General features: G+C 46.0%; 50 protein-coding genes and 1 pseudogene (2 of these 51 running past the window's edge). 27 read left to right on the top strand and 24 right to left on the bottom strand.

Translation table 11 applies throughout. From position 1 onward, the window contains the following. Positions 1-724, top strand: partial view of a LysR family transcriptional regulator gene (locus OH458_RS15710; RefSeq protein WP_269979031.1) — the 3' portion only. The gene continues 149 nt to the left of window position 1, outside the view; only the last 724 of its 873 coding nucleotides appear in the window; its start codon lies off the left edge, out of view; its stop codon occupies positions 722-724. Positions 725-770: 46 nt separating this feature from the next. On the opposite strand, the gene OH458_RS15705 is transcribed toward OH458_RS15710, so the two are convergent. Continuing rightward, entirely contained in the window at positions 771-1,541 is a 771-nt protein-coding gene (locus tag OH458_RS15705) for a siderophore-interacting protein (protein WP_269979030.1), read from the bottom strand. Between the two features lie 96 nt (positions 1,542-1,637). Further along, a complete protein-coding gene (locus tag OH458_RS15700; protein ID WP_039624397.1) occupies positions 1,638-2,222 on the bottom strand; it encodes a LysE family translocator in 585 nt (194 codons plus the stop codon). A gap of 131 nt (positions 2,223-2,353) precedes the next feature. Here OH458_RS15700 and OH458_RS15695 point away from each other — a divergent pair, with 131 nt between their 5' ends. The 3 genes from OH458_RS15695 to OH458_RS15685 all read left to right on the top strand — a co-directional run bounded on the left by OH458_RS15695 (position 2,354) and on the right by OH458_RS15685 (position 6,201). Beyond that, entirely contained in the window at positions 2,354-2,794 is a 441-nt protein-coding gene (locus tag OH458_RS15695; RefSeq protein WP_269979029.1) for an Lrp/AsnC family transcriptional regulator, read from the top strand. 251 nt (positions 2,795-3,045) lie between these two features. Beyond that, positions 3,046-4,674 carry a methyl-accepting chemotaxis protein gene (locus tag OH458_RS15690; protein WP_269979028.1) on the top strand — a complete coding sequence of 543 codons (1,629 nt, stop codon included), beginning with the start codon at positions 3,046-3,048 and terminating at the stop codon, positions 4,672-4,674. Positions 4,675-5,154: 480 nt separating this feature from the next. Next, complete coding sequence (locus OH458_RS15685; RefSeq protein WP_038193226.1) at positions 5,155-6,201, top strand: GMP reductase; 1,047 nt, start codon at positions 5,155-5,157, stop codon at positions 6,199-6,201. A 192-nt stretch (positions 6,202-6,393) separates the two neighbouring features. Here the strand turns inward: OH458_RS15685 and OH458_RS15680 are convergent, their stop codons facing one another. Next, positions 6,394-7,398 (bottom strand): hypothetical protein, encoded by a 1,005-nt coding sequence (locus tag OH458_RS15680; protein WP_269979027.1) that lies wholly within the window; start codon positions 7,396-7,398, stop codon positions 6,394-6,396. After that, entirely contained in the window at positions 7,395-7,670 is a 276-nt protein-coding gene (locus tag OH458_RS15675; protein WP_269979026.1) for a cold shock domain-containing protein, read from the bottom strand. Before OH458_RS15675 ends, OH458_RS15680 begins: the two co-directional genes overlap by 4 nt. A 144-nt stretch (positions 7,671-7,814) precedes the next feature. Between OH458_RS15675 and OH458_RS15670 the strand changes: the two genes are divergently transcribed. From OH458_RS15670 to OH458_RS15660, 3 genes are read left to right on the top strand one after another with little or no spacing between them, the layout of a single operon-like run. Next, positions 7,815-9,164, top strand: a complete 1,350-nt coding sequence (locus OH458_RS15670) for a TolC family outer membrane protein (protein WP_269979025.1) — start codon at positions 7,815-7,817, stop codon at positions 9,162-9,164. Positions 9,165-9,212: 48 nt separating this feature from the next. Continuing rightward, on the top strand, positions 9,213-10,292 hold the full coding sequence (locus tag OH458_RS15665) for an efflux RND transporter periplasmic adaptor subunit (protein ID WP_269979024.1): 1,080 nt from the start codon (positions 9,213-9,215) through the stop codon (positions 10,290-10,292). A 4-nt stretch (positions 10,293-10,296) separates the two neighbouring features. After that, positions 10,297-13,407, top strand: a complete 3,111-nt coding sequence (locus OH458_RS15660) for an efflux RND transporter permease subunit (RefSeq protein WP_269979023.1) — start codon at positions 10,297-10,299, stop codon at positions 13,405-13,407. 314 nt (positions 13,408-13,721) lie between these two features. Here OH458_RS15660 and OH458_RS15655 read toward each other — a convergent pair whose 3' ends face one another. Next, entirely contained in the window at positions 13,722-15,044 is a 1,323-nt protein-coding gene (locus OH458_RS15655) for an amidohydrolase (RefSeq protein WP_269979022.1), read from the bottom strand. Positions 15,045-15,168: 124 nt separating this feature from the next. Between OH458_RS15655 and OH458_RS15650 the strand changes: the two genes are divergently transcribed. Continuing rightward, a complete protein-coding gene (locus tag OH458_RS15650) occupies positions 15,169-16,059 on the top strand; it encodes a LysR family transcriptional regulator (RefSeq protein ID WP_269979021.1) in 891 nt (296 codons plus the stop codon). A 39-nt stretch (positions 16,060-16,098) separates the two neighbouring features. Here the strand turns inward: OH458_RS15650 and OH458_RS15645 are convergent, their stop codons facing one another. The 8 genes from OH458_RS15645 to OH458_RS15610 form a co-directional block, all read right to left on the bottom strand. After that, positions 16,099-17,325, bottom strand: coding sequence for a carbohydrate porin (locus OH458_RS15645; protein ID WP_269979020.1), 1,227 nt, complete (start codon positions 17,323-17,325; stop codon positions 16,099-16,101). Positions 17,326-17,381: 56 nt separating this feature from the next. Continuing rightward, positions 17,382-17,900, bottom strand: coding sequence for an acyltransferase (locus tag OH458_RS15640; protein ID WP_269979019.1), 519 nt, complete (start codon positions 17,898-17,900; stop codon positions 17,382-17,384). Between the two features lie 323 nt (positions 17,901-18,223). Next, on the bottom strand, positions 18,224-19,021 hold the full coding sequence (locus tag OH458_RS15635) for a hypothetical protein (RefSeq protein WP_269979018.1): 798 nt from the start codon (positions 19,019-19,021) through the stop codon (positions 18,224-18,226). Between the two features lie 386 nt (positions 19,022-19,407). Then, entirely contained in the window at positions 19,408-20,298 is an 891-nt protein-coding gene (locus OH458_RS15630) for a LysR family transcriptional regulator (protein WP_269979017.1), read from the bottom strand. A gap of 143 nt (positions 20,299-20,441) precedes the next feature. After that, a complete protein-coding gene (locus tag OH458_RS15625) occupies positions 20,442-21,806 on the bottom strand; it encodes a serine hydrolase domain-containing protein (protein WP_269979016.1) in 1,365 nt (454 codons plus the stop codon). A 176-nt stretch (positions 21,807-21,982) separates the two neighbouring features. Further along, positions 21,983-23,143 (bottom strand): acetyl-CoA C-acyltransferase FadA, encoded by a 1,161-nt coding sequence (fadA, locus tag OH458_RS15620; RefSeq protein ID WP_269979015.1) that lies wholly within the window; start codon positions 23,141-23,143, stop codon positions 21,983-21,985. 14 nt (positions 23,144-23,157) lie between these two features. Beyond that, a complete protein-coding gene (gene fadB, locus OH458_RS15615) occupies positions 23,158-25,314 on the bottom strand; it encodes a fatty acid oxidation complex subunit alpha FadB (RefSeq protein WP_269979014.1) in 2,157 nt (718 codons plus the stop codon). 12 nt (positions 25,315-25,326) lie between these two features. After that, positions 25,327-26,634 (bottom strand): acetyl-CoA hydrolase/transferase family protein, encoded by a 1,308-nt coding sequence (locus OH458_RS15610; protein WP_269979013.1) that lies wholly within the window; start codon positions 26,632-26,634, stop codon positions 25,327-25,329. Positions 26,635-26,867: 233 nt separating this feature from the next. Here OH458_RS15610 and OH458_RS15605 point away from each other — a divergent pair, with 233 nt between their 5' ends. Both OH458_RS15605 and OH458_RS15600 read left to right on the top strand, forming a co-directional pair. Beyond that, positions 26,868-27,890, top strand: coding sequence for a helix-turn-helix domain-containing protein (locus OH458_RS15605; protein WP_269979012.1), 1,023 nt, complete (start codon positions 26,868-26,870; stop codon positions 27,888-27,890). A gap of 149 nt (positions 27,891-28,039) precedes the next feature. Continuing rightward, positions 28,040-30,061, top strand: coding sequence for an oxidoreductase (locus OH458_RS15600; RefSeq protein WP_269979011.1), 2,022 nt, complete (start codon positions 28,040-28,042; stop codon positions 30,059-30,061). Positions 30,062-30,175: 114 nt separating this feature from the next. On the opposite strand, the pseudogene OH458_RS22095 reads toward OH458_RS15600, so the two are convergent. From OH458_RS22095 to parS, 7 genes and pseudogenes are all read right to left on the bottom strand, one after another. Next, positions 30,176-30,262: pseudogene (locus OH458_RS22095) on the bottom strand (integrase); the annotation flags it as partial. A 38-nt stretch (positions 30,263-30,300) separates the two neighbouring features. Continuing rightward, positions 30,301-30,825 (bottom strand): AAA family ATPase, encoded by a 525-nt coding sequence (locus tag OH458_RS15595; protein WP_269979010.1) that lies wholly within the window; start codon positions 30,823-30,825, stop codon positions 30,301-30,303. 70 nt (positions 30,826-30,895) lie between these two features. Next, positions 30,896-31,342, bottom strand: coding sequence for a GNAT family N-acetyltransferase (locus OH458_RS15590; RefSeq protein ID WP_269979009.1), 447 nt, complete (start codon positions 31,340-31,342; stop codon positions 30,896-30,898). 39 nt (positions 31,343-31,381) lie between these two features. After that, positions 31,382-32,017, bottom strand: a complete 636-nt coding sequence (locus OH458_RS15585) for a LysE family translocator (RefSeq protein WP_005472413.1) — start codon at positions 32,015-32,017, stop codon at positions 31,382-31,384. A 64-nt stretch (positions 32,018-32,081) separates the two neighbouring features. Further along, a complete protein-coding gene (locus OH458_RS15580) occupies positions 32,082-32,528 on the bottom strand; it encodes a hypothetical protein (protein ID WP_269979008.1) in 447 nt (148 codons plus the stop codon). A 275-nt stretch (positions 32,529-32,803) separates the two neighbouring features. Then, complete coding sequence (locus OH458_RS15575) at positions 32,804-33,253, bottom strand: RES family NAD+ phosphorylase (RefSeq protein ID WP_269979007.1); 450 nt, start codon at positions 33,251-33,253, stop codon at positions 32,804-32,806. Further along, on the bottom strand, positions 33,253-33,678 hold the full coding sequence (gene parS / locus OH458_RS15570) for a type II RES/Xre toxin-antitoxin system antitoxin (RefSeq protein WP_269979006.1): 426 nt from the start codon (positions 33,676-33,678) through the stop codon (positions 33,253-33,255). Before parS ends, OH458_RS15575 begins: the two co-directional genes overlap by 1 nt. A gap of 278 nt (positions 33,679-33,956) precedes the next feature. Between parS and OH458_RS15565 the strand changes: the two genes are divergently transcribed. The 9 genes from OH458_RS15565 to OH458_RS15525 all read left to right on the top strand — a co-directional run bounded on the left by OH458_RS15565 (position 33,957) and on the right by OH458_RS15525 (position 43,470). Beyond that, positions 33,957-34,676: a carbonic anhydrase gene (locus OH458_RS15565; RefSeq protein WP_269979005.1), complete on the top strand. Its 720-nt coding sequence runs from the start codon at positions 33,957-33,959 to the stop codon at positions 34,674-34,676. 604 nt (positions 34,677-35,280) lie between these two features. Then, the gene (locus OH458_RS15560; protein ID WP_269979004.1) at positions 35,281-36,177 is read left to right on the top strand and encodes a hypothetical protein; all 897 of its coding nucleotides are present in this window, start codon (positions 35,281-35,283) and stop codon (positions 36,175-36,177) included. A gap of 11 nt (positions 36,178-36,188) precedes the next feature. Then, on the top strand, positions 36,189-36,905 hold the full coding sequence (locus OH458_RS15555) for a hypothetical protein (RefSeq protein ID WP_269979003.1): 717 nt from the start codon (positions 36,189-36,191) through the stop codon (positions 36,903-36,905). Further along, a complete protein-coding gene (locus tag OH458_RS15550) occupies positions 36,905-38,083 on the top strand; it encodes a hypothetical protein (RefSeq protein ID WP_269979002.1) in 1,179 nt (392 codons plus the stop codon). The genes OH458_RS15555 and OH458_RS15550 overlap by 1 nt, the downstream gene beginning before the upstream one ends. Then, a complete protein-coding gene (locus OH458_RS15545) occupies positions 38,065-39,462 on the top strand; it encodes a hypothetical protein (protein ID WP_269979001.1) in 1,398 nt (465 codons plus the stop codon). Before OH458_RS15550 ends, OH458_RS15545 begins: the two co-directional genes overlap by 19 nt. 18 nt (positions 39,463-39,480) lie before the next feature. Beyond that, positions 39,481-40,782: a hypothetical protein gene (locus tag OH458_RS15540; protein WP_005453420.1), complete on the top strand. Its 1,302-nt coding sequence runs from the start codon at positions 39,481-39,483 to the stop codon at positions 40,780-40,782. Next, entirely contained in the window at positions 40,772-41,536 is a 765-nt protein-coding gene (locus OH458_RS15535; protein WP_269979000.1) for a hypothetical protein, read from the top strand. Before OH458_RS15540 ends, OH458_RS15535 begins: the two co-directional genes overlap by 11 nt. 26 nt (positions 41,537-41,562) lie before the next feature. After that, entirely contained in the window at positions 41,563-42,876 is a 1,314-nt protein-coding gene (locus OH458_RS15530) for a transglycosylase SLT domain-containing protein (protein WP_269978999.1), read from the top strand. Between the two features lie 12 nt (positions 42,877-42,888). Next, complete coding sequence (locus tag OH458_RS15525) at positions 42,889-43,470, top strand: hypothetical protein (protein ID WP_269978998.1); 582 nt, start codon at positions 42,889-42,891, stop codon at positions 43,468-43,470. A 76-nt stretch (positions 43,471-43,546) separates the two neighbouring features. Here OH458_RS15525 and OH458_RS15520 read toward each other — a convergent pair whose 3' ends face one another. Then, complete coding sequence (locus tag OH458_RS15520) at positions 43,547-43,990, bottom strand: hypothetical protein (RefSeq protein WP_005472356.1); 444 nt, start codon at positions 43,988-43,990, stop codon at positions 43,547-43,549. A gap of 520 nt (positions 43,991-44,510) precedes the next feature. On the opposite strand from OH458_RS15520, the gene OH458_RS15515 reads away from it, so the two are divergent. The 7 genes from OH458_RS15515 to OH458_RS15485 all read left to right on the top strand — a co-directional run bounded on the left by OH458_RS15515 (position 44,511) and on the right by OH458_RS15485 (position 51,959). Further along, positions 44,511-45,719 (top strand): NupC/NupG family nucleoside CNT transporter, encoded by a 1,209-nt coding sequence (locus tag OH458_RS15515; RefSeq protein ID WP_038188795.1) that lies wholly within the window; start codon positions 44,511-44,513, stop codon positions 45,717-45,719. 87 nt (positions 45,720-45,806) lie between these two features. Further along, positions 45,807-46,268, top strand: a complete 462-nt coding sequence (locus OH458_RS15510; protein WP_269978997.1) for a DUF3429 domain-containing protein — start codon at positions 45,807-45,809, stop codon at positions 46,266-46,268. A gap of 90 nt (positions 46,269-46,358) precedes the next feature. Beyond that, positions 46,359-47,588 carry a peptidase T gene (pepT, locus tag OH458_RS15505; protein ID WP_269978996.1) on the top strand — a complete coding sequence of 410 codons (1,230 nt, stop codon included), beginning with the start codon at positions 46,359-46,361 and terminating at the stop codon, positions 47,586-47,588. Positions 47,589-47,666: 78 nt separating this feature from the next. Next, a complete protein-coding gene (locus OH458_RS15500) occupies positions 47,667-48,134 on the top strand; it encodes a DM13 domain-containing protein (protein WP_038189010.1) in 468 nt (155 codons plus the stop codon). 194 nt (positions 48,135-48,328) lie between these two features. Then, positions 48,329-49,177 (top strand): mechanosensitive ion channel family protein, encoded by an 849-nt coding sequence (locus OH458_RS15495; RefSeq protein ID WP_269978995.1) that lies wholly within the window; start codon positions 48,329-48,331, stop codon positions 49,175-49,177. Positions 49,178-49,201: 24 nt separating this feature from the next. After that, complete coding sequence (locus tag OH458_RS15490) at positions 49,202-49,597, top strand: GFA family protein (RefSeq protein WP_038141108.1); 396 nt, start codon at positions 49,202-49,204, stop codon at positions 49,595-49,597. Between the two features lie 304 nt (positions 49,598-49,901). Further along, a complete protein-coding gene (locus tag OH458_RS15485) occupies positions 49,902-51,959 on the top strand; it encodes an EAL domain-containing protein (RefSeq protein ID WP_269978994.1) in 2,058 nt (685 codons plus the stop codon). A 55-nt stretch (positions 51,960-52,014) separates the two neighbouring features. On the opposite strand, the gene arsB is transcribed toward OH458_RS15485, so the two are convergent. Then, a complete protein-coding gene (arsB, locus tag OH458_RS15480; RefSeq protein ID WP_269978993.1) occupies positions 52,015-53,073 on the bottom strand; it encodes an ACR3 family arsenite efflux transporter in 1,059 nt (352 codons plus the stop codon). 86 nt (positions 53,074-53,159) lie between these two features. Continuing rightward, entirely contained in the window at positions 53,160-53,501 is a 342-nt protein-coding gene (locus tag OH458_RS15475; RefSeq protein ID WP_039624430.1) for an ArsR/SmtB family transcription factor, read from the bottom strand. A gap of 155 nt (positions 53,502-53,656) precedes the next feature. Here OH458_RS15475 and OH458_RS15470 point away from each other — a divergent pair, with 155 nt between their 5' ends. After that, a complete protein-coding gene (locus OH458_RS15470; RefSeq protein ID WP_269978992.1) occupies positions 53,657-56,410 on the top strand; it encodes a M16 family metallopeptidase in 2,754 nt (917 codons plus the stop codon). A gap of 42 nt (positions 56,411-56,452) precedes the next feature. Here the strand turns inward: OH458_RS15470 and OH458_RS15465 are convergent, their stop codons facing one another. Then, positions 56,453-57,671: the 3' portion of a hypothetical protein gene (locus tag OH458_RS15465; protein WP_269978991.1), read on the bottom strand. Its footprint extends 1,034 nt past the window's final position; the window shows 1,219 of its 2,253 coding nt (coding positions 1,035-2,253); its start codon lies beyond the right edge, outside the window; its stop codon occupies positions 56,453-56,455.

Here is a 57,671-nt window from a genome sequence, read left to right as displayed (position 1 = left end):
TCGAACCACGCGGCGAGTCTCGCTTACCGAAGCAGGGCAACTTTATTATCAGCAGTGTAAGCAGTTAGTCGAAGGGTTAGAGCTTGCGGAGTTAGCCGTTACTCAAATGCAATCAACGCCAAAGGGGTTGTTAAAAGTGACGGCCCCTGTCACTTATGGAGAGCAGCAACTCGCTCCTTTGCTGCATCAGTTTTTGGAAAAGTACCCACAAGTTGATTTGGATTTGAATCTGACGAATCAAAAGCTCGATCTGATTGAGATGGGCGTTGATGTCGCGATTCGACTAGGCAGACTGCAAGAATCAAGTTTAGTCGCAAAGCGTTTGTCGAGCCGTCAACTTTATGTATGCGCAAGTAAAGAGTATCTCGACCGTTTTGGTGAGCCTCATACACTGTCTGAACTCTCAAATCACCAATGTTTGGTGGGATCGGTTGATTACTGGCGCTTCAAAGACAGTAAAGGTGAAAAGTCAATCCGCGTTTCTGGGCGCATTCACTGCAACTCGGGTTATTCACTGCTTGACGCTGCGATACGCGGTTTAGGCTTGGTTCAATTGCCTGATTATTATGTCCAATCGGCGTTGGATACAGGCAGCTTGATTGAAGTCTTGAGTGATTATCGGGATGAGCGAGAAGGGATATGGGCTCTTTATCCGCAAAACCGAAACTTATCTCCTAAAGTACGCTTACTGATTGATTTTTTAGCCGAAAAGTTGAAAGACTGAGCCTGAAGTTGTTCACTTCAAGCTCGTCTGGTGGAGTTTTCAAACCTCAATTAGGTTGGCGTTCGGCATCTTGCCGTTTGAGTACTTTGTGGCCATCTTCAGATACCCCTTGTTTCCAGTAGCTGCTGATGTATATGTATTCACGATCTACGTTGTGTTCATTACGGAAGTACTGACGCAGCGCACGCATCGAGTCAAACTCGCAAGCACACCAGACCGAGACTTGACCGTTGAGCCAAGGCTTGCGTTTAGCGGCATTTTCTAACGAGTCTTGGGTCACCCATTCGATCTGCATACCTATTGGTGCTTCTAGCGTTTGTATATCATCTTCGGTTTGAACCTTGATCACAGCGTACCCTTGCGCATCTTGCGGTAAGCGTTGAATCTTCGCTGATAGCGCGGGTAAAGAGGTCATGTCGGCGGTCATAAAATACCAGTCGGCATCAAGGTTCATGTTTTGAATGATCCCAGGGCCCGCGATATGAATCGTATCCCCCTGTTTTGCTGCCATTGCCCAACGCGCGGCAAAGCCACACTGCTGATCTTCGGTGACATGTTTTACAAAATCGACTTCGATTTGCGATTTATTCGGATCAAAGCGACGAATCGTATAAGTACGCATGACAGGGCGGCTATCTTCCGCTTGCTGAGACAAATCGGTTTCACCCACTTGATTGAACAGTAGCTTGATGTAACCACCTTCGCAGTCGAGAGGAAAATCAGCCAGCGCTTCACCTTGTAGAGTGATGCGCTGCATATTTGGAGTAACGGAAAAAGTATCGGTAACGGTGACAAGCTTAGCTGAAGGTTTTTTCATCTTTCTACTCAATAGTTATTCTTATTCTCATTTAGAGTAACAGGTAAAAAAACAGTTCCGAAGCCTCTTTAATTAAATTTACATTTGCGCAGGCGGTCACAACATAGGCACTGTCGAACCAATAAGCAGTGCCGCCATGGTGAGATTAAACACTCGTACGCGTTTGGCGGAGGTCAACCATCGCTGTAACTCGCGCCCTGCAAGTACCCAAAAGCTGCATGACGGCATATTCACCAGCATAAACATGGCGGAAATGATCAACAGTTCATGCCAATTCCCAGAGCTGCTGTAGATCGCTACAGAACTGAGTGCCATCGACCAGCCTTTCGGGTTAACCCATTGGAAAGACGCAGCGCCAAGGAAGGTCATGGGTTTGTAGTCGTCACGGGTTTCCGCTTTCCCAGAACGGGCGATTTTGAGCGCGAGGTAAGCTAAGTAGGCAAGACTCAGCCACTTTAAAACGGTATGAGAGACCGGGTAGGCATTGAAGACGCCGATTAACCCCAATCCTACCAGCAGCACCATAAACCCGAACCCTAAGGTAATTCCCAGCATATGCGGCAAGGTTCTCTGGTAGCCAACATTGGCGCCAGAAGTCATCAACATGAGGTTGTTTGGCCCAGGGGTAAAAGTAGAAACAAAGGCAAACATCGCCAACGCACTGAGTTGTTGTAATTCCATAGTGTCTCCTCAACGTTTACAACAGATGAATTGATGTGTTTGACCGGTCAAGAAACAGTTTAAGTAGATTGAAGCGCAATTATGTGTTTTTATTCGAATGATTAGGTGTTTGTTTGCAATAAAGGTGTGTAATGGATAGGTATGAAGAAAGAATATTGCATGAGCTAAAGCAGGATGGACGATTATCAAATGTCGATCTCGCTCATCGGATTGGTTTGTCTCCATCGGCGACGCTGCGTCGCGTTCAAGATTTGGAAAAGCGCGGTGTAATCAAAGGTTATCGAGCGGTTCTTGACCGCGCTCAACGAGGGGTTGGCTTTGTTGCCTATGTGTCTATTGGATTGGCAAGCCACCGCAAGCAAGCACAATTAGAGTTTGAAGAACACGTTCGATTTGTTGATGAAGTAGTTGAATGTCACAACATTACCGGCGCCAACGAATATTTGCTCAGAGTGGAAACGCAGGATCTAACCAGTTATAAAAAGTTTCATGCGGATGTACTTGGTGAGTGTGCACAAGTTCAATCTATTACGACTATGGTGGTAATGGACTCGCCGAAAGATGAGCGCTAGCAAGAGGTTTTCGGCGTTGTCAGCGATCTCAATCCTCTTTGTTTTTAATCAATGTATTGGCTTTGATTTGATTTTATAACTTTGTTGCATGTGTCTGTTAATGCATATTTACAAAAGTCACTGCCTAACTGATGAATTATCCAACAATGTTTTGTGGCATTGATCACATATTATGTTAGACTTCGCCCCACAATTCTTATGGGAATATTCCCAGTTCACGGACGACTCAACCGATCTGATTGAGAACAATAATGCAATTATCCTTAAAAAATTTGTCTATTCGTACACAGGTATTGTTACCTGTGCTATTCACAACCGTTGCTTTGTTTATCGCCCTTTGGGTGACCAAAAATAATTTGGAAGCAGAGCAAGATCGAATCAACGACAATATTGACTCACTCGTATTTTACAAAGATACATTGGCCAAGATTGACGACCAAGTATACCCACTTCGCATTAGTGCAGTGTATGCCATTTATGATGCGTCTCGCCGTGATGCGTTTCTTGGTGAACTAAAAACTGCCATGCGTGAAATGGATCAAGATCTTGACCTAATACGTGAGCGCAAAACGTTCCGTGATGACATCGTTACCGTGCGTGCCTCAATTGAAAACTATGTTCAGTTCTCTAACCAAGGGGTTGCTCTTTTTCACCGTAAAGACGACGGGCTAGCGACTGAACTTGAGTACAGCAACTTTATTAGCCAGTATCGTATTGCTGGCAATGAAATGGTGCAGTCAATCAACGCACTCTCGAAAAAGGTTAATGACGCGGCGACGCTGGCAATGGCCCAAAGTGTTGAACAAAACGCCAAAGTGAAAAACATGGCGATGTTCCTTGTATTGAGTGTTTTAGCGATCTCATTGTTGGTTGCGTGGGTCCTATCTGGAATGATTGTTACGCCAGTTCAAAAACTGCAAGAAGTGATGCGAGAGCTTGCGCAGGGTAACCTATCGATTCGCGCCAATGCCGATGGTGAAAACGAAATCTCTCAGCTTAGTAAAGACGTGAATACGACCGCAGAGCAGCTCCATACAACCGTTGATCAACTGATGCGTATCAGCGAAGAGGTGGCTTCAGCATCAACAGAGCTTGCTGCTGTAATGACACAATCTCAAGCGAATGCCCAGCAAGAGTTGGCGGAAATTGAGCAAGTTGCGTCTGCCGTAAATGAGCTTTCCAGTACCGCCGATAACGTGAGTGACAACGCGCAAGTGGCTGATTCTACAGCGCGTGAAGCAAATCAACTGGCTGCATCAGGCATGGAAATCTTCGAAGAGAGCAATCAGGCAAGTGCTCAAATGGGCGACGCGCTTAACGATGCGGCTCAAGTGGTTCTGTCACTAAAAGAGCAGTCGGAGCAAATCAGTGATGTGATTGAAGTGATTCGCGGTGTATCTGAGCAAACGAACCTATTGGCGCTGAATGCGGCTATCGAAGCGGCACGTGCGGGTGAATCTGGTCGTGGCTTCGCGGTTGTGGCAGATGAAGTACGTATGCTTGCCGCGCGTACTCAAGAGTCAACTGGTGAAATCCAAACCATCATCGAAGAGCTACAAAAGCAATCGGGTATGGCAAACGACAGCATGCAACTTAGTTTGGAAATGTTGGCCAAAAACAATGAACTGGCGCAACAAGCAAACAGTGCGTTGCAGGGTATCACTGAGTCCGTGACCAACATTAACGACGCAAATACACAGGTTGCAACCGCAGCAGAGCAGCAGTCACAAGTAACCCAAGACATTAACCGCAACGTGGTAAACATGTCTGAACTGGTGAATCAAAATGTGTCTGGCATTTGCCAGAGTGCGAGTGCAAGCGAAGAGTTATCTTCACTGGCAGAGAAGCAAAAAGCGCAACTGGCGTTCTTTAAGCTCTAATTAATTCAGCCATCGTTCGAAATGAAAGCAGAAGGTGCTCCGGCGTTTTCTGCTTTTTGGCGTTTTGTGAGTGTTAAATCATCAGTTAGCACTCAAAAGCAGAGATTGTTTCTTCGGCTAAAAATACCAGTTTGTGAACTGAACATAATGATCCAGCAACCGAATGCTTGAATAGTATTCGCCGATGGTAAGGAAAGGATTGCGCAAACGTTTAGTTGGTAGCTCTTTAAGTGTTTGTTTTTGTGAGGCTTTTAAAGGTTTGGCGAGGAGGGGAGTGTGCTTAGGTATGCAACTTAACCGAACTGTAGCATAAAAAAATTAGAAATATCAGTCTTGCGGGAAATAAATCGCGGCCTATAATGCTGAAAACCGGAGCGTCTGCCAACGCTCCGGTTTTTTTGTGTCCGAAACTCAGTAAAACGTCTGCCAACGTTTACCGAAAACGCACGACACGTAAATTTGCTTACAGGAAAATTTATCATGCGTATCGAACAAGAACTTAAGTTAGGCTTTAAAGATGTATTATTTCGCCCGAAGCGTTCTACTCTTAAAAGTCGTTCTCAAGTTGAGTTAACCCGCGAGTTTACATTCAAGCATAGTGGTCGTCAATGGTCTGGTACTCCAGTTATTGCTGCCAATATGGACTCGGTAGGTAGCTTTGCGATGGCAAAAGCACTGGCTGAGCACGGCGTTATGACAGCTGTTCACAAGCACTACAGCGTTGAACAATGGGCCGACTTCGTTAAATCGGCAGACAAAGCAACGCTTAACAACGTGTTTGTTTCTACCGGCACTTCAGACGCTGACTTTCAAAAAACCAAAGACATCATGGCGCTATCTGAAGAACTTATCTTCATCTGTATTGATATTGCCAACGGCTACTCAGAGCATTTGGTTGAGTACGTAGAGCGCGTTCGAGCGGCCTTCCCAGATAAAGTAATTTCTGCGGGTAATGTGGTAACGGGCGATATGTGTGAAGAGCTCATCCTAGCGGGTGCAGACATTGTTAAAGTGGGCATTGGCCCAGGATCAGTATGTACTACACGCGTAAAAACGGGTGTGGGTTACCCTCAGCTTTCAGCAATTATCGAATGTGGTGACGCTGCTCATGGTCTTGGTGGCATGATCATCGGTGACGGTGGCTGTTCATGTGCAGGAGACGTGGCTAAAGCCTTCGGCGGCGGCGCGGATTTTGTCATGCTAGGCGGTATGCTTGCAGGTCACGAAGAGTCAGGCGGTGAAATCATTCAAAAAGACGGTGAAACTTTCATGAAGTTCTACGGCATGTCTTCACAGTCAGCAATGGACAAGCACTCAGGTGGTGTGGCTAAGTACCGCGCAGCTGAAGGTAAAACCGTACTATTGCCATACCGCGGCAGCGTTCACGGTACTATCTCTGACATCCTTGGTGGTGTACGCTCAACGTGTACCTACGTAGGCGCTGCAAAGCTTAAAGAGCTAACGAAGCGTACGACTTTCATCCGCGTTCAAGAGCAAGAGAACAATGTATTCGGTAAAGAGAAGTAGTCTAATACTTCGGAAAATACGAATCATAGAGAGCCGCTTCTGCGGCTCTTTTTTAACCTGAACTTTGGGAAAATTCTAAACCTGAGACACTTTTACTAAAATACACTTTGTACATGCAAACAAAGAATCAGCGTCGTTGACAATTCAACTGCCGTAGTCATTTACGCTGTATTATGTTGAGCTCTATGTTTATTAAGCCGAAAGTTTGGTAAGTGCTTGTATCTTTTCTAGCAACCTCGATCTTAATTGCTGGTAGGTGAGAGGCTTTCGTCCACGTACAGTCACTCTCTCTGACTCCGCTGCCAATATTGCTTTTTTATTACGTTCTAATTCACACAGTTGTTCCTCGAGTTTTCTCCGTTTTCTTAGTGCTTTTTGGCGCTCACTTAATGGCTTACGGCCAACTTTTTGGAGTTTGCTATGTTGTTGGTTTCGCCAAACTTGCTCTGGTGTCAGTGGTCGTATTTGTTGAGCACGATAAGTTATGGCGAGCTCTTGATAATCATCGATTAAGGCTTGCTCCGCCCTGACAAGAACAACAGGCGTTGGGAGCTTCGGACGACCAGTTGTTTTGGCGCTGTGTATCGGGTAAATCAAACCAATGCGTTTTTCAATGATGTGGCCTAGCCCCTTTCTGATCAATGTTCGCCAAGTTTTAACACCACACTTCTCTTCATACTCAGCACACTGTGCTTTGAGCCAAAGAGCAAAACCATAGAGCGTAACAGTTTGTTCGTTAGCTGGTTGATAACTTAAATATGAAATCGCCTTATTGATTGTTTCATTGTTAGCATGTCGCCAGTACTTTTTACTGGGTAGGATAGGTTGATTACGCTGACAGAGTATTAACTGATAAGTAGTCTGCAACTGGACTAAGTCCTGCTGGAGCTTCTCCGACTGGAGCAAAAATTGAGCTTCTGGGTCTTTGTGCCTCTGAATGGCGAGCAGCCGATTGTCGATTTCTGACCATAAGCGATATTCTTCTGCAGTAGCAAGAACAAGTTGGGCGACATCGCTGAGTTCCGCAGGGTTTAAATCTGGGTAGTGCTGTTTCAGCTCTAGGTTGAATTGCTGACGCACGTTAAGTAGATCTTGATAGCGTTTCGCTACGTGACGTTGCTGTTTTATTAATGGAGCGCTTTTGGGTCTCCCTCGTTTATTGTCAGGCTTAGACGTTACCGATACTGCATTCGTCATAGTGGTATCACTGCAGTGGCGCGAAAGCCACCGTCGTCAGGTGTTTCGATTTCTATGTAAATTCGCTGCCCAAGGGCTAATTCCATGTTGGCCAAGTTGATGCTGGAAAGATCAATCAACACATCAATGGGAACGACATCGGGCACCGCAAAGCCAAATTTTTTCTCAGAGTTAAACCAGGTTACTTTCGCTTTCAGTCCCAGCATTTCTAGTGTCTCTCTCCTAATTAATAAGTAATAAATTAAATAACAAAAAAAGCCGAGCGTAGCCACGCTTTTCCTTTCTTACCGCCGCGAAAGCTGATCTGAAACAATTCCTGCTCTTCCGAGCCTACGTTTCGCACTGGTTTCTCAGTAAAACAGCGTCATTAAACACGATTAATCACGTAATTACGTTGTAAAACAGCGAGTAAAACTATGAACAGACTATTGTTATCAGCAGTTGGGGTCAGTTTGACACTTAGCGGCGCGCCCGCAGTGGCACATACTGTTGACTTGCAGCGACTCTATCTAGACTCACTAGAGAACAATCCGATATTGGCTAGTGCGGCACTGGAAATGGATAGTGCGCGTAAAGGCAGCGCCATCATTGATGGTCAATACCGCCCACAGGTGGATGTGGGTGTTCAGTATGGTGCGCTGCGAAATGATTGGACAACGATGAACGAAACCGATGGCCAAGGTGCAGAAGTGTCCGTATCTGTTGGGCAAAATATTTTTAATGATCAGCTTAATCGAGCGAGTGCCATTGCTGAGCAGCAGCATGAACTCAGCAAGGTTAGTTATGATTACGCTCTAGCGACGATGCAGATGAGTGTGGTCAATGGCTATTTCAATGCGCTTAAAGCGCAAGAGAAACAAAAACAGGTTAAAGCCACCAAGAAAGCGATAGGTGAGCATTTGGTTCAAGTGAAGCATCGTTTTAATAACGGCCTCGTGCCAGAGAATGATGTCAAAGAAACCCAAGCGCAATATGACCTAGCGGAAGCGGCGGTGATTTTTGCTCACAACGAGTTGGAAAAGGCGCTCGACTACCTGTACGAATTAACGGGTCGCGAATATACACGAGTAGCCTCATTGGGTGCCAATCTGCCTAAGGTTTCGCTCCCCCAACCCAATGGTTACATCAGCTGGCAAGAGCTTGCTCAGCGAGAGAGCCAGCAAATGGAGATTCAACGTCAACTGGTTAAGCTATCGCGAGAGCAGATTTCCCTTGCTCAAGCGGGTCATATGCCGACGATTGGCTTGGTGGCAGAGTATCGCTATGCGTTTGCTACTCAATCCCGTAGCAACGGCCCACAACAAGCAAAAGGTTCGTTTCAAGACCTAGACAACAATGCGACTGTGTTTGCCGGAGTGGCAATGTCTCTGCCCGCTTACCGTGGTGGCGCGACGGAAAATCGAGTCGAACAAGCCAATATTCAGTACCAACAGGCACTTGAACTTCAAAGCCATACTTGGCGACAGGTCGCACGCCAAGTGCGCAGCGCAGAAAAAGATTTAGTGGCACTTGAAAGTGCGCAATCTGCTTATCAACAGGCGGTGATTTCTGCCGAATCGGCATTAAACGCGACGGAACAAGGGCTAGACATTGGCACGCGCACTATCGTTGACGTGCTTGACTCGACGCGTCAACTTTACTCAGCGAAAGAGCAGTTAACTGCCGCTCAGATCGATTTCTTAGTCGCAAATCTTCAACTGCATTTCCTAGCAGGTGTTCTCGATGACGAAGCGCTAAACGCAATTAATCGCCTGCTAGATGTTTAGTGATTACACCGCACCCACTCAATCAAATTAATAAATAAAGAGAAACTCATGAGAAAATTGCCCTTATACACAGCGATTGCCCTTTTGCTATCGGGTTGTGGTAGTTCAAATGAAAGTGACCAGCAAAACGTGGCTCAAGCAACCCCTGTTAGTGTGGTCACTGCAAAGGCACACCTTCACAGCCCAACTAGCTATTACGTCGGCCGAATGCAAGCGATTGAGTCCGCCAATTTGACGCCAAGAACCACAGGTTACTTACTCAAGAAAAACTTTGAAGATGGGGCTTTAGTCGAGAAAGGTGACGTTCTATTTGAGATCGACCCGACCTCATATCGAGCCGCTTTGGATGCCGCCAAGGCTTCGATGAGCGAGGCGAAAGCAGCGCTAGCACTTACAGAGCTGAACCATCAACGTAATGCAAACATGTTGAAAACCGGTGGCGTATCTCAAGCGCAGTTTGATTTAAGCTCAGCGGAACTCGCACAAGCGAAACACCGCGTTGAATTAGCGCAAGCTAACCTTGTTGTCCAACAAGATAACCTAGAACAAACCCAAGTAAGAGCGCCGTACAGTGGCAAATTGGGTAAGAGCCTGTTCTCTATCGGCGATATGGTTGGACCTAACTTTGGACCACTTACCGACGTGGTGCAAATCCATCCGATTGAAGCGAGTTTCTCACTCAAGCAAACCGACGTCGCTGTACGTGATTTTTCGCGCCAAGACTCAACACGGGTTTCACTAGAAATTGCTGGTGAAGTTGTTGACAGCGAAGGCGTTCTTTCATTTGTTGACAACAAGATTGATCCACAAAGTGGCACGATAGATCTCGCGGCAACATTCAACAACGAGCAAGGCTTGCTGACAGCGAATCAGTATGTACGTGTTGGCCTAGCGCCGACTCAAGCGCTTACTGGTGTAACAATTCCGCATGCGGCAGTTCACCAAGATTACAAGGCGCAATACGTCCTGACGATTGAAGATGGGATTGCGGTTCGTCGAGATGTGGAAGTGTCAGACCGCATTGGTCAAAACGTCTTTATTACACAAGGTTTGGCCGTGGAAGAGCCAATCATTATCGGTGGTCTACAGCGCATTAGGGAAGGTGCTCAAGTAGTGGTAGCGGAGTAGGTCCATGCTAAGTCAATTTTTCATCAATCGACCAAAATTTGCGTTTGTCATTTCGATTTTCCTGACCTTGATCGGCCTGATTGCGATTAAAACCATGCCTGTGGCTGAGTACCCTAGTGTGACGCCTCCGCAGGTTCGTGTGATTGCTGTTCTGCCCGGAGCCAGTGCAGAAACAGTGAAAGAGGTGATTGGTAACCCGATCGAAGAAGAGGTCAACGGCGTGGATGGCATGGTGTACATGCAGTCGCGTTCAACCAACGATGGCCGTTACTTCCTCAATATAACGTTTGATAACAGTGTCGACTCTGACATGGCGATGGTCAACGTTTCAAACCGTGTCGCGGTAGCGGAAAACATGCTGCCGTTCGAAGTGCGTGCCCGTGGTATTCGTATTCGTAAAGCGACACCTGACGATCTGCTAGCGGTAGCGTTTTATTCTGAAACCCAGTCAATGTCTGAGCTTGAGCTTAACTCTTGGGTGGAATCCAATTTTATGGAGCGTATTGCGCGTATTCCAGGGCTGGCGACCAGTGACCTAATCGGTGCGACGTATGGTATGCGTGTGTGGCTTGATATGGATCGTATGGCGGCTCTGGGTGTCAGCACAGTAGAAGTGAAGAATGCGATTCGCGAGCAAAATGCGGTTGTCCCTGCGGGCCGTATTGGTCAAGGTCCGAGCCGTGAAAATGCCGCGCTTCAGTTTAACCTGATCACACAAGGGCGTTTATCTAGTGCACAAGACTTTGAACAAGTGATTGTCAAAACCCTCGCTAATGGTAACCATATTCACCTTGCGGATGTGGCCGATATTGAAATTGGCAGCCAGTTCTACGACGCATATGCTAACTATAATGGTCAAGAAGCGGCGCTAGTGATGATGCAAGCGAACCCAGATGCGAACGCATTGGAAACGGGTGAAGCGGTTAAAGCGGTGCTGAAAGACATTGAATCTATTTTGCCAGCAGGCATGTCGTATGCTATCCCTTACGATACAACGCTTGCGGTAGAGGCATCGATTAAGAGCATCGTCGAAACGCTGCTAGTAGCGGTTCTGCTGGTTATCGCGGTGACCTACCTATTCTTGGGCAATGTGCGTGCAACGTTAGCGCCTGTTGTGGCCATTCCTGTCTCTTTGATTGGTACCTTCGCCTTTATGCAGATGGGCGGCTTTAGTATCAATACGGTGACGCTATTTGGCTTAATTCTCGCGATTGGTATTGTAGTAGACAATGCGATCTTAGTGGTCGAAAACGTCGAACGTATTCTTGAAGAACAGCCACAGTGGTCAAGCAAGGAAGCGACCATTCAAGCAATGAAAGAGGTGACTGGCCCTATCATCGCTTCGACGCTCGTTATGCTGGCGGTGTTTATCCCGGTTGCGATGTTGCCGGGTATTACCGGCTTGATGTTCGCTCAGTTCTCAATCACGATTTGTATCGCGCTAGTATTGTCTGCGATTAACGCGCTGACTCTATCACCAGCACTTTGTGCCATGGTGATGAAGCGCAACAGCCAACCTGCAAAATGGTTTGTTGCCTTCAACCGCATGTTTGATCGCGTGACCAACGCTTATGGTAAAGCAGTAGCACTGATGGTTCGTAAGAGCTTGGTGTTGGGTACGGCCTTCATTGTGGCGATTGGTGCTATGGTCGCGATGAACGCTAAGCTACCAACCGCATTTGTTCCGGCTGAAGATAAAGGGGTATTGGCACTGGCGATGTTCTTGCCGGACAACGCGTCAAAAGAGCGTACTCATGAGCTGATTCGCAAAGCCGAAGAAATTTTGAATAATGACCCAGCTATTGAAGATTATGCCGGTGCGATTGGTTTTAACGCCGTAACCGGCAGTGTGGCGTCAAACTCGGCGACCATGTTCATCAACTTAAAGCACTGGGATGAGCGTCTTGAGCTTGAGGGTGACCATACTCAGGCCGCAGTCGCACAGCGTTTGAATCGTCAGCTGCATGGTATCGATAAGGCGATGACATTTACCATGGGTATGCCAGCCATTCCGGGCGTGGGTGCAGGTGATTCACTTGAATTCATGCTGCAAGATACGAGCGGTCGCAACGCACAAGAGCTGGCTCAGATGACTTACGCTATGGTCGCAGCGGCGAACCAAGCACCAGAGATCACCCGTGCGATGACAACTTATCGTGCCAATGTGCCTCATTACCACGTAGACATTGACCGCGAAAAAGCGCGTCAAATGGGCGTAACGCTAGGCGCAATCAATGATGCGATGGCTACCCACCTTGCGTCTTCTTACGTGAATGATTTCGCACTCAATGGCCGTAGCTACCGTGTGTTCGTTCAGGCAAAAGGTGAGCAGCGTAACGATCTGGATGATGTTCTGCGTATCCATGTGCCATCAAACAGCGGTAAGCAGGTTCCATTATCAACGGTAGCAACGATTTCACCGACACTTGAGCCTGACTTGGTGACGAGCTACAACATGCTACCAGCTGCGCGTATTCAGCTAAATGCCGCGCCAGGGTACTCATCGGGTCAAGCCATTGAAGCGATGGAGCGTATTGCAGGCGAAGTGCTTGAGTCGGGTTACACGTTTGAATGGACCAACATGGCGTTCCAGGAGAAACAAGCGGGCGGTACAGCACAAATTGCGATGATTCTCGCTTTGGTATTCATCTACCTGTTTTTGGTGGCGCAGTATGAATCTTGGGCACTGCCAGCGGCCATCATCATTGTTGCGCCAACAGCGGCGGTCGGCACATACGCTGCACTACTAATGGGTGGTCAAGCGCTGTCGATTTACGGACAAATTGGTTTGATTCTGTTGGTATCGCTAGCGGCGAAAAACGCCATCTTGATGGTTGAGTTCTCAAAGATTAAGCGTGAAGAGCAAGGTCTATCGATTGAAGAGGCAGCTATCCAAGGTGGTAAGATGCGCTTTAGAGCGGTTAACATGACATCGTGGTCGTTTATTCTGGGTATTTTACCGCTTGCGTTTGCACAAGGTGCGGGTGCGACCGCGCAAAACACCACAGGCCTTGCCTTGTTGGGCGGTATGTTGATGGTACTTGCGGTGGGCTCGATTACGACCCCGGGATTCTATGCGGTGTTCCAAAAACTGCGTGAAAAAGTGAAAGCGTAACAAATAGCAGTGTTAAGCAGTAAAGCGGAGCTCAATTGAGCTCCGCTTTTTTGTGCGTCATGTTTACCCATCACTACGGGTTAGAGAGTAAAGCTCAAGTCTCAGAGAGGGGAGAGGTAAACGCTGTGTGCATGGCAGCAGGGTTGCTTGGTTACTTTATTGGCTGAACAACTCGGTAGTGTGACAGAACCAGTGGAAGGTCAAACAACAAGGGTTTTTGACTAGGCTGGGGGTCGTTGAAAGCAGGAGGGAGCGTTGTAGCAAATGCAAAAATGGTGCGTCCGTGCACCCTATATTTTGTTAGTGAGGTAACACTATTTTTCCATGATCTTAAGGATGATGTCTGAAGCTACTTTGGTCCCTTTACCGATCGCGTCAAGGTCGACTTGGTAGTCAGGGTTGTGGTTCATAAACGGGAAATGCTGACCATTCTTATGTGCTTGCTCAACCAGCTTAGGCTCTGCTGAACCAACGGCTAGGTAAGACACTTTTACCCCTGGAATATGGTCAACTAAAGTTGTTGCGTCATCCGATGCTGGTGCTTGGAACTGAGGCACGACTTTGTTGACATAATTCGCGTCACGCAGCTCTTTCTGAATCAGACTCGTCAGTTCTGGATCGTTAACCATGGCCGCAGCGAAGCCTTTGTAGGTGATCGTCGGCAGGTCTTCTTCCGTCACGCCGTTTGAGCGAGCGATGTTGTTAACGATGTTGGTGATGGACTCGTGCATCTGCTTGCGAACATCGTTGTCTGAAAAGTGAAGCTTGAGCTTTAGTGTCGCTTCTTCAGGAATCACGTTGTTGTCGACACCCGCTTGCACTGAACCAACGGTTAATACCGAAACATCCGTTGGGTCAATATGGCGAGACACCACGGTTTGCAGTTGAACAATCGCTTGTCCAGCCATGAGCACAGGATCTTTTGCTAGATGAGGAGAAGAACCATGGCCACCAACACCATGGAAAGTGACGTCGATATGATCAGAGCCGGTACTTACACGACCTGGAGAGGCCAATACCGTACCCGTGGCGAATGGGAAGGTATGCATTGCGATGAAGTAATCTGGTTCAGGTACCCCATGAGTCGTGTACATACCATCTTGCACCATAGACTGTGCGCCTTCAATCGGCTCCTCTGCTGGCTGAGCAACCAATACCAACGTGCCTTGCCACTCAGACTTCATTTCGGCCATCACTTTGGCTAAACCGATCAGCCAGGTAGTATGTGCATCATGACCACACATGTGCGAGACGTACGTTTCCTCTCCGTCTAGGTTGGTGACTTTAACGTTGCTGGCGTAAGGCAGACCCGTTTCCTCTTTGACCGCATTAGCATCCATATCAGCGCGGAACATCATAACCGGGCCCGGCCCATTTTCTAAGATTCCAACCACGCCCGTTTTACCAATGCCTGTCTTTACCTCAAAGCCGAGTTTGGTCAGTTCATCGGCTACCACTCCCGCAGTGCGGTATTCCATGAACCCTAGCTCTGGGTTGGCATGCAGGTCTTTGTATATTTCTTGCAGACGCTCGGTTTTGCTATCGACAAACTGGGTCATTTCAATAGATGAGGCATTAACTGTTGTCGCGAGTGCCATTGTGACGGCAAGCACTGAAGCTTTTCTTAGTAGGTTCATTCTTTTTCACCTTATGTAAGCGTTGTTTGATAGGTTTATCTTTCGTGTTGATATTAAGATGGATTGAGAAATCAAAGAAATGCATAATGATAGGGAAGTGCGTACATTTTTGCTGGGGGCGACGATGTTTACTCTTGAACAAATCCATTGTTTTAATCAGGTCTTCGTGACGAACTCTTACAGTCAGGCTGGCAAAGTGTTGGGTAAGACACGTACAACGGTTAGAGAGCAGATCGTGGCGTTAGAAGACTCGACCGGGCTAGCTTTGTTTGAACTTGAAGGTAAGAGATTAACGCCGACCCAAGCCGCAAAAGCCATTTATGAGCGCACTGTGCTTTTGGGCAAGCATGCTAGAGATTTGCAGGAAACGCTTCTGTCACTGCATGATTCGACATTAACGGAGCTGGTTATTTGCCATGACCCTTTGGTGCCTATGAACTTGCTTACTAGCCTCCATGCCGCCATATCGAGTCAATTTCCGCACCTAAATGTCCAGTTTCTTGATCGTGTGCGAGAAAACGCGTTTGTTGAGATAAAACAAGGAAGGGCGCAAATCGCTTTGATGGCGAGTGAAAACTTGATAGCGACATCCCACGAGTTGGATGTGATTAATCTTGGAACGATGCGGTTTTCAGCCTACCTGTCCAAACAGCACCCGTTGGCTAAGGAAGCGTCGGTGAGCCTTAATGATCTGCGTTTAGTAAAACAATACATGACAGAGAGCGCCGCAAACGGGGGACTTGGGGCTTATCCCATGTCGGTAAACAAACAAGTTATTACCGATACGAACCTGTTGTTAGAGATGGCCGCGCAAGATGGCTGGACCATTATTCCAGAATGGCTGGCAAGTTCTCAAGTAAAGAAAAAGGGGCTAATTAAGCTCGATTTGGAAGAAGTATTGCAATCACAGCCACATAACCTGTGTGCGTTTTTTCCCATTCATTACCGCAGTGATGAGCAATTGTGTGAGATTGCGAAAACTGTGTGTCAATTAAGCAAGCAATACCTAAGTTAAAAGCGCTCCATCGTGTTTGATGGAGCGTTTTGTCGATGATTAAAAGCGAATATTGGTGCGAAGACCTGCCAACCACGCTTTATCTTGTGTATTGAGCGCTGAAGTGACGTATTGAAGGTCAGCGGTTACCGTTAACCAAGGTACTGGCTCATACGCATAATAAGCCTCAAACCCTTGTTCATTGCGCAGTTTGTAAGGAGTAGGTAATGCATTGATGCTGTCTTGTAGATCGTCAGACAGATCGTAGTAGTAATAACCTAAGCCCCAAGTATCTATCGGGCGACCGAAGAACAGTGCTTTACCGCCGAGTCCGCCTGCGAAGGTCGCGTTAAAGACATTCGGGTTGCCATCAGCCAGTGAACCGCGCAGGTGCAAGCCCCAAGATTCCGCCGGATTACCCTCTCGCTCAACTAAATTGTGCGACAGTTGGAAACGTGCGTTGTATTTATATTGTGCAGTCGCCTCGAAGTTTAAATCTGGTGTCAGTGAGCTAAAGTCTGCGCCTTTCTCAGTGCTGTAAGCATAGTTAACTGACAGCAGAGTTTGACGGTCAAACAGCTTGGTAAAGTGCGCAAAGCCGAAGCTAGCACTGACGCCATCATCAAACAGACCTTTAGTATTCAAGTTTTCGGTGTAGCGATCTCTTGGGTCGAACACCATCGCGTTCCAAAGGGTGTTGCCAACTCTGTGATTCGCAATGACCCCGACAAACGAAGGCGGCACTACGCCACTCGGTGGCGCGGAAAAGGCTAAGTTCATAAAGCCATGTCGCGTTCCGCCACCATAGAAGCTGGCGGGGCGCATCATCTCAATCGCATCAAACTTACCAACCAAGACTTGTGTCGCAGGGCTAATCTGATGGCTATAGTTGAACGTCGGAACCATGACTGAGTCATCATGGGCGAACAGTGTTGAGTTCGGGCTCGAAATTTGCGATAGACCAAAGTCATTTGCCGTGCCGCTGCTGGCAACTACTTGCGTGTTGAGCTTGCCTCCTTGCCATAGCCCGAGCGCTGCAAAGTCAAATTGGGTAAATAGATCAAAACGGTGAGAAGTATTTGAGCGGTCGTTTGGCGTTGTATTGAGAGGCTTTTGATAGACGTTAGTGTACTCCGCTTTCACGATGACTCCAGAGCCGGCAAGATTTGTTCTTACACCACCCCAATCTTGGCTCAGTGTATTGTCAAAAGTCGAATTAGCGACGGCGGCTGCGCTATAGCTGGTAAACATCGCTGTTAGCGCGAAAGCGATCGGTGAGCGTTTCATATAAGTTCTCTATGGTTACGGTATTGGTTTACGTACTTTAAGCCGCTTCTGAACTGTCAGGGTTGCAGCTGGACAAATTGCAAGCGATGCTGACACGCAAACTGTGCGCGATAAGCGTCAATTGCTTCACTGAGGTTGAGCAGACCTTTTCGGTATGCGGTTGCAATATGGAGACCATTGCCTTCGGTGAGCTGGGTTGGCTGAGAGACCATTTGTCTGTTCTTAAGGTAAGAAAACAACAGATTCATTTTCTCGTCATCTTGGCAAGATAGAGGTTCGTCGTTGTTGAGCAAATAAGTCGCAATTTTACGAGCTCGCTCGATAAGCAGATTAAACTGGTCGTAACGCTCAAGGTTGACCACAACCGACAAGCGTTCAACCAACTCAAGCGCTTGGTGAATATGTCTGACTTCGACTCGCTGTTGTTCAAGCGTATCTGAGACCAACTGCTCAACAAGTTCGATAATACGGTGTTTTTCTTTGGGGAAAATTTTTACTGTGTTGTCCCTAACATGAGCAACAATTTCCTGAAATAGTGTGACAAAATCTGTCAGTTCAGGGCGTTTTATGATCATGGTTTTTGTAGTGTCTGTTGGATTAATGATGTTTGCCGGGTTGGTGCGAGAAGGATGATGCTCAACGCTCGGACAGTAAGGTGTAAATATGGTTTAGCTCGGTCTGGCTCAACTCTCTTTCAAAAATGGTTGGGCTCACGCAGTGGTGAATCAGCCGAGAAAATGTAATTGGTGCTGATAGCACAACAATAAAAGCGACTAAAATGGCGACATGGGCATTGAACATATCTGAATGTGCCTTATCGTGGAGAAAGAGCGTGGCCCTATATAAACGCAGCGCTTTTTACACTGAGCTTATTAGAGCCACCCTCTTTTGCCTCTAACTAGAAGAACCACTTCATGCCGATTTCGACACGTAGCTCAGGATCATTGTTAATTTCAGTACCGTCAGGCAAAACGACATCGGCTGAGCCGTATTCAAAACGTGTCATAAGCCATTGAGTACGATCAGAGCGGGTTGGTGCGCTAACAAAGAAGTTCAGCTTGCTTGATTCCATCGATACCACATCACCTTCGGCTTTGAAGTACTCTGGTGAGAACTGAATGAAGCTGCCCGAGTCACCAATTTCTTTGGTTAGGAACATGTTTAGCATGTAGCCATCGGCACTTTCGCCAAATACGCTACCCGTGGTGTAAGCAACGTTAGGGAACACTTTGGCACCAAAAGTGTACGCAGGATTGATCAGACCAATCACGCCCGCTGAAAACAGAGTCGTGTCTTTAAGGCCCGAACCTTTTGCCGTACCTGCTTCACCGTTTTGGTGGATCAAATCGGTTGAGAAACCAACGCGAGGTAGCAGAGAGTTGTCTAGCGCGTGAACTTGAAAATACTGCGCGCGACCTTTTTGATAGTCAGTGCCAAGCTTATGTTTGCCATCAACTTTTGCATCATTGTTGCCAAACGTACCTTCAGCAAAGCCTGCAAATTGAATATCTTCTGACCATGCACCTGTCATCATTCCTGACATTCGAACGTCCGCATTGGAATCTAGGAAGACAGCCGCTTGAGTATAAACGCGTGTAAGGTCAGATGGATTGATCACTTCGTTTTCTTGTTCATCGGCAATTGCAGCACTGGAAAATGCAAGAATGAGTGAAGTGGTAACAGCAGTTCTTTTCATAGTTTTACCTTGTGTTATTACCCGGTTTTTGTTCCAACATGGTAGAAATGCATCCTTGCAAGGCCTTATGTGAATGTGGAGTAACGACTGGCGTATATGAAAAATGAGGAAAAAAGCTCTTACCTTCATACGCGTTGTGTTATCCAGTTTGTAGGGGTATTAAAACAAGTGAGCATACCTTGCGCTTTGCATTTTAGGTCACTCGGTTAGCCAGCTAGGACAATGGAAAAATAGTTGATGCAGGTCATCCTTTCTTATGGCGGCAGTTTGTGATGCAGGCGAAGAGATTAAGCTAAGTTGAGAAATGCTGGCGAGGAATGCGACTAAAAAAGAGATAGGAGGTTGTTGTGGTATGAAAAAGCCGGCTGACTAGGCCGGCAGGTGATTCACGCTAAGTACGGATGAGCATGTCGATTGAAACAATCCAGCGCAAAGCTAATTTCATCTCTGTTTTTGCTGGTTAAGCCAAAAAATAGACAAACACCTCGCATATAATTGCGCGTCGCTTCGTTCAAGGTAAGTTGCCGGATAAGGCCTTGCTGAACGAAAGGATCTGCTAATGAGCAGGATAAGGCTATCCAACCGCCTTGAGTGAGCAGAGCGCTAGCAAGGTCGAGTGAACTGACTTTTTCAATCATGTTTGAAACGCGAAAGCACCCCAAGTCGCCTTCTTTCGTGTGGGGCAGTTCATACTGGGTTTCAAGTCTGAGTTGCTCAATTGAAAGGATATCTTGTTCGGCAAGTTGAGAGTCTGGGCTGACATAGGCACCAAGAGCCAAGTTACCAATATAGTGTGTGTCAATTCGAGCTTGAGTTCTGGGTGCATCTTCGGTGGCCATGATTGCTATATGGCATTCGCTCTTTTCAAGGCAATCATAAGCGTGCTCTCTTGACGCGCAGATAATATCAATCGTCAGTTGAGGGTACTGCTGCTTAACCTCCATGATGGCAGAACTCATCCAGCCACTTGGGATCTGGTCATCATGCATGACGATCAGTTTTTCTAGCGGCTCATCGAGCAGGGAGAAAGCGGTGAGCTCAAAATCTTTGGCTTGTTTGCTTAAATTGGTTGCCCTAGAGATGAGCTGGTGGGCCGCATCGGTTGGCTTTGCTTTTCGTCCTTCAATTTGGAACAGCTCTACGCCGACAATATCTTCTAAGGTCACCACTTGCTCCCTTATTGTACTGCGCTCCTTGTTTGCTGCGCGTGCCGCTGCACTGTATGAGCCATGCTGGTAAACCAGAGTAAACGCGTGAATCTGTTCAATAGAGATCATAGAGAAACCTTGTCGAGGTATTTTTGTATAAGATACTGGTTTCTTGGGGCATTGTCATGACTACAAGGGGCTCAAAACGAGCCGGAAAAAAAGCCTAAACGTTTCCGCTTAGGCTTTGGTCTTATCCCGATAAATGTATGTGCTTACTTTGCGTTATCTAGCTGCTTTGCCACTTTGCGGAAGTATGCTGGCGCTTTAATCTCACCGTAAGGTGGTACATATGGAGTTGCTCCGAAGTAAACCGCGGCAAAGTCACGTGCTGGATCGACGTAGATACCTTGGCCAGAGTTACCGTGTTTGTACAGTGCGCCGTCTTCAAAAATGAAGTCGAACTGGTAAGCACCTTTGACTGGTTTTTCAGCAAACAGACCCACAGCCTGGCCTTCTTTCATACCGCCTACGAATGCGTCTGCACTGCCCGCAGAGCGAATGCGATCAAGTAGCTCAGGCGTAACGACTTGCTCGTGTGCCACTTTATCCCAGCTTGGCGTGTACATGGTCGCGTACTTAGCGAAATCTTCTAGTGTAGACGAGATGATGGCTAGGTTTAGAGGTGTGCCGTCTGGTGTTAGGTGCACCTGTAGCGGCATACGTGCGCCTAATTTGCCCCAAATGCGCTCTTCAGCAACGTCAGTCCAGCGTTTGTTGGTCACGTTTTGAATCACTTGACCCAGTACGTGCGTGTTCAGTGAAGAGTAACGGAAGCGATCACCCGGCTTTTCGTTTTCTAGCGGTTGAACATCTTTCAGTACTTCACGCCATGTTTCACCAGTTGTGCAGCGTTCAGTTGTGCCAAGTGCTGAGCTAATGAAGCGTACGAATACACCTTCTGGATCGAGAATTGACGTGTTGTTCTCTTCGTGGTCAAGGCCTGCTGTGTGGTTAACCAAGTCGAGGATCGTGACTTTTTCCCATGCCGTGCCTTTAAGCTCAGGGACGTATTTAGCGGTTGAAGCGCTCATGTCGAGCTTGCCTTCTTCAGCTAGCATTGCTGTGATAAGGCCCGTAAGTGTCTTTGAAGACGACATCCAGATGTGAGAATCTGTTGGTTTCATGCCTGGGTAAGCTTCGTATACCACTTCACCTTTGTGGATCATCATCACGCCTTGGTGACGGAAGGTTGGATGTACGAAGTAGTCATCCATTTTCAGTTCACCTTCGCTGTCTGTTTTGACAGTGATGTTACCGATTTCGTTGTTGATATTACGTGCCAATATTTTTTGCTCTGCTGCTGGATTAACATTATCAGTGCGCATCACAGTGCTGAAATTGGTCATGTAATAAAGTGCATGGTCACCGCCCATTTGCGCATGGAAGCTTTCGAAGCTGTCGTAGGCGCCCTGAACGAAATCTAGATCAAAAGACTGTTTTGCTGCAGTCACAGGCAAGTTAACCGACGCACCTGGTGCATTAAGGTACTTAGCCAGTGGGTGTTCCGCTGGTACATTGGCGTGAACAGAAGCTGATGCAAGTGCGAATGTTAGCGCGGTTAAGGCAAATTTTTTCATAATTTTCCCCAAGGGTTGTTATAGGAACAGAATGTTTGTTTCGTTGACCATAATAGCGATTCTAGCGAAGCAAAAAACTCAATTATGTAGGGGGTGGCCATCCAAACTAACTGGCGGTAAAAAAAAGAGCTCTGGGTAGGACAGAGCTCTTTGACTTAGGCTGACTTTAATTTTCGTTATTCAATACGTTCAATGATGGTCGCGATACCTTGACCCATGCCAATACACATGGTCGCAAGTCCGTAACGGCCGCCACGTTGTTCCATGATGTTGATCAGAGAGCCGACAATACGCGCGCCTGAACAACCTAGAGGGTGTCCCAGTGAAATCGCGCCGCCATGTAGGTTAACTTTGTCATCACGCTGCTCCCACAAGCCAAGATCTTTTAGGCAAGGAATCGCTTGGGCAGCAAACGCTTCGTTGACTTCAGCAAAGTCGATTTGGTCAATGCTGAGTTCGGCTTTCTTCAGCGCTTTTTGTGTCGCTGGCACTGGGCCGTAACCCATGATGGCCGCAGGGACGCCTGCGCTGGTCGCGGCGACGACGCGTGCTCTTGCTTTCAAACCAAGTTCGATGGCTTTTTCTTCGCTCATCACGAGTAGACATGACGCTCCATCAGACAGTGCCGATGAGGTACCAGCCGTTACTGTGCCGCGAGGGTCAAACACTGGGCGTAGCGTAGCAAGTGATTCTGCTGTCGTTTCTGGCCGAATCACTTGATCGTGTTGGACTAGAGTAGGTAAACCCGCAGCATCATGACCCATTGTTGGGACGATCTCGTTATCAAAGCGACCTTCAAGGGTGGCTTGATGAGCCAGACGATGAGAGCGAGCGCCTAGCTCATCTTGTTCTTCACGAGACACTTTATTCATCTTGCCAAGGGCTTCGGCTGTAAGCCCCATCATGGCTGATGCTTGCGCCATATTGCGGTTGTATGGATTCATGCTGATGCCTTTGGTCATCGGTACGTGACCCATGTGCTCAACACCACCGACAAGTACCACATCTGAGTCGCCCGCTTTAATAGCGCGCGTTGCCATGTGCAATGCATCCATCGATGAACCACATAGTCGGTTGACGGTAGTCGCTGGCACGGTTTCCGGTAGACCTGCTTGCAGAGCAGCAACGCGAGCTAGGTTAGCCCCTTGCTCCTCAGTTTGTTGCACACAACCCCAAATGACGTCGTCGATCAGTGTCGCATCAAGGTTTGGTTGACGCTCAATCATGCTTTTCATTAAGTGGGCAGAAAGGTCGTCAGCACGGACGTGGCGAAAAACACCATTCTTTGATTTACCCATAGGAGTACGGATAGCATCAACAATCACTACATTTTTCATTTTAAATCTCCTAATTAGGCGTAAAATCTTTGGTTGTTATTCGCACGTTCAATAAGACCTTGAGGTATTGCGTAAAGTGAACCCAGTGCTTCATATTTCTGCGCGAGTTCGACTAAGTTATCGAGACCAAGGCTGTCCATGTAGTAGAAAATACCGCCGCGGAATGGTGGGAAACCTGTGCCATAAACAAAGGCGATATCCCCCTCTTGTGGTGAACTGATGATGCCTTCATCTAGACAGCGAATCGCTTCAAACATCATTGGTAGCATCATACGCATCGTCACTTCTTCATCACTGAATACCGCAGGAGCCGCGCATTCGCTATCAAGCAGTACTTGAGTATCAACACTTAGAGAAGGCTTTAGGCGACCTTTGCGGTCTTTACTGTAGCTGTAGAAGCCGTGTTCAGATTTTTGACCCAGTTGTCCACGGCCACACAACATTTCAATGAGGTTGATTTGAGGTTTGCCTAAGCGTGCAGGGAAGGCTTCATCCATTACATCCATACAGTGCTTAGCGGTATCAAGGCCAATCACATCCGCAAGGTGAGCAGGCCCCATCGGCCAGCCAAAACCTTTGCTCATCACTTTGTCTGCTTGCGCGATGTTACCACCGTCAACCAACAGTTGGTTGAACGCTAGGAAGTAAGGCGTTAGGCAGCGGTTGACTAGGAAGCCTGCACAGTCATTAACCACAACTGGCACTTTACCTAATTGCAGCACATAGTTGACGGCTTTGGCAATCGTATCCGTTGATGTTTTCTCACCACGAATCACTTCGACGAGCGGCATACGGTGTACTGGGTTGAAGAAGTGGATACCACAGAAGTTTTCCGGCTTTTTCAGTGCCTGAGCTAGACCGCTGATCATCAGTGTTGATGTGTTTGAAGCGATGATGGCGTTCGGCGCTGTCTCTTCAAGTTGAGCCAGAACTTTCTCTTTCACCATTGGGTTTTCAACCACCGCTTCTATGATCATATCCGTGTCTGCCAGAGTCGCATCGTGCAGTGTCGGTACGATGCGGTTTAGCACATTGCCCATCTCGCGAGGGGTTTTCTTCTTACGTTCAACCTGCTTTGCCAGAAGGTTATTCGCTTCTGACAGACCTAGGTCAAGGCCTTGCTTATTGATGTCTTTCATCACCACATCAATGCCTCGGTCAGCACTCACGTAGGCGATACCGCCACCCATGATGCCTGCGCCAATCACACCGACTTGCGCTGTTTTGCTCGCTTCAGATTGGTCCGCGTGTTTCTTAGCTGCCGCTTTTACCGCCATATCGCTTAAGAACACATTCACTAGAGCATCAGCCACGCCACTTTCAGCACAAGCGACGATGCCTTTTGCTTCAACTTTCAGTGCTTCTTCACGGGTGCAACGTGCTGCGTTAAATACGGTATCAAGGATAATACCTGGAGCTGGGTAGTGAGGCCCTGCCGCTTTTGCTACCATGCCGCGAGCAACATTGATCGACATCGCCAGTTCTAGATCGTTCACTGGAAGTGCTTGACGCTTTTCTGCTTGACGCGCTTGCCAATTCAGTTCACCACGCTGTGCACGTTCGATGACGCGCAGCGCTTTCTCAACTGGGTTATCTTGGCTTGGATCAATGATGCCATCAACCACATGGTCGCTGAGTGCTTTTTCGGCTGAGAAGTTTTTGCCCGTGGTTAACCAACCCAGAGCAGTATCAACGCCAACAATACGTGGAAGACGCGTAACGCCACCCCAACCCGGCATAATGCCAAGTTTCACTTCTGGCAAACTGATTTTTGCGTCAGTTGTCGCTAAACGGTAGTCAGCTAATAGAGACAGCTCAACACCGCCACCCGCTGCGACCCCATTGATGATGGCCACTTTTGGGCAATCGAGATCTTCAACGCGGTTGTAGATAGAGTGTACCCAGTCAAGGAACGGAGTAATCGCTGCGTCACCGTCTTTAAATAGGCTACGAAACGCTTTAACGTCTGCACCAGCACTAAATAGAGCTTTGCCAGAACGAATGATTAAGCCTTGTGGCTTTTCTTCTTCAAGCAGGGTAATACAGGCTTCAAGTTCAATGAGCGCAGCGTTACGTAGGGTATTCACCGGATCTTTTTCAGCGTTGAAAACCAGTTCAACCGCCTGATTGTCGCCCAGGGTGTTTAGGGTGAAGAATTGACCTTTGTACATAATATGGGCTCCTTATTTAGCCAAACCAAGTTTTGTTGCTTGCTCTAGAAGCTCATCTCTAAATTCTGGGTGAGCAATGTTGATTAGGGCTTTCACGCGTTGTGGTGTGGTTAAACCACGTAGGTCAGCTGCACCGTATTCGGTGACAACAACTTGTGTGTCGTTGCGAGGCGTGGTGATCGGTGTACCTGTCGGCAGTGCGATACGAATGTTTGACTCAAGGCCTTCTTTACCATCACGAGTTGAAGATAGGGCAAGAATGCTTACGCCACCTTTAGACATGCCCGCCGCACGAACGAAGTCAAGCTGACCGCCAGAGCCAGAAATTTGAGAGAAGCCCACACCTTCAGAGGCCACTTGACCAACCACATCGACCATGACACAGGTGTTGATTGATACGAAGTTGTCGTTCTTGGCAACTTCATAAGCGTCTACGACATCGGCCATGCCACCCATTTCAATTGCGTCGTTGTTGTGCAGGAAGTCCATCACTTCTTGAGGGCCGGCTGCAAACGCAGTCACAATTTTGTTTGGCTTGTAGTTTTTCAGCTTGCCACTCACTGCACCCGCTTTACACATTTCCATTAGAGATTCGGTAAACATTTCAGTGTGAATGCCGAGATCTTGGTGGTTACGTAGTGCCATACCCATGGCGTTGGAGATGGTGCCAATACCGATTTGCACCGTCATGCCATTTTTAATGAATGGGCTAACGTGCTGGGCGATTTGTTGTTCAAGTTCACTTGGCTCACCGGCTTTTGGCATGGCAATGCTGTGGTGACCTTCGACAACAAAATCTGCGTAGTCAATGTGAACAAGGTTGTCTTTGTTGCCAATAAATGGTTGTTGGTCGTTAACCACAAAAAGGACTTTTTTCGCGTACTTCAGCGCTTCTTTGCTGCCCACACCGCCACAAGCACCGAGACTTACATAACCGTCTGCATTTGGCGGCGTCACCTCAATGATGACTGCATTTGGTTTTAGCGCAGCAAACGTCTGTTTGAAGTTAGAGAAGTGGAAGTTCATCACTTCAATGTTACCGCCATGCTGGCACTTGCGCTCTAGTGGGCCCATGAAAAGGCTGATGTGTTTGAAGTTCTCTTTATATTGAGGTTTTAGGAACTCGTATGGGTAAGTCATTAGGCCTGTGTATAGCTCACAGCCGTGGAACTGAGTTAGGTGTTTGTCTAACTCTTGAAGGAAGATAACTGGCATCGACAGCAAGCCACCAGCCCAAATTTTATCGCCCGATTCAATTTTACCTACTGCCGACTCCAATGAGATGATTTTTTCGGCGAATTGATTTTTCCAGTCAGTCATAGTGACGCTCTCTGTTTTCGCATATTGAACTTTTCGACATCGACTTCTCAACCGTGAAAATGTCCGATGTATCGTGTCCAATTTGATTTATGTAGGGGAGAAAGTCCGTTTCACTGCATACAGCTTACTCTGTTGATGTTGGTCAATATTTGGCTTTTTAAGACAGATATTATGCAAGTTGAGACAGTGTTAACCTTTGTGTATTGAGTCACAAATTTAGGGTGTTAAGTGATATGAATCATAAAAAATCCGTTTTTGACAACGCGCTTTCTGTCCATGCCGGATGGCTAAAGCTATTGAAACCAGTAGGTGAAGAGCCCCTAATAGAAGCGATTCGCTGCAATGAAGAAGGTAGGGTTAATGTGCAAGACTTGCGCTCCTTGCTTTATCAAGCTTACGAGCAAAATGAGACACCAATCATGTTGGCTAACATTGCCGATACGGTAGAGTCATTGACGTTTGGCAGCTTTTCGACTGCGTTATGGACGGCGCGAGATCTTGATAGCTTGTTGAGCGTGTTGCAAGAATACGTGATTGTATTAAGTGCGCCTGTTCGACTCGTCTATAAGCGAGATCGCCAAGGCAATGCTGAGCTCTGGGTTCTGGATACGGAGTCGCTGGGAAACGATTCAAAAGTCAGTTACCTTGGGATTACTTTGTTTATCGCCGTGGTGATCAAAATCATTCACAAGGTGCTGCGTGATACCAAAGTCACACTCGATGTCTGCTTGATTGAACATCGTTATCGCGAAGAAGAAAACGCCCTACTTGAAGAAACAATGCACTGCACCATAGTCGAAGGTTCACCAATTCGAAAGTTGGTTATTCCAAAGCGCTTTCTTCACATCCCTCTCACCCATTGGGACAAAAATCTTCACTTCTCTTGTGTGAATTTATTGCGAGAAGAAGCGGAGCGCCTGAAAAAAGATGACTTGATTCTTCAGATTTATCATTTCCTCAATCAGCAGAGTCACTTAGTTGATATTAATGGCCGTGCCATCGCCGACGCGCTGAATATGAATTTACGCACCCTAAATCGACATCTTTCACAGCAAAACACCAGTTATCGAGGGGTGGTCGAAAAGTACAAGCTTGAAAAAGCGCTACATCTACTCGATGCCGGAAAAGTCAATATGACCGAAATTGCCTACCAACTGGGCTTTTCAGATTTGAGCACTTTTTCGCGTGCGTTTAAAAGGTGGACGGGCGTATCGCCAATGTCTATAAGGCAAGACGCTAAGTTCAAGGACGCCTGATTATGATTCATGTCAAAAAAAATCAGGATGTCTTGAAAGGTTAATGAGATGTCCTGTTTTGCCAAGTAATGAGCGTTGAGGGTTGTTTTAATACTCGCAGATTCTGTCACTAACTATTTTGGTGGCATACCAATAATGTGGAGTGTTCAATGTTAAAACAACAGCACAAAATCCTTTTTGAGCCAATGCAGATTGGTTCATTAAAACTGAAAAACCGTTACTCGATGGCGCCAATGGGCACACTGGGTTGTGTCGATGGTGACGGCGCCTACAATCAGCGTGGTGTTGAATACTACGTAGCGCGCGCTCGTGGCGGCGTCGGCTTGATCATTACCGGCGTACAAATGGTTGAAAACGAATTGGAACAGTTTCCAATGCCTTCTCTTCCTTGTCCGACCAACCACCCGACAGCGTACATTCGCAGTGCAAAAGAGATGACTGAGCGCGTTCATACCTACGGTACGAAAATTTTTGCTCAGCTCACCGCAGGCTGGGGACGGTCTTGTATCCCAGGGTTTACCCCAGAAGATAAATCCATTGCGCCTTCTGATGCGCCAAACCGTTTTGATCCTTCCATTCAGCATCGCGAGCTAACGACGGACGAAGTGAAATACTTTATCGGCAAGTTTGTAGAATCGGCAGCAATCGCACAAAAAGCGGGCTTTGACGGGGTTGAAATTCACGCGGTGCATGAAGGATACCTGCTTGATCAGTTTACGATGGAATTCTTTAACCAACGTACCGACCAATATGGTGGTAGTTTTGAAAACCGCTACCGTTTCGCGGTAGAAATCGTAAAAGGCATTAAAGCGATTTGTGGTGATGATTTCCCAGTATCACTTCGTTACTCAGTCAAAGGCAACATGAAGGGCTTTGGCCAAGGGATTCTTCCGGGTGAAGTAGCTGAAGAAGTTGGCCGTGATATGGAAGAGGGCCTGAAAGCCGCCAAGTACCTTCAAGATGCTGGCTTTGATGCGTTGAACGTGGATGCGGGCACTTATGACTCTTGGTACTGGAACCACCCGCCTAACTACTTTGCACCTGGCATGTACAAGCCTTACTGCAAGGCAGTGTCAGAGGTGGTCGATATTCCTGTCTTGATGGCAGGACGCATGGAGAATCCTGATTTAGCTGCGCATGCAGTCAACAATGGCATCTCTGATGGTATTTCACTTGGTCGACCACTGCTAGCAGACCCAGACACCGTAAACAAGATCCGCCGTGGTCGTTTTGAAGAGGTGCGTCCTTGTCTCTCGTGTCATTTAGGCTGTTTAGGCCGTATGGCAGAAGTGGGCAACTTGTCGTGCGCTGTAAACCCAAGTTGTGGCCGTGAAGAAGAGTTTCGCTTAACGCCAACCCATCGCAGCCAGAACGTCGTGGTTGTTGGTGGCGGTGTCGCAGGTATGGAAGCTGCGCGTATCGCGTCAGAGCGTGGCCATAAAGTGACGCTACTTGAAAGATCCCGACAACTTGGTGGTAACGTGATCCCGGGTAGCCAACCTCCGTTCAAGCACGATGATAAGCTATTGATTGAATGGTTTGCTGGTGAGATGGATCGTAAGAACGTGGATGTGCGTTTCGATACTACGGCAGATAAAGAGACCATTGAATCGTTCAATCCAGACAGCGTTATCTTTGCGACGGGCTCTCGTCCTGTGAAACCAAAATGGTTATCAGGCCAAGATAAGCCACATGTTATCGTTGCAGAAGACATGTTGATGAATCCTGACAAGATTACAGGAGACAAAGTCACCGTGATTGGTGGTGGTCTAGTTGGCGCTGAGGCAGCCTTGTGGATGGCCCAACAGGGTAAAGCCGTGACTTTAATTGAAGCCAGTGACGAAATCATCGGTGGTCCTCACGGCACTTGTTTCGCTAACTACCAAATGCTCAAAGAGCTACTGGTTAAAGAGCAAGTGAGCGTATTGACCTCAACGATGCTGCAAACCATCACTGATACAGGGGTTACAGTTCAGCGAGATCAAAGAGACATGGAAATCTTGTCGGATCACGTCGTATTAGCTTTGGGTTACCGAGCCGAAGATCATCTACATGAAGCACTTGCTAATCAGCTTGATGTCAAAAACGTGTTTAACATTGGTGATAGCCAAAAAGCGCGAACCATCATGACCGCCATTTGGGATGGTTTTGAGGTTGCCAGAACGCTTTAATCGTTAAATAAAAGGACAGAAGCAGCATTAGGCTGCTTCTGTCTTTTATTGTCATCCCTAAACCACCGCTTTTAGCGACTCTTTTTTGCCCAAAATTTAGTAAGTGGTGACAAACTACAGATCAGTGATTGGATTATGAGTGATTACTTCTGAGAGGTGATCCGGTGCGAAGTGTGCATAACGCATCGTCATGCTGATATCGATACAGAGCAATGTTTCTTCAAATCGCTGAACTTGTATCATTTATCGATTGGTCTGTTAATTCCTAGCTTGTCGACCAGTTCAGCGAAAGACTCTTCTATTGTTTGGCCTGCCGTGTCGATTGTAATCACGCTATCATTCCACGGTTCGTAGTATCGACTTTGAACTTGTTTCCAGTTGGGTAGGTTGAGGTTTTCCACTTCACTTTTTCGAGAGTTCACTCGACGCTCATGCTCTTTGGCATCTGAACACCGAATTTCAATATTGACGAACCTAGCCCCCACACTTTCTGCGACTTCTTGCCATTCATTTCGTGTCAGTTCGATTGGGTTGCATGAGTCAGACACTGCACTTAGCCCAAGTGCTAGGTTGTCTCTGATAATTCTATAGCTAAGCCTGTAACCCTCGCCTTCAACTTGGAAATTACACAGGTCTCGAATTCCTTGCTCTACCGTATCGATACGAATGTACGTTGCTCCAATCCGATGTGAAAGCAATTTAGCCAGCGTTGATTTCCCAGAAGCCGGAAGCCCTGAAAATATGTATAAAGTCGAGGATTCCAAAGTATCTCCTTAAATGAACCCAAAGTCGTCAAACGTTACATACCCGCTTTAAATGCTGGTTATGTCGATACTAAAGCGTTAAGTACAATCTCAGCATGTCTTTATGTTGGATTCCATTTTCATAGATTGGCTCTGGATAGTTCAGCAAGAAGTGATCTTTGAGGATTGAATAAACCCGAAAGCCAAGGCGTTGATAATAAGTTAGCTGATAGCCAAAGGTCCCCGTACCCAACTCAACTCGTTTGATTCCTTTACTTGATAACTGCGACAGAACGGACTTAAGCAACGCCGAACCAATACCTTTGCCTTGTGAGCTTGGATATACAGAAATATTGAATATCTCAGCAATGTTGTCTGTTTGTGGCTTTACTATACAGGCCGCTAAAACACGCCCATTGTCTAGTGCAGTAAAGCACCAAGAATCGGATAAGTATGAAGAAATACTCGTTTCAGAAGGATCAGCTTCAAGCAGTAAATCAATAGGAATCTGGCTACTTTCTACTTCGATATATTGCATTTTTGCTCCAAGCATAGTGAATCCGTCATGAACGCTTTGCTAGTCATTTTTCATCAAGGCCAATTTTGTACCGAAAGCTATAAATACCAAACCGGTTATTGAGTTTAACCACGTTTTAAACCTCGCACTATTGGTCACCGTCTTAACTCTTGCAAGGATCATAACCATGATGGCGAACCATACAAAATTGACCATAGAATGTGCCGTTACTAGAACGTATGCACTCATTGGGCTTTCGGTATTGGGAATAAACTGAGGAAAGGCTGCCAAATAGAACATAGACACTTTCGGATTCAATACGTTTGTCATGAGTCCTTCTAAGAAGGATACACGTAGGGAAGATGCTTTATTACTGTTCGGTTTAACATCGGGTTCTATTGAACTTCCTTGAAAAGCACTTGCTATCGCTTTCAAACCAATCCAAACCAAATAAGTGGCGCCTAACATCTTAAAAATGAAAAACGCCTGAGATGATTTAGATAGGATCACCGAGATACCCAAAATTGATAAGGTACCATGCACATAAAATGCAACGACAAATCCCCAGATGTTAGCAAATCCTGCTTTTCGTCCTGAAATGGGTACAGTTTTCGCTATTAGGAATCCATTAGGTCCCGGAGAAATAACGAGCAATGTAGCAACCGCCATAAAAGTTAAGAGATTATTCAAGTCCATTTTCGTCCCTTCCTGGTATTGCGAACGCACCAAAACGCAAATACTGTGCGTGAGGCGTTTACCCCTAAACGCTTTCCTCTATGCGTTTTTTAAGCTTGCCTTTTATGAATACGATAACCAAAAGCATCGTAATATAAAGTGCATTCAGACAAAGCTGTTCATGTATGTATGCAATCGACGCTTGCTGTGTCCCAAAATTTAGCTGCCTTGCATTTCGATCCTCTTCGGTTGGCTCAAACATCTTTTCATTGCCATCGCTGTCGACATAATAGGTGTTCTCATGCCCCAAAATAAAGAGCTCTTTAGCTAGAAGCTTGGTTACTGCAGTTCGGTCTTTAGCTGAAATCTGTTCGCTATGCCTTGCCTCAATGTAATAATGGATGCCATCCTGCCTAGTACTATTTTGCAGGTCTAAATAACGTGACAACTGGAAGATCGAAAATGTTGAAATAACAAGATTCAGGGTTAGAGCTATTATTAGAAGAAACCCAACTATTCTAAATAGTTTCACATCACACCTAACCTATGAATTTTGAAGTATACAAAGCAAATTAGGCGTCCGACACACGCCAATCGTGCGTATATGATGCCGCCTTTCAGGCGTCTGTTCAATTTCCAATCAATAGGTTGTTACGGATTTGAAAACGATAGCGGAGCATTCGATAAACATCCTATTTTTAACTCAATTGACCGAGTGCAAAAGCGTTACGTATTTTAGCGCGAGAGAAAGCCGTCTTTGGTTGGGAAGGGCAAAGCCCGAGCAGGACTCGGGGCTATTTGTGTTCATCAGGAAACCAGGCGTTCGTCGAATGGAAAATGTATTACGTCGATGACTTTTGCGTGTTTCGCGTTGGGGTGACTGGCGTTAAACAAGTAATTCGTCGATTCGGGAAGAATGGCACTAGGCACTTTGGCAAGTAAGGTTTGGTTGTCTTTTAGCCAGTTATTGCCTTCACTCTGTGTGCCTCTCTCATTCTTCACCCAGTCATTGTGTAAGGTTGGAACATGACATTGACTGAGTTCTGCGTCATCGACTTCGACTTTGAGCAGTTTAAATCGGTCGGGCAGGTCTTCGAGATCAATATCTAATCCAGCCATAACTTCAAGAAGCGCGAGGGCAGGGTGCTCTGCCAGATAGACGATTAAGTGCCCCTGTGAGTGCCAACGCCCGCTTGCTTTTAGTCCTCCGATGCCATGAAGATCTTCGAAGTCAGATATACGCCAAAGTATTGCCATTAAAAATACCCAGATTCGATTCTTAGTAGCAGTTGCTCGACAATGCTTGCACCAAACTCATCTTGCATTGCCTCTTTGGGCGTACGACCTTCGAGCTTTTTCTTTGGCTTGCTAAGCCAGTTGTTGGCTTTTTGCTCATTACCAAAAACCGCGACCGCTTGCGCTGTTAAGCGTGCTGCTCGGATGATTTTGGCACTTTCATCACGGGTCAGCTTCTCGGCTTTACTAACACGATGAGATAACGTCCGGCTCGGTATCACCCAATTGAGTTCTTGTTTATTGAACCCATGTTCTATCAAGGTATTGATTACAGACGGATCCACACCATCACGAACTAGGTTTGATAGATCTAATTCATTGTCAATCGACCAACCAAACCAAGCATTGAGGTTGGCATTTGCTGCCATTTCCATTGCTGTAGACATAATTTTGCACCTCTTGGCAATATGCCTAAATATTAGCGCATATTGCTCATATTTCAACTTGTTCTGTTTGATTAAACAAAGTAGCAATGAAATGTTGCCAAGGAGGTTGACGCTCAATCAATCCTGTAGCACAGATAAATCCATTGATAATCAAATCAATTTCAGCGAGTTAGCATCTGGCTCCAAAGCAAACTGCAAACATAGATTACTGACTACTTTTCTGGCCTCTGTCCGTTTTATGATGCGTGACTCACTGTTGGCAAATAAAAGGAACAAGTATGAAAAGGACACTGCTCGCACTAGGACTTTGCACCGTATTTATGAGCAACGCAAACGCTGCGCAATGGGGTTACGAAGGGCAACATGGTCCATCACACTGGGGAGAAATTGCGTCCGAATGTGCAAATGGGGTAAACCAAAGCCCGATTAATATAGAGTCAGCAACAGAGGCCAAACTGGAAAAACTGTCGTTTGACTATCAGGGGCAGGTTGTATCGCTACTTAATAATGGTCATACGTTGCAAACCCAACTTGAAGGGATCAACACTTTAGCGATAGATGGAAAGTCGTTTACGCTTAAGCAATTTCATTTTCACACCCCATCTGAAAATCACGTAGACGGCAAAGCGTACCCATTGGAAGCGCATTTTGTGCATGCAGATAAAGCCGGTCATTTGGCGGTCGTTGCCGTCTTTTTTGAACTGGGGGACGACAATAGTGAGCTCGCGAAGTTGCTTGATAATATCCCAGAGAAAGGCGCTGACTCACCGATCGATGTTCCCTTTAATGCGAGCGCTTTGTTAAGCGATACCAATGATTACTATCGCTTTAGTGGTTCGTTGACCACTCCGCCGTGTTCCGAGGGCGTAAGATGGCTAGTGTTGAAAACACCTCAGACGGTCTCTACTAAGCAAGCTGCGTTGTTCAATAAGATTATGGGTAACAACAATCGCCCGCTACAAAAGCTCAATGCCCGACTCGTCACTCAAACCCAATAAAACGAACGCCAGCGCAATGCTGGCGTTGTGATTTTTGTACTCCTTACTTCCCCCATGCGAGTCGAGAGTTCTGTTGAAATCGTCTAAAACGAAGGCAATTGAGCTGTTTCATATCATGCTGCTTTTAAGCTTGATCCAACCGCAAGAGTATTAAAGTTCTACCATCTGAGTAGATTATTGTATCGATATCGCTGCACTTCACTTGATAATAACCTGAATAAATTTTATTTAGATAGGGTTAACGTCTAAAAAATAGCCGAAATCTAGTCTGTTTTATAAGCGAGGAGCGTGAAATTACGGCGATGAATCTTATATCGATCAAGATATAGATCACATTTATAGAATAAATACACTAATAATAAAATACACATTAATTCAATTTGTTGAATATGTTTTTGGTTGCGCGTTTTTTACGCGCCCTTACAGAGGCTTACATTGTCATAGTTTTGTCTATTTTTCTGGTTATGGAATGAACGTCACAATTTTTCCTTGTGAATAAAAATTCACTCGGCGAGAGGGTTGGTGGTTATGTGGTCAATTGTGTTAATAGTCGTTATTAAGTATTGTTCCTGCCGATTTTAACTAGTACTTTTGGGTTATTTTCTTGTCCCGTTCATTTCTTGCTCTTGTTTCTACCTTGTTGATTAGTAATGCTATTTTTGCTTCTGATGATGATCGGTATTTGTATGCACTTGGATACGGAGAATCAGAGTCGGGAGCATTGCAGGATGCAAAAATACAGATGGCTCTTAACTTACTAAGCGTCGTTGAAGTGAATGAAAAGTCATCTGTTGTTAAGACTTCTCATGATGTTGACTCCTCTTTTTCTCAGGATTCATCCATACACTCGCTCCCTATTCAGATTCCTCGCTTGGAAGTTTTAAGTCATGAATGTGGCGAGAAAGGTTGTGAGTATCGCTATCGGCTGAGTAAGAAAACCTGGCAGAAACAGGTTGAGCATGATTTAACGGCCTCGTACCAAACGGCTGCGATAAAACTCAAAAACCTCAACAACAACTGGCGTGGTGTGAAGGACTATTTTCATGCAGAAGAGCTAGTATCAAAAAGTGCCGTTCAGCTCGATGTGCTCGGAATTTTAGATTCCGAAGCTGCAGAGTCATACCGTGCACAACACCTACAGATTAGCGAGGAGATGAACGCAAAGAGAGAAATGCTCTCAATTTCGTTTGTCCCATCGAATGATGCTTTTTCTCATCAAATTCACGAGTTGCTATCGCGTCACGCATTTGCGTCGAATCATGGTGGCATCTCCGTTTACATCAAGACGAAATCCCAGCAGGGAAGACAAGGAAAAGACTTTGTCGTTAAGCAAAGTATTCAACTTAAAGTTTTCGATTCAAATTCATCTCATATGGTGACCCAAAAGGTGATCACCGTGTTAGGTAAATCCCAAGCTAGCTCAGCTGAGGCAAAACACGCTGCTGAGCAAAAAATCATTAAAAAACTCACTAATAAATCTATCTATTCAGTATTGATCTAAAGGATACAGAAATGTTTAAAAAAACCGTCATGGCTACTCTATTCACTGCAGCACTAGCAGGTTGTTCTTCAATGCCAGGTATGGAGTCTGCGACCGTTGACCGCAACGAAATGAGTGCAGCTCTTGTTAAGTCCTGTGCTGAGCTAGGCTCTGAGTACACACCGGTATCTTACGCTGTAGACAAAGTGTCTAAGGTGATGGTGTCGATTCAAGAGCGCCAATGTGCTGTATTCCAAGACTACCGCACACTAGCAGACAAGCATGCAGACGTAGCAGGTTTCCTAAAGATCAATGCTGATAAGAGTGACGAAGAGCTTCTTATTGCGATGAATGAATTCGATGAAGGCAAAGCTGAAAACAAAAAAATTCGCCCACAAGTTGAAGCGTACAAAGCTGCGTCTGACTCAATTTTCGACAAGAACCTAGAACTGGCTAAAGACATTGCCTTGGAAGCTGCTGAAATCGCTCTTATCGCTTCAGAAAACGCGTCAGTTATTGCTCAAGAGTCTGCAATGGCAGGGTTCGGCAACGCAGTATCTTACTTCTCAAGTGAGTCTGAGGAAGATGAAGAAGCAAAAGAAGAAGTGCCAGTTGTTGAAGCGTACAACGAAATGAAAGCACGTTCTGTTCTTGTTTACGATGCAAACGACATCATTTCTCTTGACCAAAACACAATCGAGCAACTAGAGAACCTAGACAAAGTTTTAGCAGAGAAAGTTAAGTCGTAATGAAATATTCAAAGATCGCAACACTTGTCGCTGCTGGTCTTGTTTTGGCTGGGTGTAATAGTACGCCCAGCCAACAAACTTACGCAGTTGAAAGTAACGCAGGCAACTCGTCTTTAATCATTGGTAAGTCAGCGTTTGAATTTTCCAACAGTGATATTGAAGTTCCAGCATACTTCAATACTCAAGGTCTTCAATTCTGTACTTACGAAGCAAACGAGAAAGACAGCCGTTGTCCGTTAGCTAAAAAGACGATTCGCCTTTACTTCGGTGATGTTCAAACTGACGTTAGCGAGAACCTTCAAGGCAAATCAGCCGATGTATTCAATGCAATGCATTCAAGTATTGGTAAGTTCGAAACGAAAGCGCTTGAGAACACGTTAGAAAACCAATTTGCGGGTGTGAACCGTTTCCGTATCTTGACGCGTGACACTAAGTCAGTAAACGCGGCGATGGAAGAGATTCTTGCCGATGAAGGTGCAGCAAAAGTTGCACAAAAAATGAGTGGTCGTGACAAGTTATCGACGGACTACATCATGAAGGTCGACGTGCTCAAAACTGGCGATATGCTCTTTGGTTCTACGCAGTCTTTATTCCAAACCTCAATGGAAATGACGACGGGTGTTATTGACCCGTACACTCGTGAAAAGCTGAGCTACCCGAATATCGGTAAGATCCGAGTTTCTAACTTTGATGTTCGTGATAAGGAAAGCTTCACAACCGTAATCGCAAATGGTGACTACTACCGCGGTTTTAACTACACCAGTAGTAAAGACGTTGATTCTGTGATGAACGAAATGGCGTCACGCGGTTTCGATATCATGTTGACTCGTCTGCTAAAAGAGATGCCTGCAACAGCACAAGTTATGGGTATTAAAGGCGACCGAATCTCGCTAGATCGTGGCCAAAATGCTGGTGTATTACCAAATGAAACCATGGTTGTATTTGAGTACAGTGCAGGTTTTGTTGAGCCAATCGGTGTGGCGACCGTTAACCCTAGTCAGCAAAGTGCTCAAGGCAAAATTGTACGCTGGAAAGACAGCAAGCTTGCTGATCAAGTGAAAGACGAAGCTGAGCAGGGTATTTACCGTCCAGACCGTCAGCGTCGAATCTTTGCAGTTAGCGTCGGTGTCCCGATGGAATTCATGAAGGAACGCAGCACATGGACGCAAAAGGGATAAGTCTTAGTCTTACCCTCGGTGGATTGCTGTCGGCTGCACCTGCAGCTGCGCTTGAACTTGATAAGAGCCAGTCAACGCTGGCTCTTGTTGAGCAGGGGTGCGCCTATGGCCGTGGTGCGTTAGCAATAGAGGGTGCGAAAGCGGATGCGATCAATAACCTGCGACTGTTTTTAAATGGGCAGGTTTCACTTTCTTTATCTTCTGAAGACTCCGAGTTACTCAACGAGCAGTTTAACCAAGCCGCTCGAGAAATGTTAGTAACTGGAATCGAGAGAGGGATGATCACTGCGGATTTTGGGCAACCTGAGATCTACGGCGATGATACCTGTGTGAATGTGCGCCTTATGCCACCATCGCAAACAGAAGAGGACTCAGACGAGGGGATTGTTTGGGGTTCTGACTCGACGGTTTCTGTTGTGGTCATCGGTGAGGGTATCCCGAACGCAAAGCAAGGTTTAAGTGCGCGCCAAGCGGCTGAACAAGATGCATTTCGTCGTGCTATCAGCCAAGTTTTGGGTGTGATGGTTAAATCTGGCTACCTTCAGCAAACCTATTCAAGTATGTCGGCAAACGCGGTCAGTGATGACTTTAACTTGCATGATGTAGCTGTCCAATCCTTATCAATGCAATCGCAAGGCATGATTACTGGTTGGAGCGAAATTTCTAGCAAAACTAAACCAAATGGTGCGCTTGTTGTTACGCTCGATGTGTCTGTTGAGCGCCAAAAGGTTGAGGCTAAGATCGCTCAACTTATCAAGAGTCTAGGGCAACCTGCCGTTTACGTGGATGCGCGCCTTCCGGTTGTTCAAAGCACGTTTAGTAGCGCTCTTGCTCAAATGGGGTTCGATCTCTCTGGTTCTCCAGAGCAGGCAACCATCATCCTTCAAGTTCAAGAAAAAGAGAAAGTGACGCCTTCTGGCTTGCAGTTGGAATTGGCGGCTAAGCTATTGGACCGAGCGGGTAATGAATACGGTAATTGGAACAACGATCCAACACTGATGACTCTTCCAAACAAGGAGGGGATGTTGAATGAACTAGCTTCAGTGCACTTGGCTGTTGACCAAAACCAGAAAATGCTCACTCAAGCGTTACATAGCGCTGTCCAAAAGATGGCTATGCGTGGTGGCCCGGTTCGGGAATTGATCTTTACGCCGAAAGCGGCAGGTCAACAAGGTCAACTATATACCTTGCTTAGTGCGATCAATGGCGTTTCTGATATCAAGATTGAAACCCGTTCTGGCAAGGTGATTGTACGACTTCGCTCATTAAACAACGCCAATGACCTTGCTCAGTTTATTCAGCCAACGTTGCGTATTCATCAGCCAAATTATCAGTCCAAGCTACGTGTTTTGAACGACTACCAAATCAACGTGCTTTAAGACTTCTACAGGATATTTATGTTTAAAAAAACACTTCTTTCATTGGTACTAGCAAGTGCCTTTGGTTCTGCACATGCAAATGTAGATTTTGACCTTAATGATCTCGTTCCTGCAACCGATGCCCCTTCTGAAACACAAGCTGTAAATACAGATGACGTAAAAGAGGTGGGTGATCTCGTTGTGGCAGCAGACCCGAAAGCCGCAGTACTTGTTGCTCACCAAAGCCTGATCGAAGACGAAGGTGATGGCGTTAAGATGATCGCAGTTGGCTCGGGTATCGGTATTCTATCTACGGGTTCTGGTAGCTACGAAACTTACGAAAACCGTAATGCGACGTTGCTATCTAAGCGTGGCGCATACATGAAAGCTTTCCAAATTGCGAAAAAGCAATTGGTGGAAAACATGGAAGGCATGAGCAACATGTGTGCGACAGCTATCAACGAAACCATGGATGTAATTGATACTGCGACAGAAGGCGCGGCTAACACCACAAGCATGATGAGCGATAACTGTGCTGAGTCAGTAAAAGGCGCGTTGGCAGGTTACGTGACGTTCGATGTGTACGATGATCCGAGTGAAAACCTAGTTCGTGTTAGTTTGATTTCAACGCCGAAAACACGTGAACAAACGAAGCGTAAAGTGGGCGCTCTGACTCAGACAACAGAACCAAACGTGATTTTCAAACAAATCATCGCTGATCTGCAGGCGGGTGTGATGCCTCCTGTTGGTGCGAAAGTGATTACCAACGCTGAAACGGGCGAGTCGTTTGTACTTGGTTTCGGTTCTTCGATCATTCGTGACAACAAGAATAAGAGCGTGAAACGCAAGCTGCTTGGTATGTCTAAATCTCAAGCGCAAGCCAAAGCGAGAAACGGTCTGATTGCAGTAATGCAAGGTGAACAAGTTTACTGGGAAGGTGGTTTCACAGAGAACCAGTTAGAGAAGAATGAACAGTTCGAGTACCCACCTGAGAGCGTGAACCCAGCAGATGCGAAAGTATTGGCAGAAGATAAACATACGTTCATGAACAACATCAAGAGCTTTGATTCGTACAAGTCATTTGCAGCGGGTCAAGTTCCTCCAGGTGTTTCTGTTAAAACCTTTAAGAGTAGCGATGGTGACTGGATGTTAGCCGTTGCGGTTTATGCCCCTTCTCTAGAGGCGACGGCAAAGCAAGCAGCTGCAGAAAACAAAAAGCGCGTTCGTGAAGGTCAAAACGCAAGCTCAGACCACAAAATTTCAACAACAGGCGGCTTGACTGACGGAAGCAACAATACTCAAGGACCATCGGGTCAAGTGAGTAATGCAAATGATCTGTAATCACAGATACTTGCTTGTTCTGGTAGGCCTTTTAGGTCTACCAGTTTTTGCTTCCGACTCTCATTCTTGGTCGTTCAACGGCACGGATTATGAGCTTAAAACCAGTGACTCAGAAGTGTCCGTTGAAGTGAAAAGACAGCATGACCTGACCACGAAACAAATGAAGTCATTGTGTCGTAAAGGGCTTGGTTTAGAGCTTCGCAAAAAATACGAAGACAAGTTGCTTGAAGGTGGTTTCATTCGTGAAACTTTAGATTCGTGGCCTTTTGCGAGCCTAACTTACGAACTGACCAATATTCAATTTTCTTCAGTGAGTAAGAATCAAGCTCAGTGCCGTGCGAATGTGAATGATACTGGCTACAAAACCAATCTCCAAACCACAGCACTGAACTATGCCGTTGCGTATTACTCAACCAAGCAGTACCAGCACATCAAGCCGATATTACCTTTGATCATCAAAGAACCTAGCGTTGCAATGGATGCCGCAGGTTTAGTCACTTTGCTCTTATCTCAATCAGACGTGACCAAAGCTGAAAATTACTATCAGCAGTATGTCGATGTTCCCGCAATCTCCAATAGTGAAATCAAGCACTGGCTAGCTCAATGGCAGTTTGAGCAGGGAGAACTTGAGGAAAGTTTGTTCATCGCAAAGCAGTGCTCAAGCAAAGAGTGCGAGCGTTTGGTGATAGACATTGAAGATCAAATGTTTGAGCAACAAGCTGAGAGTGTCGGAGATCTGTCTTCTTATTTCTGATTTAACAAATTACGGTAACTCAATTTATGAAATTGAAATATTGCGCACTGGTTGCGTTGTTAAACCTAATTGTGATGCAACCAAGTTTTGCAAATGATCCTTTTGCTGAACTGGACCAAGAAATTGAACAATTAACCGCTGATGATACGGATGAGTTTGAGCAATGGTATGCCGCCCAAATTCAAGAGTTCAATCAATGGCAGCAAGCTTACTTAGCGGATTGGGACAAAAAACAGAAAGCCTCTATTCAAAAATGGGGTGACACCAAAATATCTTCTCCAGATGTAGTCGTGGTTTATGACGAGAAGCATAACGCACGAACCGTTGTTGATTTGGAGAAAGGTGAGATTACGGTTAGCTACTTACCGCCTGCGGAAGAAGAAAAAGCCGAAGCTCCAGTTGTTGAAGCTGAAGTCGTCAATGCCGTTATCGAGAAAAACGCCAAGGTGTTTGAAGAAGTTGGTGTAACTCAACCTAAAAAAGCTGAGCCCACAATGGTTTTCGTTGAGGAAATTAGAGTGGAACCAAAGACTTTCGAAGAGGTGAAGAAAGAGATTGAAGCGCAAACTGAGCGCCAAATGAGTCAACTTGACATCTTTGCTGCTGAAAAAAGTGCGGTGTTAAGTGAACAAAAGCAAGAGCAAGTGATTGTTCAGCAAAAACAACAAATGGTGAAGCAGGAAGAAAAACGCATTGCTGCTTTGAAGCAAGAATTAGCTCAGCAAGAAAAGCAGCTAAAGCAACAGCCTAAAAAGATTGTTGAGTATAAGGTTAAGATTCCAAAATCATCACTGGCGAACCGCGCCAATCAGTACCTTCCTGCGATTCAACAAGAAAGTGCAAAGCGAGAACTGCCGCCTGCACTTGTTTTGGCAATCATGCACGAAGAGTCGCATTTCAACCCGAAGGCAAAATCTCATGTGCCTGCATACGGGCTGATGCAAATCGTGCCGACAACCGCTGGTCATGACGTGAATAAGCTATATCGCGGTAAAGATAAGCCGATGAGAGCGAATGACTTATACGATCCCAATTTGAATATCGAAACTGGCACGGCGTATCTAAAAATTCTTCAGAGTCGATACCTAAAAGGCATTAAAGACCCACAAAGTGCGACTTACAGTGTGATCGCGGCTTACAACACCGGGTCAGGTAATGTGGCCAAAGCATTTGGTGAGCGACGTGTTTCTAGTGCGATTAAGAAAATCAATACCATGAGTTCTGATGAAGTATATGAGCAGCTTATCAATAACTTACCTTATAACGAGACTCGCAAATACCTCAAAAAGGTCAACGATAGAATGAAAACCTATCATGCGCAGTCCAACTCAATTATTTAAAAGGAATTGAAGATGAAATATCAAATTCTTACTGCTGCAATCAGCGCAGTGATCTTATCTGGCTGTGCGAGTCAAAGTGGTTCTGAAAGCACGGCGAAAGTGGAAACCAACAAAGGCAGTAATGTGCCTAGTTGGGTACTAAACCCAACTTCAGCGAATGGCTTTGCAGCGTCAAACTGTGTTACGGCGTCAGGTAACTTTTCTGTTGATCGTAACCACGCTATCTCTCTAGCGCGTAACACGCTTGCGCAAAACCTTGATATTAAAGTCAGTGTGTTAGAGAAGAACTATCAAAAGATTGATAGCTCAGTTGACGGTCAAACCTCTGGTACATCTTTTGAGCAAATCGCTAAGCAAATAACTAATACTTCAATTCAAAAGAGCCAAGTTGAGCAAGTATCACTGGTTGAAATTGGTGGTGTAGAGCAAATTTGTGCGCTAGTAGTCATGCCAAAGATTGAATCAGAAAAGATGTTTAACTCTGCTGTAACGGCAGGAACGGAGATTGATCCAACGGATAAAGCAGCGCTATACAAAGAGTTTGTGAGCCAAAAGACAAGCAAGCAACTTGAGAAACAAGCTGAAGATCTCTAAGTCTAAAGATAGATGCTTTCGTGTTGTTAGATTGAGTTCGAAAAAGAAAAACGCCAGCGCAATGCTGGCGTTTTACTTATTTCTGAGCAATTTGCGCGTATTGGCGCAGTAAGTCTGTAAGAGTCGTGACCCACTCAAGGGCGCTGTTCGGGCTCTGTTTAAGAATCACCTCAGCGTGGTTGCAATGTGTTTCTAAAGGAATGGCGCGATCTAACTGGAACGAAGAGGCATAAAAGTGCCAAAGGAGCAGTCTTTGCATACGAAGCGTGTTTTGCTCTTTATTTTCTGATTCACTGAATAGTTCAGGCAGTTGACTCAGTGCGATGGCGCTCATTCGTAACATGGCATCAAAGCGCGCTTCCATCAGTTTATCTTCTGACTCGGTTTCTTCTGCATCAAACGTAAACAGCTCCGTCATTGAGTCTTCAGGAATCAAGCGCTGTATCAAGCGCATACTCAGTTCTTCGAGCTCTTCTCGCGGTAATTGCGAGAGCGAGGCGTATGTGTAATCTCGTTCCATAATGGCTCACTATTGTGTTTTTCCCGCATTGTAATGAGCATGCAGCACAGTGCAAGTATCGATATAAAAAAGCCCCACGTTGAAGTGGGGCAAAATTTGTTGTGTTTGTCTAAGCCGCTGACGTTGTTAGGAAATAGATTATGTTCACTAGTACGTTGGTTGACACATCTATAAAACTAGATGGCGAAATGATATTTGCCCAAATTTATTTTGAAATGATAACGATTACATGGTGAGCGTTGTGATCTTGCTCCAGAAAATAAATGCAATTAAGTGCCTATTTCCTTTGTCTTCCCTTGCTGGAATTTTCTCAAATCTTCGAAATAGAAGGTGTAATCGTTTACATAATGAACGCTTGAACGTTTGCGTTAAAAAATGTGATGAATATCTCATATCGTTCGCTATACTTTCCGCCCGGTTAAGAGCGAGTGCTCTGCCAATACAAGCCGTCACACGGAAAGGTGAATGACCCCACGGACCGGACCAGCTACCTATTGAATGCTTGTAGAGGTGATCTTTAATGAATGTTTTATTCGGTTTAATCGGTGTTGTCGTTCTATTGTTGTGCGCAGTGCTGCTGTCTGAGAGTCGTAAATCGATCAATTGGAAAACAGTGTCTCGTGCACTTATGCTCCAGGTTGGATTTGCTGCTCTTGTTTTGTATTTCCCATGGGGACAAGCGGCACTCACCAGTTTGAGTAGTGGTGTTTCTAGTCTTTTGGGGTTTGCTGATGAAGGTATCGGCTTCCTATTTGGTGATTTGGCCAATACTGGATTTATCTTCGCTGTTCGTGTCCTTCCTATTATTATCTTCTTCAGTGCTCTAATCTCCGCTCTCTACTATCTTGGCATTATGCAAAAAGTCATCGAATTTATTGGTGGCGGTATCCAAAAGTTTTTGGGTACAAGTAAAGCTGAATCACTAGTTGCAACCGGCAACATTTTCCTTTCTCAAGGCGAGTCGCCACTTCTTGTTCGTCCATTCCTATCTCGTATGACTCGTTCTGAACTGTTTGCTGTTATGGCTGGTGGCATGGCTTCGGTAGCGGGCTCTGTTTTGGGTGGTTATGCCGGTCTTGGTGTAGAGCTCAAATACCTTATCGCCGCGAGTTTCATGGCTGCTCCGGGTAGTTTGATGATGGCGAAAATCATCGTTCCTGAGCGCGATACACCAATTAATCAATCTGATATTGAGATGGATAAAGCGCAAGAGAGCAATGTTATTGATGCACTTGCAAGCGGCGCAATGAACGGTATGAAAGTAGCGGTTGCGGTGGGTACCATGCTAATCGCATTCGTGAGTGTTATCGCGATGGTCAACACTGGCTTAGAAAGCCTTGGTGAAGTTGCTGGATTTAGCGGTATTACCCTACAAGCGTTATTTGGTTACTTGTTCTCGCCTTTGGCATGGGTGATCGGTGTTCCTTCAAATGAAGTACTGATGGCAGGCTCTTACATTGGTCAAAAGATTGTGATGAACGAGTTTGTGGCATTCATTGACTTTGTCCAGCATAAAGCGACCTTGTCTGAGCATACTCAAGTCATCATTACTTTTGCGCTGTGTGGATTTGCAAACATTGGTTCGATTGCAATCCAACTTGGCTCGATTGGCGTGATTGCTCCTGAGCGTCGTGCTGAAGTTGCTAACCTCGGTATCAAAGCTGTGCTTGCGGGTACATTAGCCAACCTAATGAGTGCGTGTTTAGCGGGTATTTTTATCCTTCTCTAAGTACTAACTAAATGACGCATTGAAAGCCCAAGTAGGAAACTTCTTGGGCTTTTTTGCGTATAAAAGGCGACGAATAAGGAGATTGATATGAATGTGAAAAGCACGCAACAACCACGCTCAACGATGCTGAGTTTGGGTTACCTTGGCTTAGTACCTTTTGCCGTGGGTTTGGTTTTACAACTCAATAGCATTAGTGTGTTCGGCGTCAGCGGACTGGAAATGTTTGTGTTTTACAGTGTTGTAATTCTAAGTTTCCTCTCCGGCGTTTTATGGGGGAATGCTATTGATCATTCGAAGCATCGAATGAGCCGCAACGCTTTGCTGCTCAGCAACCTGTTTGCCGTTCTTTCGTGGGGCGTCTTACTTTTAGCGCGGAACAATGTGGGGTTGGCACTCATATTGCTCTCGGTCAGTTATGGGCTAGTGTTGCTCACAGAGCTTGCCTTAAGGAACTCAGAACAAGAACGTGGACCAAATGGCTATGAAACGCTTCGAATCCGTTTAACATCGGGCGTTGTGGTTATGCACGGTATTGCGCTGATCGCTTAAAACCTGATTTATAGCAAAATCTTCTAAAACATTAGGCGTAGGATGGGGGCCAGATTACGAACTAAAACCATAAAAGTTAGAGATATTGCTATGAATGAACTTGTTCAACGCTTTTTACGCTACGTCACGTTTAACACTCAATCGAACCCGAATAATCTAGAATGCCCAAGCAGCCCAGGCCAATATACGTTTGCAGAGTTCTTAAAGCAGGAGCTCATTGAGTTAGGTCTGGCGGATGTTTCGCTCGACTCAAACGGCTACCTAATGGCAAAACTACCTAGTAATGTAGCTTACGAGGTGCCTGCAATTGGCTTTGTCGCTCATATGGATACCGCCCCTGATGCTTCGGGTGAGAATGTGAACCCTCAGTTTATCGAAGATTATCAAGGGGGAGATATCGCGCTAGGGAAGGGCGATGAGGTGCTCTCACCGATTCAGTACCCAGAACTGCACAAGTTACATGGGCACAATTTGATCACGACAGATGGTTCGACGCTACTGGGCGCAGACAACAAAGCGGGTATCGCGGAAATCATCTCTGCGATCGCCGAGTTGATCGCTCATCCGGATATTCCGCACGGGGACATTTGCATCGGTTTCACTCCAGATGAAGAAATTGGACGCGGCGCTAACTTATTTGATGTTGAAAAGTTTGGTGCTCAGTGGGCTTATACCATTGATGGTGGACCTGTTGGTGAGTTGGAGTTTGAAAACTTCAATGCGACCAGCGCGGATGTGGTCTGCTACGGCACCAATGTTCACCCTGGAACCGCGAAAGATAAAATGGTCAACGCTATGAATATCGCGGCTCAGTTTCAACTTATGATGCCCGCCGATGAAACTCCAGAAACAACCCAAGGATACGAGGGCTTTTATCACCTAAAATCTGCAGAAATGTCCGTTGCTCGCAGTGAACTGGGTTACATCATTCGTGATTTTGAGCGAGACGGCTTAGAAAAGCGCAAGGCGTTCATGGAGCAAAAGGTCGCAGAACTCAACGAAAAGCTAGAAAAAGGGCGTGTGGAACTTCGACTAACTGATAGTTATTTCAACATGAAGGAGATGGTTGAGCCTCATCCGCACATTATTGAGCTCGCTCAAGAGGCGATGATTGCCTGTGATATTCAGCCTCAAATTAAACCTATTCGTGGCGGCACCGACGGCGCTCGACTTTCATTTATGGGGCTACCATGCCCGAACATTTTCACTGGCGGGTACAATTTCCACGGCATCCATGAATTCATCAGTATTGAAGGGATGGAGCAAGCGGTGCAAGTGATCGTCACATTGGCAGAGAAAACCGCGTTGCGCTATCAATAATTACTTCGTGCAACACTGATATCTTGTTGATTATCGTGTACATTAAATTTAGGCCCATTGGAAATGAACACGATAATGATGAAACGGATCTTACTTGTTGCCAGCCACCTACTTGTTGGTGGGATAGGCTTTGCTCTTGGTATTTACGCGCTGCCTATCCTTACCCAACCTCAGTCCCCCGCGATTCACGAAGTACAAAGTGTAACGAACAACGCGTTGTACACTGGAACGTTTCAACGCGACAGACAAGACAGCGATTTTTTGCATTGGGGAGAAGGATCCGTCTCCATCAGTGATGACCATATTGGTTTTGTTGGCAAACTTGCCCCCGGTCCTGATTACAAGCTCTACCTCTCACCACTGTTCATTGAAACGGAACAGGCTTTTTTGCAAAACAAATCCACCATGGTGCAGATTGGTGATGTTAAAACCTTTGATCGTTTTTCGTTACCGATCCCTGAAAGTGTAGAAACGGCCAACTACAACACGGTTATTGTATGGTGTGAAACGTTTGGTCAGTTTATTACCTCTGCCCGCTATAAATGATTGAGCAGCTATTCCGTTTGTCTTGCCAGATACCGCCGAGTACGTCATTAGCAGTGAAAGTGCGCTAACCATTCGACAATATTGGCATATTGCACTAGACCCGAGTGGTGATGTGTGGGAAGTTACCTGTCTGAAATACGAATAATTTAAAGGGGCTATGTGCCCCTTTAATCATAATTAGCGAGGGAGCGAGTATGGAGAAAGTACAGGTCGTCATTGATTTTCTTCTCACTCATAAATTGGTTTTTACCACACTTATTGTGGTGTTGGTCGCATTGGTTCGCCGAACCATATTATGGAAAATCAGAGGCGATGTCGCTTTTGTTTCTGAAAAGCAGCGTCATTGGATGTCGAGAACGAAGAATGGTTCGTTTGTCCTCACCGTTTTACTCCTCTTTGTGCTTTGGCAATCTGAGATTAATGAATTTGCCTTATCGGTGACGGCCATTGCGGTTGCAATTGTTGTCGCATCGAAAGAGATCATTCTCTGTTTTACTGGCTCGATTCAAAGAGCCAGCTCTCGTTCATTCCGAATTGGCGACTGGATTGAGGTAGGGAAAATATGTGGTGAAGTGATTGAGCACAATATGATGGCGACGGTTATTCAAGAAATCGATTTATATCACGGTCACTACCATTACACCGGAAAAACGGCAACGCTGCCAAACAGCATGTTCTTCACCTATCCAGTCAAAAATCTCAATTTCATGAAGCGTTATGTCTACCATGATTTTTCGATTATTGTGCCGTCTTTTGTCAATCTATACCCAATGATTCCTGACATCATGGAGAAAATCGACGGGCACATCAGCTATTTCAGCGACGTAGCGAAAAGGTACAACTCGGTGATCGAAAAGCATGCAGGCGTTGACTTGCCTGGCTCTGAGCCACATATCCACATTACTAGTGGTGCAACGGGTGAGCAGATCGTGCATTTCATGCTGTTCTGTCCAACCGATAAAGCGACCCATCTAGAGCAAGACATTCGTGCTGATTTTATGGCGCTTTATGAAGAAAGGTTTCCCAAAGAAACCGACGAATAACAAGACTGGCTAAGGAGAACAAGGATGTTCAAGAAAATTGGTCCAACAGAAATCAAAGAGAAGCATTTGCTCACATGTCATTGTGGCAGTGTGGAGCTTGAGCTGACATTGCCTAATGGTGTCGAGAAACCAAGGCGTTGTGATTGCTCTATGTGCCGACGTCGAGGGGCTATTGTTGCGTCGGTTAAGCTCGACGGGATCAAAATCCTCAAAGGAGAAGAGGCGCTTCAGCTTTATCAATTCAATACTCATACTGCTAAGCATTACTTCTGCAAACACTGCGGTATTTATACCCATCATCAAAGACGTTCGGCACCCGATGAGTTCGGTTATAACCTAGGGTGCCTTGAGGGTGTTAACCCGTTCGATATTGGGGACGTCGTCACTCACGATGGGGTTAATCATCCCGCTGACCGCTAGCTATATCGATTCAGCAAAGGTGAGTTTTGTTGTTACGATAGAAACTGTGATTCGATCTGATGATTGAAAGCGAGTATGGTGCGCCTGGTTGCTTATATCTGATATTTGCGCAGCGCTCACTTCGTGCAGTGCTCAGGAATAATTACAATTAAGGACTCGCTACTTATATAAGCCTTGCTCTTGATTAGAGGGCAGAAACGCACCCGTGGGTGAGCTATCAAAATGGGCAGTTAAGACCGATTTGGTAGGGCAACTCATAGACGGGAGCATGTCGTAAACTGTGATTTGACCTTAGGCTTAGTCAATGAAGTTCCTGTTTGATAACAAGCCCATGTATGCGTTTTTCGTGCGAGTATCAGAAAACGCGTACTTAAATGGCTTGTGTAACGTATTTGTAATGTTGCTGCCAGTCTCCTTGCTTTCCGCATTCAGTATGTTGATTGGCAATGGGTTAAACGTCATCGGGTTTGAAAAAATCGGCAGCCATGTTCTGTTCGTGAGCACCTTAGTTTGGAAAATGTTTCCGATCTTGCTGCTTGTCTATTTTTCAGACTTTTTGGCGCGTCTCCATCGTCTGTCCCGCACCACCGTCATTACTCCGTCTTTGCTTATTTACATCATCTTGTGTAACGAGTGGGGACTGCTACATGCGGGTTCCGTGCTGCCATCCAACTATCCTTTGGCGATCATCACTCCTGCATTAATAGCGTTTAGCGTGAGGGGATTAATCTCTAAGAATTGGATCATCCGTTCGGAGTTGCCAAATGTTGTCGATCAGTCACTCAACCTTGTATTGGGCACATTGTTGCTGGTCACCTTGTATGTTTGCGCGGGCTATGCGGTTGGCTACTGGCTAGAAACCAACTCGTATATCCAAAGCTTGTTGCCATCCCTTGATACTCACTCGTTGTTTGACGCTATTTGGTATGAGTTCCTAAGGAACCTGTTCTGGTCGATTGGCATCAATGGGCACATTATTTTCTCGCCATACAAATCTGAGCTGTATGCACTGACTCAATCAAGTTTTGAGATGAATGCGCAGTTTGGTACGCCGCTGCCCATTCTCACCAGTAACTTTTACGACATTTACGCGGGTATCGGCGGGGCGGGCAATACGCTCAGTTTGGTATTTTGTATGTTGTTCTTTGCCCAAAATAGAGGGTATCGCGCACTAGCTTTGGCAGCACTGGTTTTGAGTGTGTTTAACATTAATGAACCTGTACTGTTCGGCTTACCCGTCATCTTTAACCCAGTGCTGCTTATTCCATTCATGCTCGCGCCGATCACGGGAATCTTGCTCGCGTATTTCGCGATTTCAATGGGTTGGGTGGCACCGGTCTCCGAATTTATTAGTTGGATGACGCCTCCACTGCTGAGTGGGTATCTCGCGACAAGTGGCGATATTGCCGCGAGCATTCTGCAAGTCGTGATCATAGTGATTGGTATGGCAATCTACTTGCCGTTCTTTAAGCAGATGGATCAAGTGGCTGGGTCAAACAAGTTGTTTTCGAAAGAGACTTGTGATGACTTTTTCAACTACGAGGAGGTCGGAAGTGGGCGCAGTGTGAATGGCCTGTTCCCGCATGTCAGCAGTAATCTTGTGGCGCAAAAGGCAATCAGAGATTTGCAGCAAAATGGCGATTTTGTACTCTACTATCAGCCTCAGTACGACATTAAAAACTCGTGCGTTTGCTCGATGGAAGTCTTGGTCAGGCACCGTAGTCACGATGGGGTGATTACTCCGCCAACCTTTTTGTCTTACTTTAACAAGTTGGGGCTGACGTCTGAACTGGATTTGTGGGTGATCAAGCAAGCGCTCTATGAAGTACGCGATCTTGCGAGTAACCCTAACTTTAAAGTATCCATTAACGTTTCTCCTGAAACGTTTTTAGTCAACGGATTTGCTGCGAGTGTGAGTAAACTTATCGAACAGAGCGATGTTGATTTTACTCAGGTGGAGTTTGAAATCACCGAAGAGCTACTGATTCAAGATGAGTTAGCAACGAGTAGTGTGTTGAAATCACTTCGTGAGCTTGGTATTCAAATCGCTCTAGACGATTTTGGCTCGGGGTATTCGTCGATTGGTTATCTATGCAAGTACGAGTTTGATAAGGTCAAGATTGACCGATCTTTGGTTGTGAACTTGACGCAGGAGAAAGGCCGAGAGCTGTTTCGCTTAACCACTGAGTTGGTTAGAGCAACGGGGGCAAAAACGGTTGTTGAAGGCGTCGAAACAGAGCAAGAATTAGACTTCGTGACTAAGCAGGGTATTTCTTTGATTCAAGGTTACTACTTTTACAAACCGATGCCATTAGAAGAGGTGTGCGAACTGATGGATTCGTGTGACGACCATCAATGCTAATGCATCATCAAGTTGTTAAAGAGGAGCACTGAGCTCCTCTTTTTACATTCGCTTTTTATTGGTGGTACTTGGCTTTCAATCTTAAGGCGATATTTACCAGTGCAATCAACACAGGCACTTCAATCAGTGGACCAATCACCCCTGCGAACGCTTGGTCGGAATTGATACCAAATACCGCAATCGACACGGCGATGGCCAGTTCAAAATTGTTACCTGTTGCGGTGAACGCAATAGAAGCGTTTTTATCGTAGTCGATACCCAGTTTTTTGCCGATGTAGAAGCTGGCGAAAAACATCACAACAAAGTAGATGGCCAGTGGTAAGGCGACACGCAGGACGTCCATCGGAAGTTCAACGATCATATCGCCTTTTAAACTGAACATCAGAACGATAGTCGCAAGAAGTGCGATAAGAGTGATTGGTGAAATTCGCGGAATAAACACCTCGTTGTACCACTGTTCGCCTTTTCGACTGACCAGAATCTTACGGCTCAAAAAGCCAGCGATAAAAGGAATGCCAAGATAAATCAACACACTTTGCGCGATCTCCACCATAGAAATATCGACAGCGAACCCTTGGTACCCGAAAAGGGGAGGCAATACTGTGATGAATAGCCATGCCATAAAGCTGTAAGTCACAATTTGGAATGCACTGTTAATCGCGACCAGCGTTGCGCCATACTCTTTGTTACCGCCTCCGATATCATTCCAAACTAATACCATGGCGATGCAGCGCGCCAAGCCAATCAAAATAATCCCGACCATGTAACCTGGGTGATCACCCAAAAACGTAATCGCCAGAATAAACATCAAGATAGGGCCGATAATCCAGTTCATGATAAGAGAAAGCGCGATGGCTTGCTTATCTTGCTTCACTTTCCCTAGCAATGAGTAATCCACTTTTGCAAGCGGTGGGTACATCATCAGGATGAGTCCAATCGCCAGCGGTATATTGGTACTGCCTACTGATAGCGTTTCATTTAATTGCGCCACTGCAGGGAAAAAGACGCCAATCGCAACGCCTAACGCCATGGCTACGAAAATCCAGACAGTTAGGTAACGATCCAAAAAACTCATATTGTTTGCGGCATTCTCGGTTAATGCTTGTGTGGTCATAATCTTGCCTTGTTTCGTTTATCGTCGAATGGCGATGTTTTCGTTCTGCTGTGATGAAAACCGTTATACGCCAAGGAGATGTCAGATTAATTAAAAATAGCGTCGAACAAGTGGTTGAACTGGCTGATCGTTTCTCGATTCACGCGATAGCAGACCTTGGGAGGGTTGGGCTGTGCATGAATAAAGCTGGCTTGCTTGAGAATTCGAAGGTGTTCGGAGACTGTTGATTGAGCTAAGCCAAGTTCAGAAACCAAATCGCTATTGAGGCAACCACCGAGTTTATCGAGTGTGCACAGTATTTTTAGGATTCGAACGCGAGCAGGGTGCGACAACGCCTTTGCTTGCATAGCGAACTGTGCTTCTTGTTCGAGTTGCGCTTGTGTTGATGCGAGCGCCTGTTGATTGGTGAGATTACATTGTCGGGACATAATATAGATAGTTCATCGTCGAATTGCGATTGATGTTATCACCAAACATCATTTGCTGCAATTGCGGGTAATGATCTATAAATTATCTGAATTTTATAAACAAAAACAGTTGTTTGGGTTATATTTCAAAGCAAATCACCAACAGAAGTATGGCTATGCGAATTATTCTATTGTTCTTCTCATTGATCTTGGTCGGTTGCTCTCAACCCGAAATGACGACACCGATCCAACCTGACACCAATTGGACGAAAGGAGAGCTTGGCAACGGGCTAAAGTTCCACATTTATCCAACCACCAGTGAACCTGTTTCTTTACGAATGTACGTCCATGTCGGCTCTGCACATGAAACTGCAGAGCAACGCGGATACGCCCACTTTCTAGAGCACATGGCGTTTAACGGCAGTAAGAACTTCAGCTCCAACGACGTGATTAACATGTTTGAAAAAGCGGGCTTAACTTTTGGTGCTGACATCAATGCGTACACCAGTTATTACGAAACCGTCTATAAGCTTGATTTGCCGAACAAGAATCAGCTTGATGAAGGCGTATTGTGGCTTCGCGACATTGCCGATGGGTTAACCTTGTCAGCAACGGAAATCGACAAAGAGAAGGGTGTGATTCAAGGAGAAATTCGTCGGACCCGCCCTGAACACAAAAGTTTAGCGGAAAAGTACTACGATCATTTGATTGCAGGGACGAGTCTAGAAAAGCTTGACCCTGTCGGCAATCAGTCGTCAGTGGATGAAGCGACGGCTGACTCAATCCGCGCTTTCTACACCAAATGGTATCAGCCTCAGTTTACTGAAGTTGTTATTACAGGCGATGTCACGGTGGAGCAGGCTAAGCAGTTACTTGATAAATATTTTTCTACGTGGGAAAAGAAAGCATCGGTAAGTGACAACCACATCGAGGCAACAACGCTCGCATTGACTGACTATACCGACACGGTAGGCGAGTTTGAGGCACCGAGTTTGAGCTTGGTAATGAATCGAGCGCAAGCCAAAGTAGAAACGCGAGAAGCACTGCTTGCGTCATGGCTGGATGAGATTGCCCTGCAAATCATGCAACAACGCATGACCTCGGTATATCAAGAAGCGGCCATCCCACTTCAGAGTATGGCGATCACTCCCTACTACATGAACTATCAACGCAACGCGTTATTTTCTGTCGCCTTTAATATGGAGCTTCGTCAGCAGGTGCAAGACAAGTTCGTTGCAACGCTTGCCTCACTGCGGGACTTCGGCGTGACTCAGGAAGAGCTAGATACCTCTTTAGCTTACTATCAGCAATTGGTCGATGATCTCGATTACAACTGGAGTAAGCGGGATGCGATTACCTTTGCTGAAGATCGCGTGTGGGGAATATCAACCCAGCAAAGCAGTCAGTCTAAGCAAGATTACCAAGAAAGCTTACAAGCGCTTATTGCTCTGGCTAGCTTAGAGCGAGTCAATGAACAGGTTCAGTCACTGTTAACAAGTGACTACTCTGTGATTTTGGGTGCGGATGAAGCAGAGTCTGTGGATCAACTTGCAGAGCAAATTCCTTTACTTCGTAAAGCGCTTAAACAGCCAGGCACTGCACCTGTTGCGCTCCTGCCAACGGCAAAGGAACTGGCGGAACCATCGCAAACGGGCTCGATTTTATCTCAACAAACCGACGAGTTTGGCGATCACCTTTGGACGCTCTCTAACGGCATTCAAGTTAGGCTTGAGAATGATCCTACGACGTTAGAAACCGTTAACATTGTGTATGCGAGTCAAGGGGGGAAAGCCGCGCTAAACCCGGATTTATTTGCTGCTTCTCAACTCGCAATCCCCGTTGTGGTGAGAAGTGGTGTTGGGGAGTTTATTGGTACCCAGTTTGATGCATTTCTAACTAAGAACAACTTAGAGGTTTACCCATTTATTAATTTCACCCATCACGGTATCGAGATGGGAGCGGCGAAAGATAAACTCGCTGATGCGCTGAAAGTGATTTATAACATCTCGACCAACATCAATGTAGACCCAAGGCAAATTCGTGTTCTCCAGCAGGAGACATACGACAATCAGGAGCGTTATCTAGCGACGCCATATGGTCAATGGGAGCGAGCCATTAACCGCAACAGCTACCAACCGACAAGTAGCCACTACTTCCTGACGGCACCTGCTTATGCTGCGATTGATGAAGCGCAAATTCGCCAAGTTCACCATGAGCTGTTTGCGAAAGATCGCGGTTTTCATCTTGTGATCGTGGCAAACATGAAGCCAGAAGAGGTGACTCCGCTGCTGACGCATTTTATCGCCTCTATCCCATTAGAAAAGGTGCCGGCGCCTAGCTATCAGGCACACTACAATCAGGATTGGGCGCCTCGTGTCGACTTAGCTATCCACAATGAACAGAACGGCATTTACTTGCTTCGTGTGGTCAACCCTAACGCAAAGGTAAGCAGCGCCAAAACCGCGTTTATGGATGATATGATTCAGCGCTTATTGTCTAAACGACTTACGAGCTACGTTCGTGAAGAACTAGGATTAGACTACGCGCCTGACGCTTATTCGGTTGCGGCAGACCAAGAGCCAAGCACGGACTGGTTTATTGAGGCGCAAGTGGCCCCTGATGATATCGGTAAAATTGAAGTTGCCGTCGATAAAGTGGTTAGCGAGCTTGTAACCAACGTGAGCGAGCAAGACTTTCAACTGGTCGCCAAGCAACTTTCGACCGCACTTCATCCTTTGAAAGATGAGCCAGTTGATCGTACTTGGTTTTACGCTCGCTACTCAATTCACGGTTATGGGGTCAAAGCGATCAAAGACGTGGATGGCATGATTGATTCGATCTCACTAGCGGACTTTAATCATCGTATTGCCGAAGCGTTTGGCCGCGATAGTGTGAAGACTAAATATACGTTAACGCCAGAACCAAAGTAGTGTGAATCAAAAACAGCCGCTCAAAGCGGCTGTTTATTCTCGTTAGTCTTTTACAAAGTTCAGTTTAAGGGATTCTCCAAATGCTGAATCACTGCCAGTTCGGTATCTGAAGTGAATGTAGTATTGTTCACCGGCTGTAAAATCATCTCCGCTCATCAGTTCAATGTGATAGAAAGGGTCAACATCTTCGCCATCAACCTTATTTTTGCAAAAACCAGCCCCGCCAAATACGTTAATTTTGTTACTGCTAATTTGATTTAATCTAAAATGGTTCGCCAAGTGTTTGCAAGTAAGGTTACCAGCGAAAGAGAGCGTAACAGAATTATTGTCTACTGTAGGATTGACCGTGATTTGTTCGATTTTTCCTTCAACAGGCAACGCGAATTCAAACGAGCTTTGATTTGAGTCGATATCTAACCGTTGCTCGACTTCTTCTTTACTGCTGTAAAACATAAACACTTCTTGGTTATTTTGTCCTTCGTAGCTATCGATGGTCACTGCATATGCTACGCCATTGTCTGTAGGTTGTGCGTAGCGAACCGTGTATACCTTAGTTAGCATGAACATTGATTCTTTCAACGTTGTTAAATTCACCTCATTGTATGAAGTAGCACTTACTGTGCTTGAATCGGCTCGGTTACAACCATTGTGATCATATACTTCAGCAGTAGTTTGGGTGACTTTACCTTGATCGAAGCGAATATAGCGGCAGAAGTTTTTGGTGATGCCATCGTCTTCCTCTTCGTCAATGTAGTACCAACTTTTTCCCACTAGCGGATTGGATTCCAATAACAGACCCTCGTCAATTTCTGGTAACAGCAACTCTACCTGAGCTGGCGTAAAGTTGTGATTATCCTTGGCGGTAATGACAAGGGTGTGTCTTATGCCTTCTTCTGCAAAGGAACGAACTGGAATGCCAGATATCGTAAGCGTGTCCTGCTCTTGTGTGGCACTTAGCCCCACTTCTAAAACGCTTCCTGATACGGTGTAGGTGAGTGCGTCGCCCTCTGGGTCAGAAAACCACTGAGAAAGGTCAAGGGCTTGCTCAAATGTTTGTCCTTTTTCTAGGCGCCAATTAGCGTCGATATGCTGTTGGATTTCAGTTTGCGCAGTATCGCTCACCGTTGGAGCCCCGTTTGCAGAGGAGGTTCTTATTTTCCACTGGGATATCATTGATGACACGAGTTCATCATTGGCGTTGTAATCCTTTGCAACTAGAAAAAAGTCATTATTCTCCGCTTTGAACACTTCATCAGAAGAG

The sequence above is a fragment of the Vibrio sp. MarTm2 genome (genome assembly GCF_027587055.1).
Classification (GTDB): Bacteria; Pseudomonadota; Gammaproteobacteria; order Enterobacterales; family Vibrionaceae; genus Vibrio; species Vibrio sinaloensis_D.
The sequence above is the reverse complement of the archived record's forward strand: the minus strand, read 5'-3'. Positions and strand labels throughout refer to the sequence as shown.

Bases quoted from the DNA above. Each gene is read 5' to 3' on its own strand.
- OH458_RS15575 (WP_269979007.1), bottom strand. From the start codon at position 33,253: ATGGCAATACTTTGGCGTATATCTGACTTCGAAGATCTTCATGGCATC.
- fadA (WP_269979015.1), bottom strand. From the start codon at position 23,143: ATGAAAAATGTAGTGATTGTTGATGCTATCCGTACTCCTATGGGTAAA.
- OH458_RS15670 (WP_269979025.1), top strand. From the start codon at position 7,815: ATGAACAGACTATTGTTATCAGCAGTTGGGGTCAGTTTGACACTTAGC.
- OH458_RS15600 (WP_269979011.1), top strand. From the start codon at position 28,040: ATGTTAAAACAACAGCACAAAATCCTTTTTGAGCCAATGCAGATTGGT.
- OH458_RS15540 (WP_005453420.1), top strand. From the start codon at position 39,481: ATGTTTAAAAAAACACTTCTTTCATTGGTACTAGCAAGTGCCTTTGGT.
- OH458_RS15555 (WP_269979003.1), top strand. From the start codon at position 36,189: ATGTTTAAAAAAACCGTCATGGCTACTCTATTCACTGCAGCACTAGCA.
- OH458_RS15525 (WP_269978998.1), top strand. From the start codon at position 42,889: ATGAAATATCAAATTCTTACTGCTGCAATCAGCGCAGTGATCTTATCT.
- OH458_RS15565 (WP_269979005.1), top strand. From the start codon at position 33,957: ATGAAAAGGACACTGCTCGCACTAGGACTTTGCACCGTATTTATGAGC.
- OH458_RS15535 (WP_269979000.1), top strand. From the start codon at position 40,772: ATGATCTGTAATCACAGATACTTGCTTGTTCTGGTAGGCCTTTTAGGT.
- pepT (WP_269978996.1), top strand. From the start codon at position 46,359: ATGAATGAACTTGTTCAACGCTTTTTACGCTACGTCACGTTTAACACT.
- OH458_RS15690 (WP_269979028.1), top strand. From the start codon at position 3,046: ATGCAATTATCCTTAAAAAATTTGTCTATTCGTACACAGGTATTGTTA.
- OH458_RS15625 (WP_269979016.1), bottom strand. From the start codon at position 21,806: ATGAAAAAATTTGCCTTAACCGCGCTAACATTCGCACTTGCATCAGCT.
- OH458_RS15605 (WP_269979012.1), top strand. From the start codon at position 26,868: ATGAATCATAAAAAATCCGTTTTTGACAACGCGCTTTCTGTCCATGCC.
- OH458_RS15660 (WP_269979023.1), top strand. From the start codon at position 10,297: ATGCTAAGTCAATTTTTCATCAATCGACCAAAATTTGCGTTTGTCATT.
- OH458_RS15640 (WP_269979019.1), bottom strand. From the start codon at position 17,900: ATGATCATAAAACGCCCTGAACTGACAGATTTTGTCACACTATTTCAG.
- OH458_RS15680 (WP_269979027.1), bottom strand. From the start codon at position 7,398: ATGACGAATGCAGTATCGGTAACGTCTAAGCCTGACAATAAACGAGGG.
- OH458_RS15645 (WP_269979020.1), bottom strand. From the start codon at position 17,325: ATGAAACGCTCACCGATCGCTTTCGCGCTAACAGCGATGTTTACCAGC.
- OH458_RS15470 (WP_269978992.1), top strand. From the start codon at position 53,657: ATGCGAATTATTCTATTGTTCTTCTCATTGATCTTGGTCGGTTGCTCT.
- OH458_RS15635 (WP_269979018.1), bottom strand. From the start codon at position 19,021: ATGAAAAGAACTGCTGTTACCACTTCACTCATTCTTGCATTTTCCAGT.
- OH458_RS15650 (WP_269979021.1), top strand. From the start codon at position 15,169: ATGTTTACTCTTGAACAAATCCATTGTTTTAATCAGGTCTTCGTGACG.
- arsB (WP_269978993.1), bottom strand. From the start codon at position 53,073: ATGACCACACAAGCATTAACCGAGAATGCCGCAAACAATATGAGTTTT.
- OH458_RS15695 (WP_269979029.1), top strand. From the start codon at position 2,354: ATGGATAGGTATGAAGAAAGAATATTGCATGAGCTAAAGCAGGATGGA.
- OH458_RS15655 (WP_269979022.1), bottom strand. From the start codon at position 15,044: ATGAACCTACTAAGAAAAGCTTCAGTGCTTGCCGTCACAATGGCACTC.
- OH458_RS15490 (WP_038141108.1), top strand. From the start codon at position 49,202: ATGTTCAAGAAAATTGGTCCAACAGAAATCAAAGAGAAGCATTTGCTC.
- OH458_RS15520 (WP_005472356.1), bottom strand. From the start codon at position 43,990: ATGGAACGAGATTACACATACGCCTCGCTCTCGCAATTACCGCGAGAA.
- OH458_RS15500 (WP_038189010.1), top strand. From the start codon at position 47,667: ATGAAACGGATCTTACTTGTTGCCAGCCACCTACTTGTTGGTGGGATA.
- OH458_RS15590 (WP_269979009.1), bottom strand. From the start codon at position 31,342: ATGCAATATATCGAAGTAGAAAGTAGCCAGATTCCTATTGATTTACTG.
- OH458_RS15705 (WP_269979030.1), bottom strand. From the start codon at position 1,541: ATGAAAAAACCTTCAGCTAAGCTTGTCACCGTTACCGATACTTTTTCC.
- OH458_RS15545 (WP_269979001.1), top strand. From the start codon at position 38,065: ATGGACGCAAAAGGGATAAGTCTTAGTCTTACCCTCGGTGGATTGCTG.
- OH458_RS15630 (WP_269979017.1), bottom strand. From the start codon at position 20,298: ATGATCTCTATTGAACAGATTCACGCGTTTACTCTGGTTTACCAGCAT.
- fadB (WP_269979014.1), bottom strand. From the start codon at position 25,314: ATGTACAAAGGTCAATTCTTCACCCTAAACACCCTGGGCGACAATCAG.
- OH458_RS15585 (WP_005472413.1), bottom strand. From the start codon at position 32,017: ATGGACTTGAATAATCTCTTAACTTTTATGGCGGTTGCTACATTGCTC.
- OH458_RS15515 (WP_038188795.1), top strand. From the start codon at position 44,511: ATGAATGTTTTATTCGGTTTAATCGGTGTTGTCGTTCTATTGTTGTGC.
- OH458_RS15610 (WP_269979013.1), bottom strand. From the start codon at position 26,634: ATGACTGACTGGAAAAATCAATTCGCCGAAAAAATCATCTCATTGGAG.
- OH458_RS15530 (WP_269978999.1), top strand. From the start codon at position 41,563: ATGAAATTGAAATATTGCGCACTGGTTGCGTTGTTAAACCTAATTGTG.
- OH458_RS15665 (WP_269979024.1), top strand. From the start codon at position 9,213: ATGAGAAAATTGCCCTTATACACAGCGATTGCCCTTTTGCTATCGGGT.
- OH458_RS15510 (WP_269978997.1), top strand. From the start codon at position 45,807: ATGAATGTGAAAAGCACGCAACAACCACGCTCAACGATGCTGAGTTTG.
- OH458_RS15475 (WP_039624430.1), bottom strand. From the start codon at position 53,501: ATGTCCCGACAATGTAATCTCACCAATCAACAGGCGCTCGCATCAACA.
- OH458_RS15550 (WP_269979002.1), top strand. From the start codon at position 36,905: ATGAAATATTCAAAGATCGCAACACTTGTCGCTGCTGGTCTTGTTTTG.
- OH458_RS15495 (WP_269978995.1), top strand. From the start codon at position 48,329: ATGGAGAAAGTACAGGTCGTCATTGATTTTCTTCTCACTCATAAATTG.
- OH458_RS15700 (WP_039624397.1), bottom strand. From the start codon at position 2,222: ATGGAATTACAACAACTCAGTGCGTTGGCGATGTTTGCCTTTGTTTCT.
- OH458_RS15685 (WP_038193226.1), top strand. From the start codon at position 5,155: ATGCGTATCGAACAAGAACTTAAGTTAGGCTTTAAAGATGTATTATTT.
- parS (WP_269979006.1), bottom strand. From the start codon at position 33,678: ATGTCTACAGCAATGGAAATGGCAGCAAATGCCAACCTCAATGCTTGG.
- OH458_RS15485 (WP_269978994.1), top strand. From the start codon at position 49,902: ATGAAGTTCCTGTTTGATAACAAGCCCATGTATGCGTTTTTCGTGCGA.